The 57,671-nt window shown below is 43.9% G+C and carries 46 protein-coding genes (2 of these 46 running past the window's edge); 32 read left to right on the top strand and 14 right to left on the bottom strand.

Annotated elements, in window-relative coordinates; genetic code table 11:
- The 11 genes from AC07NA_RS00685 to AC07NA_RS00735 form a co-directional block, all read left to right on the top strand.
- A protein-coding gene (locus AC07NA_RS00685) for a TlpA family protein disulfide reductase (protein ID WP_494894786.1) crosses the window boundary here: on the top strand, window positions 1–34 show its 3' end. 515 nt of this gene lie to the left of the window's left edge; the window shows 34 of its 549 coding nt (coding positions 516–549); its start codon lies beyond the left edge, outside the window; its stop codon occupies window positions 32–34.
- Window positions 35–173: 139 nt separating this feature from the next.
- Window positions 174–1,880 carry a S1C family serine protease gene (locus AC07NA_RS00690; protein ID WP_494894788.1) on the top strand — a complete coding sequence of 569 codons (1,707 nt, stop codon included), beginning with the start codon at window positions 174–176 and terminating at the stop codon, window positions 1,878–1,880.
- Window positions 1,881–1,909: 29 nt separating this feature from the next.
- Window positions 1,910–3,052, top strand: a complete 1,143-nt coding sequence (locus tag AC07NA_RS00695) for a redoxin domain-containing protein (RefSeq protein WP_494894790.1) — start codon at window positions 1,910–1,912, stop codon at window positions 3,050–3,052.
- Between the two features lie 338 nt (window positions 3,053–3,390).
- Window positions 3,391–4,446 (top strand): AAA family ATPase, encoded by a 1,056-nt coding sequence (locus AC07NA_RS00700; RefSeq protein ID WP_425562919.1) that lies wholly within the window; start codon window positions 3,391–3,393, stop codon window positions 4,444–4,446.
- 12 nt (window positions 4,447–4,458) lie between these two features.
- Window positions 4,459–5,340, top strand: a complete 882-nt coding sequence (locus AC07NA_RS00705; RefSeq protein ID WP_345209601.1) for a DUF58 domain-containing protein — start codon at window positions 4,459–4,461, stop codon at window positions 5,338–5,340.
- Complete coding sequence (locus AC07NA_RS00710) at window positions 5,340–6,323, top strand: BatD family protein (RefSeq protein WP_494894793.1); 984 nt, start codon at window positions 5,340–5,342, stop codon at window positions 6,321–6,323. The genes AC07NA_RS00705 and AC07NA_RS00710 overlap by 1 nt, the downstream gene beginning before the upstream one ends.
- The gene (locus AC07NA_RS00715; protein ID WP_494894795.1) at window positions 6,307–7,314 is read left to right on the top strand and encodes a vWA domain-containing protein; all 1,008 of its coding nucleotides are present in this window, start codon (window positions 6,307–6,309) and stop codon (window positions 7,312–7,314) included. Before AC07NA_RS00710 ends, AC07NA_RS00715 begins: the two co-directional genes overlap by 17 nt.
- Window positions 7,315–7,318: 4 nt before the next feature.
- Window positions 7,319–8,356 (top strand): vWA domain-containing protein, encoded by a 1,038-nt coding sequence (locus tag AC07NA_RS00720; protein ID WP_345209598.1) that lies wholly within the window; start codon window positions 7,319–7,321, stop codon window positions 8,354–8,356.
- Window positions 8,356–9,120 (top strand): tetratricopeptide repeat protein, encoded by a 765-nt coding sequence (locus AC07NA_RS00725; protein ID WP_494894797.1) that lies wholly within the window; start codon window positions 8,356–8,358, stop codon window positions 9,118–9,120. Before AC07NA_RS00720 ends, AC07NA_RS00725 begins: the two co-directional genes overlap by 1 nt.
- Window positions 9,121–9,146: 26 nt before the next feature.
- A complete protein-coding gene (locus AC07NA_RS00730; protein ID WP_494894799.1) occupies window positions 9,147–10,961 on the top strand; it encodes a BatD family protein in 1,815 nt (604 codons plus the stop codon).
- A 4-nt stretch (window positions 10,962–10,965) separates the two neighbouring features.
- Window positions 10,966–11,724 carry a tetratricopeptide repeat protein gene (locus AC07NA_RS00735; protein WP_494894801.1) on the top strand — a complete coding sequence of 253 codons (759 nt, stop codon included), beginning with the start codon at window positions 10,966–10,968 and terminating at the stop codon, window positions 11,722–11,724.
- A gap of 573 nt (window positions 11,725–12,297) precedes the next feature.
- Here the strand turns inward: AC07NA_RS00735 and AC07NA_RS00740 are convergent.
- The 5 genes from AC07NA_RS00740 to AC07NA_RS00760 are packed head-to-tail and all read right to left on the bottom strand — an operon-like array spanning window position 12,298 to window position 16,598.
- A complete protein-coding gene (locus AC07NA_RS00740; protein WP_494894803.1) occupies window positions 12,298–13,320 on the bottom strand; it encodes a hemin-degrading factor in 1,023 nt (340 codons plus the stop codon).
- A 2-nt stretch (window positions 13,321–13,322) separates the two neighbouring features.
- On the bottom strand, window positions 13,323–14,132 hold the full coding sequence (locus AC07NA_RS00745; protein ID WP_494894805.1) for a heme ABC transporter ATP-binding protein: 810 nt from the start codon (window positions 14,130–14,132) through the stop codon (window positions 13,323–13,325).
- A gap of 10 nt (window positions 14,133–14,142) precedes the next feature.
- Complete coding sequence (locus AC07NA_RS00750) at window positions 14,143–15,183, bottom strand: FecCD family ABC transporter permease (RefSeq protein WP_494894807.1); 1,041 nt, start codon at window positions 15,181–15,183, stop codon at window positions 14,143–14,145.
- Window position 15,184: 1 nt separating this feature from the next.
- Window positions 15,185–16,015, bottom strand: coding sequence for a heme/hemin ABC transporter substrate-binding protein (locus tag AC07NA_RS00755; RefSeq protein WP_494894809.1), 831 nt, complete (start codon window positions 16,013–16,015; stop codon window positions 15,185–15,187).
- A gap of 25 nt (window positions 16,016–16,040) precedes the next feature.
- Entirely contained in the window at window positions 16,041–16,598 is a 558-nt protein-coding gene (locus tag AC07NA_RS00760; RefSeq protein ID WP_494894811.1) for an HmuY family protein, read from the bottom strand.
- Window positions 16,599–16,918: 320 nt separating this feature from the next.
- Here AC07NA_RS00760 and AC07NA_RS00765 point away from each other — a divergent pair, with 320 nt between their 5' ends.
- The 5 genes from AC07NA_RS00765 (at window position 16,919) to AC07NA_RS00785 (ending at window position 22,326) form a co-directional block, all read left to right on the top strand.
- Window positions 16,919–19,273, top strand: a complete 2,355-nt coding sequence (locus AC07NA_RS00765; RefSeq protein ID WP_494894813.1) for a TonB-dependent receptor — start codon at window positions 16,919–16,921, stop codon at window positions 19,271–19,273.
- A gap of 13 nt (window positions 19,274–19,286) precedes the next feature.
- Window positions 19,287–19,958 carry an HmuY family protein gene (locus AC07NA_RS00770; RefSeq protein WP_494894814.1) on the top strand — a complete coding sequence of 224 codons (672 nt, stop codon included), beginning with the start codon at window positions 19,287–19,289 and terminating at the stop codon, window positions 19,956–19,958.
- Window positions 19,959–19,993: 35 nt separating this feature from the next.
- A complete protein-coding gene (locus AC07NA_RS00775) occupies window positions 19,994–20,749 on the top strand; it encodes an HmuY family protein (RefSeq protein ID WP_494894815.1) in 756 nt (251 codons plus the stop codon).
- 130 nt (window positions 20,750–20,879) lie between these two features.
- Window positions 20,880–21,866, top strand: a complete 987-nt coding sequence (locus AC07NA_RS00780; protein ID WP_345214387.1) for an AraC family transcriptional regulator — start codon at window positions 20,880–20,882, stop codon at window positions 21,864–21,866.
- 70 nt (window positions 21,867–21,936) lie between these two features.
- A complete protein-coding gene (locus tag AC07NA_RS00785) occupies window positions 21,937–22,326 on the top strand; it encodes an RNA recognition motif domain-containing protein (RefSeq protein WP_494894818.1) in 390 nt (129 codons plus the stop codon).
- A gap of 82 nt (window positions 22,327–22,408) precedes the next feature.
- Here AC07NA_RS00785 and AC07NA_RS00790 read toward each other — a convergent pair whose 3' ends face one another.
- The 3 genes from AC07NA_RS00790 to AC07NA_RS00800 are packed head-to-tail and all read right to left on the bottom strand — an operon-like array spanning window position 22,409 to window position 24,864.
- Complete coding sequence (locus tag AC07NA_RS00790) at window positions 22,409–23,275, bottom strand: glycoside hydrolase family 16 protein (protein ID WP_494894820.1); 867 nt, start codon at window positions 23,273–23,275, stop codon at window positions 22,409–22,411.
- 23 nt (window positions 23,276–23,298) lie between these two features.
- Entirely contained in the window at window positions 23,299–23,490 is a 192-nt protein-coding gene (locus AC07NA_RS00795) for a hypothetical protein (RefSeq protein WP_494894822.1), read from the bottom strand.
- Window positions 23,491–23,511: 21 nt separating this feature from the next.
- Window positions 23,512–24,864: a MutS-related protein gene (locus AC07NA_RS00800; protein ID WP_494894823.1), complete on the bottom strand. Its 1,353-nt coding sequence runs from the start codon at window positions 24,862–24,864 to the stop codon at window positions 23,512–23,514.
- A gap of 124 nt (window positions 24,865–24,988) precedes the next feature.
- On the opposite strand from AC07NA_RS00800, the gene AC07NA_RS00805 reads away from it, so the two are divergent.
- Entirely contained in the window at window positions 24,989–25,684 is a 696-nt protein-coding gene (locus AC07NA_RS00805; protein ID WP_494894825.1) for a molybdopterin-dependent oxidoreductase, read from the top strand.
- Here AC07NA_RS00805 and AC07NA_RS00810 read toward each other — a convergent pair whose 3' ends face one another.
- Window positions 25,685–26,875: a threonine synthase gene (locus tag AC07NA_RS00810; RefSeq protein ID WP_494894827.1), complete on the bottom strand. Its 1,191-nt coding sequence runs from the start codon at window positions 26,873–26,875 to the stop codon at window positions 25,685–25,687.
- Between the two features lie 261 nt (window positions 26,876–27,136).
- On the opposite strand from AC07NA_RS00810, the gene AC07NA_RS00815 reads away from it, so the two are divergent.
- The gene (locus AC07NA_RS00815; protein ID WP_494894829.1) at window positions 27,137–28,918 is read left to right on the top strand and encodes an alpha-L-fucosidase; all 1,782 of its coding nucleotides are present in this window, start codon (window positions 27,137–27,139) and stop codon (window positions 28,916–28,918) included.
- A gap of 65 nt (window positions 28,919–28,983) precedes the next feature.
- Here AC07NA_RS00815 and AC07NA_RS00820 read toward each other — a convergent pair whose 3' ends face one another.
- Window positions 28,984–29,577: a 2OG-Fe(II) oxygenase gene (locus tag AC07NA_RS00820; RefSeq protein ID WP_494894831.1), complete on the bottom strand. Its 594-nt coding sequence runs from the start codon at window positions 29,575–29,577 to the stop codon at window positions 28,984–28,986.
- Window positions 29,578–29,733: 156 nt separating this feature from the next.
- Between AC07NA_RS00820 and AC07NA_RS00825 the strand changes: the two genes are divergently transcribed.
- Complete coding sequence (locus AC07NA_RS00825) at window positions 29,734–30,393, top strand: flavodoxin family protein (RefSeq protein WP_494894833.1); 660 nt, start codon at window positions 29,734–29,736, stop codon at window positions 30,391–30,393.
- 394 nt (window positions 30,394–30,787) lie between these two features.
- On the opposite strand, the gene AC07NA_RS00830 is transcribed toward AC07NA_RS00825, so the two are convergent.
- Together AC07NA_RS00830 and AC07NA_RS00835 are read right to left on the bottom strand one after the other, a co-directional pair.
- Complete coding sequence (locus AC07NA_RS00830) at window positions 30,788–31,261, bottom strand: helix-hairpin-helix domain-containing protein (RefSeq protein WP_494894835.1); 474 nt, start codon at window positions 31,259–31,261, stop codon at window positions 30,788–30,790.
- Window positions 31,262–31,273: 12 nt separating this feature from the next.
- Entirely contained in the window at window positions 31,274–31,882 is a 609-nt protein-coding gene (locus AC07NA_RS00835; protein WP_494894837.1) for an alpha-ketoglutarate-dependent dioxygenase AlkB family protein, read from the bottom strand.
- Window positions 31,883–31,983: 101 nt separating this feature from the next.
- Here AC07NA_RS00835 and AC07NA_RS00840 point away from each other — a divergent pair, with 101 nt between their 5' ends.
- A complete protein-coding gene (locus AC07NA_RS00840) occupies window positions 31,984–32,778 on the top strand; it encodes a M90 family metallopeptidase (RefSeq protein ID WP_494894839.1) in 795 nt (264 codons plus the stop codon).
- A 10-nt stretch (window positions 32,779–32,788) separates the two neighbouring features.
- Here the strand turns inward: AC07NA_RS00840 and AC07NA_RS00845 are convergent, their stop codons facing one another.
- Window positions 32,789–34,090: a DEAD/DEAH box helicase gene (locus AC07NA_RS00845; RefSeq protein ID WP_494894841.1), complete on the bottom strand. Its 1,302-nt coding sequence runs from the start codon at window positions 34,088–34,090 to the stop codon at window positions 32,789–32,791.
- Window positions 34,091–34,356: 266 nt separating this feature from the next.
- Between AC07NA_RS00845 and AC07NA_RS00850 the strand changes: the two genes are divergently transcribed.
- The 8 genes from AC07NA_RS00850 (at window position 34,357) to AC07NA_RS00885 (ending at window position 48,977) form a co-directional block, all read left to right on the top strand.
- Window positions 34,357–36,639, top strand: coding sequence for a DUF7133 domain-containing protein (locus AC07NA_RS00850; RefSeq protein WP_494894843.1), 2,283 nt, complete (start codon window positions 34,357–34,359; stop codon window positions 36,637–36,639).
- Window positions 36,640–37,026: 387 nt separating this feature from the next.
- The gene (locus tag AC07NA_RS00855) at window positions 37,027–41,175 is read left to right on the top strand and encodes a CshA/CshB family fibrillar adhesin-related protein (RefSeq protein ID WP_494894845.1); all 4,149 of its coding nucleotides are present in this window, start codon (window positions 37,027–37,029) and stop codon (window positions 41,173–41,175) included.
- Between the two features lie 38 nt (window positions 41,176–41,213).
- Window positions 41,214–42,179 carry a PorP/SprF family type IX secretion system membrane protein gene (locus AC07NA_RS00860; protein ID WP_494894847.1) on the top strand — a complete coding sequence of 322 codons (966 nt, stop codon included), beginning with the start codon at window positions 41,214–41,216 and terminating at the stop codon, window positions 42,177–42,179.
- 57 nt (window positions 42,180–42,236) lie between these two features.
- On the top strand, window positions 42,237–44,201 hold the full coding sequence (locus AC07NA_RS00865) for an OmpA family protein (RefSeq protein WP_494894849.1): 1,965 nt from the start codon (window positions 42,237–42,239) through the stop codon (window positions 44,199–44,201).
- Between the two features lie 105 nt (window positions 44,202–44,306).
- The gene (locus AC07NA_RS00870; RefSeq protein ID WP_494894851.1) at window positions 44,307–45,560 is read left to right on the top strand and encodes a cystathionine gamma-synthase family protein; all 1,254 of its coding nucleotides are present in this window, start codon (window positions 44,307–44,309) and stop codon (window positions 45,558–45,560) included.
- Between the two features lie 86 nt (window positions 45,561–45,646).
- The gene (locus tag AC07NA_RS00875; RefSeq protein ID WP_494894853.1) at window positions 45,647–47,902 is read left to right on the top strand and encodes a GH92 family glycosyl hydrolase; all 2,256 of its coding nucleotides are present in this window, start codon (window positions 45,647–45,649) and stop codon (window positions 47,900–47,902) included.
- A gap of 125 nt (window positions 47,903–48,027) precedes the next feature.
- The gene (locus AC07NA_RS00880; protein WP_345208919.1) at window positions 48,028–48,483 is read left to right on the top strand and encodes a DoxX family protein; all 456 of its coding nucleotides are present in this window, start codon (window positions 48,028–48,030) and stop codon (window positions 48,481–48,483) included.
- A 44-nt stretch (window positions 48,484–48,527) separates the two neighbouring features.
- Complete coding sequence (locus AC07NA_RS00885) at window positions 48,528–48,977, top strand: hypothetical protein (RefSeq protein ID WP_494894855.1); 450 nt, start codon at window positions 48,528–48,530, stop codon at window positions 48,975–48,977.
- Between the two features lie 2 nt (window positions 48,978–48,979).
- Here the strand turns inward: AC07NA_RS00885 and AC07NA_RS00890 are convergent, their stop codons facing one another.
- Window positions 48,980–50,035, bottom strand: a complete 1,056-nt coding sequence (locus tag AC07NA_RS00890; protein WP_494894857.1) for a response regulator — start codon at window positions 50,033–50,035, stop codon at window positions 48,980–48,982.
- 157 nt (window positions 50,036–50,192) lie between these two features.
- Here AC07NA_RS00890 and AC07NA_RS00895 point away from each other — a divergent pair, with 157 nt between their 5' ends.
- From AC07NA_RS00895 to AC07NA_RS00910, 4 genes are all read left to right on the top strand, one after another.
- On the top strand, window positions 50,193–51,083 hold the full coding sequence (locus AC07NA_RS00895; protein WP_494894859.1) for a hypothetical protein: 891 nt from the start codon (window positions 50,193–50,195) through the stop codon (window positions 51,081–51,083).
- A gap of 137 nt (window positions 51,084–51,220) precedes the next feature.
- On the top strand, window positions 51,221–53,674 hold the full coding sequence (locus tag AC07NA_RS00900; RefSeq protein ID WP_494894860.1) for a glutaminase family protein: 2,454 nt from the start codon (window positions 51,221–51,223) through the stop codon (window positions 53,672–53,674).
- A 948-nt stretch (window positions 53,675–54,622) separates the two neighbouring features.
- The gene (locus AC07NA_RS00905; protein ID WP_494894862.1) at window positions 54,623–57,625 is read left to right on the top strand and encodes a SusC/RagA family TonB-linked outer membrane protein; all 3,003 of its coding nucleotides are present in this window, start codon (window positions 54,623–54,625) and stop codon (window positions 57,623–57,625) included.
- Window positions 57,626–57,662: 37 nt separating this feature from the next.
- Window positions 57,663–57,671, top strand: the 5' portion of a protein-coding gene (locus tag AC07NA_RS00910; protein ID WP_494894863.1) for a RagB/SusD family nutrient uptake outer membrane protein. The gene runs 1,494 nt beyond the window's last position; the window shows 9 of its 1,503 coding nt (coding positions 1–9); its start codon is at window positions 57,663–57,665; the stop codon falls past the right edge of the window.

A 57,671-nucleotide genomic window follows, 5' to 3' on the forward strand; every position in this document is an offset into this window, starting at 1 on the left:
GGGTATCAATCAGCAGGTAAATGCCAATAAATAGCCTAAACCGATTCGTTCTTTATAGTTAATTAGTTTCCCGGCATCATGTGTGGTTTGATGCCGGGTTTTTTACACATCCATTAATAATTACACCGGGTTGATGGCCGTAATATACCCTGCTATCGTCTTATATTTATAACATGAAAAAACTTCAACTATTTGTAGTTGTATTATTCGTAATATTATTACCATCAATTATTTATGGTCAAAAATTTGATCGTAAAACATTGGAGGTTACATTGCGCAAAGCAATAGAAAAAGCTTATCCGGCCAGTGTGCGGATGTGGGGTTTCGATACCGTATCAAAAATGCAGATGAGCGCGCAGTTCAGCGGCGTGGTGGTGACTCAGGATGGTTATATACTTACCGCCGCGCATACAACCGTAGTAGGTAAAACTTACAAGGTGGTGTTTCCCAATGGTAAGGAAGCCATCGCGTTGGCATTAGGCCGTATCACTTACGAGGCTAACCCTATAGCGCCCGATGTAGCCATGATGAAGATAATTACGCAGGGCAGTTGGCCATACGCCGAAATGGCCAGGTCATCAGCCTTAAAAGTGAACGAACCTTGTATCAGCATAGCCTATCCTGAAACGCTTAATCAGCGCTTACCATCAGTAAGGTTCGGGCGGATTACTAATATGAAGAATGATTTAGGCTTTGTACAATCAACCTGCATTATGGAACCCGGTGATTCCGGCGGCCCGCTTTTTGATTATATGGGGCGGGTGATAGCCCTGCACAGCGCCATCAATGTTGATGAAGCTACCAACTATGAAATTCCTGTTGATTATTACCGTACCTACTGGTCGGCCTTAAATAAGGTTGAAGATTATAAAGCCCTGCCTGTTCAAAAAGATTCTGTAGATGCTGATCCTTTCGCAAATAAGATCCTCGCTATACCTGCGCTAACAAACGTTAGCGAACAGTTTAAAACAGACCTTTCAAAATTGGCCGGCAATACCATAAAAATCACCAGCACGATAGCCGCGCATCAACAAAGCATTAATGGTACAACGCTTTGGCTGGATGGTATGGGGCTTCCGTACAAAACAATTATCATCAGTAAAAGCTCTATGGTTGGTGATGAACCGATTATTTCTACTGGTGGGGGTAAGTCTTTTAAATTAAATATCTTAGCTCGTGACAAAACGAATGATATAGTGCTGCTGCAAGCACCTGCCGCTATTAAAAACGGTATAAAGTTAAACGCTGTAAAAAATGATACATTAGCCTTTAACGGGTTAGGTAAACTACTGTTATCGCCGCTGCCCGATACTGTTGGCGCGGTCAGTGTTTTGGGGAGTATGCAAATCAATCAGCCAAAAGTATTTAGCACAGGCTTTTTGGGCGCGGCAATAGCGTACAAGGAAGGGCCGCTGGTATTAACCCGTATTCAACCTAATTCACCGGCAAGTGAGGCCGGCCTCGAAATTGGCGACCAGGTGCTGAACATCAACGATAAACCCATGCAAAAGCCTGAAGACTATGGCGCTGAACTGCAAAAGTACTGGCCCGGCGATAAGGTAACATTCAAAGTATCGCATGCAGGTAATACACTCACCAAAGAGATCACGTTGATCAGCAGACCGTCAATGGCATCTAATCATCCTGCCGAAATGTTCGCGGGGGGTAAAAGCATAAGGAGGGACGGCTTTGAAAAGGTATTTACCCATGATGCCGTTATAAAAGCTACCCAATGCGGCGGCCCTGTATTTGATACCGACAGCAATTTTTACGGTATAAATATAGCAAGATTTAGCCGCACCAGTACGCTGGCAATCCCTGCCGCGGTTATCAGGCAACTTGTAATTAACGCGCTTAAAAATAGCAACACACAAAACTAAATCACAGAATAAACTGAACTCATAAAAGCATGAAAATTAAATTATTACTACTCGCATCTATAGTGCCGTTTATGGCGCAGGCGCAAAAGAAACCGCTCCCCAATTTTAGCCTTAACGCTAAAATTGGCCAGCTAAACAAACCGGCTAAGGCTTACATCGATTATATGGACAATGGCGCAAGTCACGAAGATTCGGCTGTTTTGGTGAATGGCGCGTTTCGTTTCGCAGGCCATGTATCGGGCAATGCTTACGCCCGTATGGCGCTCGACCATACAGGCGGCGGCAAAATGCGCGCGGTTTATACCGGCGATGTCATCTATTTTTACTTTGGCAAAGAGCATTTTACGGTAACTTCAAAAGATTCATTAGGCAATGCCATATTCAAAGGCTCAAAAATCTACGATGAATCTGAAGCGTACAACAAATACATTGGCGGTACTATTATGGCACTTAACAAGGCAGCCAATGCCGATTTTTCGAAAGGTACGCCCGAGCAGCAAAAGGATACAGCCTACATAAAAGCTGTAGATACCCGTTACCGTGCCAATATGGAAAAGCGTAACCAAAAACAACTACAGTTCGCTAAAGAACACCCAAACTCTTTCTTTGGCCTGGTAGCCTTATCAGAAGCAGCCGGTGGTAAGGTTGACGTGCCTAAAATTCAGCCGATATTCAATGCCTTCAACAAAAGCCTTAAGGCCACTGATGTAGGTAAAGAATTGGAGCAACGCATCAACGCCGCAGGTATCACCAAAATTGGCGATGTAGCGCCTATGTTCACCCAAAATACGGCCGATAACAAACCTGTTTCACTGGCCGACTATAAAGGCAAAGTTGTACTGGTCGAATTTTGGGCAAGCTGGTGTGGTCCTTGTCGTGCCGAAAACCCTAATTTAACTAAACAATACCAACTATATAAGGATAAGGGTTTTAACATCTTGTCGGTATCATTAGACAGTGAGAAAGGCCGCTGGTTAGAGGCCGTACAGAAAGACGCCCTGCCATGGACACAAGTATCCGACCTGAAAGGCTGGAACAATGCCGTTGGTCGCCTATACGGTGTAAGGGCGGTACCGGCCAGCTTCTTGGTAGGCACCGATGGCAAAATAATAGGCAAAGACCTCCGCGGCGAATCGCTTAATAAAAAACTGGAGGAGATATTTCCTAATTAGGGGTTAATAATTTTATGTCATTTCGAACGAGGAACGAGGAGAAATCTTCTTCACCACGCAAAGCGTTGACTTTGATAAAGCAGAAGATTTCTCTCTACGTTCGAAATGACAGCGTTTTCAATCAAATCAACATCATATCAAAAAGAGCGGTTGTGCCGCTCTTTTTGCATTTTACAGGCACGCAATCCAATATTATAGCGTTACTTAGCTGTAATACGTACAATAATGTTTGGGTGTGCAGGCCCATTTAACATATTTTAACAATTAAATCTTACATTTCTTTAGCAAAAAGATGCTGCACTGTTTAAGTTTGCCTACCAAATAATAAAAAGCATTTAATGGAAGAATTAAATAGTAATACCGGGCACTTAGCGCAGAGTGCTGTTGCTGGTAATTCATCGTACTCAACAGATATCAGGGCTATTAACGAGATGATAGAGCGTGAAAGCGCCTTTATCGACTTGTTGAAGATGGAGATGGATAAAGTGATCGTAGGACAACGATACATGGTAGAACGTTTGCTGATCGGTTTACTGGCTGATGGGCATATTTTGCTGGAAGGCGTACCAGGTTTGGCAAAAACTCTGGCCATCAATACCCTTTCAAAAGCCATACAGGCCGATTTCAGCCGTATCCAATTCACGCCCGATCTGTTACCTGCCGATTTGGTGGGTACCATGATCTATAATCAAAAGAAAGAAGAATTTATCATTCGTAAAGGTCCTGTATTTTCAAATTTCGTACTGGCCGATGAGATAAACCGTGCCCCTGCAAAAGTGCAGAGCGCGTTGCTGGAAGCCATGCAGGAGCGCCAGGTAACCATTGGTGATAATACCTTTCCGCTGCCTACACCATTTTTGGTACTGGCTACCCAAAACCCTATTGAGCAGGAGGGTACTTACCCGCTGCCCGAAGCACAGGTTGACCGTTTTATGCTGAAAGTAGTGATCGGTTACCCTAATAAGGAGGATGAAAAGAAGATCGTTCGCGCTAATATTTCGCCGGGCGGTATGCTTAAACCAAACCCAATTATTAAGCCCGATGAAATTATAAGGGCCCGCAAGGTGGTTAGGGAAGTATATATGGACGAGAAGATAGAGCAATACATTATCGATATTGTTTTCGCTACCCGTTACCCTGATCAGTATAAACTGGCTAACTATAAAAACCTTATCAGCTTCGGCGCGTCGCCAAGGGCGAGTATCAATTTGGCGCTGGCATCAAAAGCCTATGCCTTTATTAAACGCCGTGGTTATGTAATACCGGAGGATGTGCGAGCTGTTTGCCACGATGTGTTAAGGCACCGTATAGGTTTAAGTTACGAAGCCGAAGCTGAAAACATGACATCCGAAGATATTATTACCGGGATATTGAACGCGGTAGAAGTACCTTAATAGCTATTATCTATGGCGAAGGATACCAAAGAGTTATTAAAAAAGGTTCGTAAGATAGAGATCAAAACCCGGGGACTGAGCAATCACCTGTTTTCGGGCGAATACCACTCTGCCTTCAAGGGGCGTGGTATGGCCTTTAGCGAGGTGCGTGAGTACCAGGTAGGCGATGAGATCCGCACTATCGACTGGAATGTTACCGCCCGTTTCAACCATCCGTATGTTAAAGTATTTGATGAGGAACGTGAGCTTACTGTAATGTTACTCATGGATGTAAGCGGATCGGAAAACTTCGGTACGGTTAACCAGTTGAAGCAGGAACAGGCTATTGAATTATGCGCGGTACTTGCCTTTTCGGCCATCCAGAATAACGATAAGGTAGGTGTGATCTTTTTTAGCGATAAGATTGAAAAATTCATTCCGCCCAAGAAAGGGCGCAGCCATATCCTGATGATCATTCGCGAACTGATCGACTTTAAACCCGAAAATAAAGGCACTAATCTGGCCGAAGCCTTGCGGTACTTTACCGGGGCTATCAAAAAGAAGTGTACCGCTTTTGTTATTTCCGATTTTATGAGTCCGGCTTTTGAGGCCGAGCTGAAGATAGCCAATAAGAAGCACGACATTATAGCCCTGCGCTTGTATGATAAGCACGAAGAGGAGTTTCCTAACCTGGGTTTGATTCCCATGAAAGATGAGGAAACCGGCGAGCTGGTATGGGTAAATACGGCAGATGCCAAAGTGCGCAGCTTCTTTAAAACCGAAGCTATAAAACGTAAAGCATTGTTAAGCGAAACCTTTAAAAGATCGGGTGTTGACGCGGCCGACATCGGCACGCATGAATCTTACGTAAAACCCTTAATGACATTGTTTAAACAGCGGGAAAGAAGAAGGTGATGAAGAGACAGTATTTCTATAATTTTCTTGTTTTAACCCTAATATCAACCTGCTTTTGCTTTAAGGCAGCAGCCCAAAACGTACAGGTTGAAGCCCGGGTAGATCAGCCAACCATCCGCATTGGCGATCAAACACGCCTGCGCCTGGTGGTGCATCAAGCGGTTAAAGAACGCATCAATTTCCCTGCGCTTACCGATACCGTAACCGGCAAGGTACAAATAGTGGAAACCCCAAAGGTTGATACCGTTTTTGATAAGGACAACCGTAACCTGGCAACCGTTACACATAGCTACATTATTACCTCGTTTGATGCGGGTACGTATACCATACCATCGTTTTCGTTTGGTTCGGGCGCGGCAGTGTTGAAGAGTAATGAGGTTACTTTGCAGGTACAATCGGTACAGGTAGATACCACGAAAGCCATTTTTGATATTAAGCAGCCTTTAGAAGTTAAGTATACTTTTTTCGATTGGCTGCGCGATAACTGGGTTTGGGTACTGATCGGTTTGGCCGTAGTATTGGCTATCATCGGCACTATATGGTACCTTAAAAAACGACCAAAACCGGTTGTGGAAGTGAAGGAAGTAAAAGAGGTTATTCCACCGCATACATTGGCGTTAAGCAAGTTGCATGAACTGCGCGATAAAAAGCTGTGGCAGCAGGATGCCTATAAACAATATCATATTGAGTTGAGCGATGTAGTGCGTGAGTACCTCGAAAAGCGTTACGTGATCAAAACGCATGAAAAAACATCAGAGGAGATCTTCGCGACGCTTAAATACATGGATATTACCGAAGAGAACCGCAATAAGCTGAGACAAATATTGTTACTGGCCGATTTGGTGAAGTTTGCCAAAGAACGCCCGCTGCCTCACGAAAATGAGCAGAGTATAGATAACGCGATCAGCTTTGTAACACAAACACAGCAGGCCAACGCGCCTTTGCGCAACGAGGAAGGAGGGGCTGATGCTCAACCTGTTTAAAAGCCTTGAGTTTGCGCATCCGGGTTTCTTTTGGTTGTTCGTACTTATTCCCATAATGATAGCCTACTATATATGGCGCGAAAAACATTTACAGGGAACCCTTAGCGTATCAGCCGTAAAGAGTTTTGCGCTACCGAAAAAGAGCGCGATAGCGCGCATGCGGCATTTGGGTATTGTGTTACGTGTGCTGTGTATATCGGCATTGATCATAGCGCTGGCTCGCCCGCAATCGTCATTAAGCTGGCAAAATACTATTACCGAGGGTATCGATATTGTTATCGCTTCGGATATTTCGGGCAGTATGCTGGCCGAAGATTTTAAACCGAACCGTTTAGAGGCTGGAAAAGAGATCGCGATAGATTTTATCAAGAACCGCCCCGATGACCGCATAGGTTTGGTGGTGTTCAGCGGTGAAAGCTTTACGCAGTGCCCGCTTACTATCGATCATGATGTGTTGATCAACCTGTATCAGGATATCAAAAACGGTATGATAGAGGATGGTACTGCCGTGGGCATGGGTTTAGCCACCGCTGTAAACAGGCTTAAAGAAAGTACCGCCAAAAGCAAGGTGGTTATTTTACTTACCGATGGATCAAATAATATGGGCTCGATACCGCCGGTTACCGCTGCCGAAATTGCCAAAAAGTTTGGGGTACGTGTATATACGGTTGGTGTGGGCACTAACGGATACGCGCCTTTTCCGTTTCAAACGCCAATGGGTATAAAGTATCAAAACGTACCGGTACAAATTGATGAGGCTACGCTGAACAAGATTGCCAATATTACAGGAGGTAAATATTTCAGGGCTACTAATAACCAGTCGCTTAAAAATATTTATGAGCGGATTGATAAGATGGAGAAGGCCAAGATTGATGTAACGCAATATCATAAAAAAACAGAGTGTTTTTTACCCTTCGCCATAGCGGCGCTGGTTTTCCTGTTGTTAGAATTTTTATCAAAGAACACCTTTTTAAAAGGAGCTTTAACTTAAAACCATGCTACGATTTGCACATACCGAATTTTTGTGGGGATTGGCAGCAGTTCCTGTTTTAATTATATTATTCATCGCCGTAACTACCTGGAAAAAACGCGCGATAATTGCCTTGGGTGATAAAGATGTGGTGAAGAAAATGATACCACAGGTTTCTTTTTCGAGGCCGTGGCTTAAATTTATCCTGTTCCTGTTGGGTTTTACCTTTTTAGTGATCGGTGCTGCCGATCCGCAGATAGGCTCAAAAATGGAAGAAGTAAAACGCAAAGGTGCCGATTTGATGATCTTGCTGGATGTATCGAACAGTATGTTGTCCGAAGACCTGTCGCCCAACCGTTTGGAGAATGCCAAGCGCGCCATAGCACAATTGATAGATAACCTGCACGACGACCGCATAGGCATTATCGTATTTGCCGGTCAGGCTTATGTGCAGTTGCCTATTACGACCGATTATTCGGCGGCCAAGCTATTTCTAAGTACCATCAATACCAATATGGTGCCTACACAGGGCACGGCAATAGGCGCGGCAATTGACCTGGGCATGCGTTCTTTCGATTTTAAGAATGGAACAGGCAAAGCCATGATAGTAATTACCGATGGCGAAAACCACGAGGACGACGCGGTAATAGCAGCCAAAAAGGCTATCGATAAAGATGTATCCGTACATGTGATCGGAGTGGGTTCTGAAAAAGGCGCGCCTATTCCAATTGTTCAAAATGGCAGGCAGGTTGGTTTTCATACCGATAGTGCCGGTAAAACGGTAATGAGTAAGCTGGATGAGAATATGTGTAAGGAGATAGCGGCGGCGGGCAGTGGTTCGTACGTGCGGGCATCAAACGCCAACAGCGGCTTCAATATAGTGATGGATCAGATAGGTAAGATTCAGCGTAAAACTTACGACAGCAAAAGCTTTAAGGATTTTGAAGACCGTTTCCAGTTTTTCCTGGGGTTTGCCTTTATATTGTTAATGGTGGAGTTCTTTATATCAAACCGCAAAAGTGTGCGATTGAGCCGTGTGAATTTATTTGAGGTGAAAAAGTAATGAAACAGTTAGTTTTTATCATATTATTTTTAGTGAACGGCACAGTGCTTTTTGCGCAGCAGGAAAAAAGCTACGTTAAAAAAGGCAATGAGCTGTATCAGCAAAAAAAGTATACCGAGGCCGAAGAGAATTACCGTAAATCGGTAGCTAAAAAAGAGAAAAATGTTGAGGGTAACTTTAACCTGGGCGACGCGCTCTACAAACAAAAAAAATATGCCGAAGCAGGCGATCAGTTTACTAAATTAGGTGAATCGGGCAATAAGGCTATGGCCGCTAAGGCTTACCACAATTTGGGCAACTCCCTGCTGGAAAATAAAAAGCTGGAAGAAAGTATTGAAGCCTACAAAAAAGCCTTGATGAATAACCCGAAGGACGATGAAACCCGTTACAACCTCGCTTACGCGCAGGAGAAACTGAAACAGCAGCAACAGCAGGATAAAAAGAACCAGAAAAATAAGGACAACAAGGATAACAAAGACCAAAAGAACAAGGATAAGAATAAAGACAATAAAGATCAGCAGGATAAGGATAAGAAGGACAAGGATAAAGACAAGAAAGATCAGAATAAAGATAACAAGGATCAGGATAAGAAAGACCAGGACAAAAAAGACGAGCAGGGACAGAAACCACAGCCAGATAAGCTATCGAAAGAAGATGCCCAACGGATGCTGGATGCCCTGAACAACGACGAAAAACAAACACAGGATAAACTGAAGAATAAAAAGTTAAAAGGGGTGAAAATGAACATCTCTAAAGACTGGTAATATTCTTACGCGTTTGCAAATTATAAATGAAGATCAGGTTTTATATATTAACGATATTACTATTTACGGCAACGCTGCTGCACGCCCAGGATGCCCGGCTTACAGCTACTGTTGCCAGCACACAGGTAGCTACCGGCGAACAGTTTGAGGTAATGTTTTCCATCAATACCAACGGCGACCATTTTGCCCCGCCTGATTTTAATGGCTTCCGGATATTGGCCGGTCCTAATATCTCTACCAGTATGAGCTCTGTTAACGGTGTTACTACCATGAGCAACTCCTACAGCTACTATATTATGGCCGAAAAGGAGGGGAGTTATACCATTGCACCGGCTACCATATTTGTTAACGGCCGCAGGTTAACATCAAACGGCTTAACTATAAAAGTGGTGAAAGGCAGGCCGGTACAGCAGCAACGCCAGCAAAATATGCAGGCTGGCGGTAACGCGCAAGCGGCAGCGCCGGCAGAGGCTGATATGGCTAAGAACCTGTTTATGCGTGCTGTTGCCGATAAAACCGACGTATACCAGGGCAGCCAGATAACGGTAAGTTACCGTTTGTACACCCGGGTCGACTTGCTTGATAGTCAGGTTGATAAAATACCCGACCTGAATGGATTTTGGAGCCAGGATGTAAAAAACAGCAAAGAGCAGCAGGTACGATGGCATATAGAAACTTATAAAGGCCAGCGTTATAATGTTGCCGATATTAAACAAACTATACTATTCCCGGAGCATGCGGGTAACCTCACGATTGATCCTTTGGGGATGACCTTTTTAGCACGTGTACCCGTTGCGCCGCGTAACGAGATCGAGGCTTTTTTTGGCGGTGGTTCTACCGAGGTAAAGCAAAAGGTAAAGAGCGCCCCGGTAACTATCCATGTAAAGCCACTGCCCGAAGCCGGTAAGCCCGAAAGTTTTACAGGCGCGGTAGGTAAGTTTAGTATTGAAGCCTCTATTGACAAATCTGAATTGAAAGCTAATGAAGCCATCAACTACAGGGTGAAGGTTACAGGTTCTGGTAATATCAAACTGTTTAAAGACCTTAGCACTAACTTCCCGGCTGATTTTGAAAAGTATGATCCTAAAATAACCGATACCATTACCGAAAGTATCAATGGCGTATCAGGAAGCCGGGTGTATAACTACCTGCTTATTCCGCGCCACCAAGGGAATTTTACTATTGAGCCGCTTAAGTTCACGTATTTTAATCCGAACACGAGCAAATATGTAACACTTACAACAAAAGCATTCCCGGTAAAGGTAAACAAAGGCGATAACGAAGCCAATGTAACCGCCTTTACAGCAGATAAACAGGATATTAAAGTACTGGATAAAGATATCAGGTATATCAAAACAGGTGATACCGAACTTGCCGAAGAAGGCGATGGTCTTTTCGGTTCCGGCTTATATTACTTATTGCTGGCCGTGGGGCCAATAGCATGCGCCGCCGCTTTTGTATACCGTAACAAAAACCGCAAACTAAACAGCGATGTGGTGAAGGTTAAAAGCCGCAGGGCGGGTAAAATGGCTGCCAAACATTTAGCCAGCGCACAAAAGCAATTGCAGGCCAACAATACCAAAGCTTTTTATGAGGATGTATTTAAAGGTTTGTATGGTTACCTGAGCGATAAGCTGAACATCAGTTATGCCGATCTGAACAAGGATACCATTGCATCTAACCTGAAAACACGGAACCTGGATGATCAGCTTACACATCAGTTATTGGATACGCTCGATCTTTGCGAAATGGCCCGCTATGCGCCGGTAACACACATATCGCAACAAGAGGTGTTCGACAAAGCTAAGGGCATTATTAACGATATTGAAAGCAAAATTTAACAGCATGAAACGGATATTATATATCATATTATGGTTGGCGCTGCCGCTGTTATCTTTTGCTGATAACAATACCTCGGCTTCCTTTAAAAAAGGTGACACGCTTTACGCCAAATCGAACTATAAAGAAGCGCTTGAAGTATACAAAAAATTGATTGGCGAAGGCTATCAATCGGCCGCCTTATATTTTAATATGGGCAATGCCAGTTACAAAACAGGCGATATCCCATCGGCTATACTGTATTACGAAAAGGCGCACAAGCTATCGCCCGGCGACGAAGATATCAGCTTTAATATACAATATGCTAACCAACGCACCACCGACAAGGTAGTAGAAGTGCCCGAGTTTTTCCTTACTAAATGGTGGAAGGGTTTTATTTTAGCAATGTCGTTAAATGTATTGTCTGTATTAAGCATTGTATTAGTGCTGTTGGCATCGGCAAGCCTTATTGTTTACTTTTTTAGCGAGGCCTTAACCCTTAAAAAGGGCGCGTTTTACACCGCTGTAAGTTTATTTATTATTGGTTTGCTGTTTGTTTTTATTGCCAACAGGCAGGCCGCTTATTTTGAAGACCACAAACAAGCCATTGTATTCACCGCATCGGTAACGGTTAAAAGCGCGCCTGCCGAAAAAGCGGGCAACTTATTCATACTGCACGACGGTACCAAAGTTAACGTATTAGAGACCAACAACGGCTGGGCAAAAGTTCAACTGGCTAATGGTAATGAAGGTTGGTTGAAGAGGAGTGATATTAAGGAGATATAATTTATTATAAAGAACGTGTAATTGCGAATATAGTGAAGTAATCACGTCGTGTTTTGGTGCGTTTTCTATCATTATCGTCATTGCGAGGAACGAAGCAATCTCTACTTAGGCTTAGTTTGTGCTGTGATTAACATCAGTCTGCTCTTGGGCGCAGTGCCCCATTACTGTTGAGGGCAAAAAGTAACAGACTAAGCGAAGCGATTTCATGAGTACATTTAAAAACAAACCAACAACGAATAAACCCTTATCCAGCAAAAGGCTTCTATGCCGCACGAGGCCATACCCTGCAAAACAGTCATAACTTAGGGCTGGAACTTTTGCCCCGCCGCTCATTTCCTTCCCTCATGCAACAAGTTCGCTATGCCCGCCTTTACGCTCATGGCCACCACAGTTCTGCCCGTTTTCGCCCGAAGCTATTTGCTGACGGTAAAGGAGACTTACGAAGTTTTTAAAACTTTGTAAGTCTTATGCTAAAAAGTGTCATTGCGAGGTACGAAGCAATCGCGAACTATACGGGGCGAACATGAATAGCTACGAGATTGCTTCGTACCTCGCAATGACACAGTTTATTACTTAAACAGTTTCGTTAACCAATGCTCTCCATTCGGTGAGTTCCGGGATGCCGGGTTTGCGTTTGCCGAACATCTGGAGGATCATTTCTCCGTCTTTGTCGAAAAGTTCTATCGAATTTACATCGCCGTCGGTTGATGGTTTTACTACGTGCCATGCCGCTGCTATGGCGTCTTCGCGCAGGTGCAGGTTAAATTCAGGGTCGAGTACGTTGTACCATGGCCCCATAGCAACCAGTTTGGTGATGTTACCGCTATGGATCTGGATACAGCCGTGGTTACCCACAAATATCATCACCGGGATTTGTTGTGCCGAACATTGCTCGAATATGCTTTTGGCCTTTTCTACATCTATCTCTTTGGCATAGCCTTCAGGCGATAAGCGTAATGCCTGTGTCCGGGTAACTTTGTATTTGCGCAGCAATCCAAAAAACTCGTGGCTGTCCTGCATCGCTTTCCATGCTTCGCCGAATGCTTCTTTTTCAATTGCTTCATCGGGCAATTCGGCAGGGGCCGTTCTGTTTGAGGCAGTGGTGCTTATGCCATTGTTCTCTTCATCTTTGTAGGCGGCTACCAGCTCATCGTAAGCGGCTTTGTCGCTTTTATCGGTCAGGTATATCTTATGTATAGCCACGCCCGATTGATCGAAGAATTGCAGGCTGTAACGGTCGTTCTCATTTACAGCGAAACCAAAATGCCAGTACTGCATAAACATACGCAGGTCAATATCCTCGCCTAAAACCAAACCGGCATGCGGGGAAAATGATACCTTTTCGTAAACGCCTTTGCGCTCGCTTACACAATATTCGTTACGGGTTAATGCCATTACGTAACCTAACGAGTTGATCTGTTTCAGCAGATTCTCAAAATCTTTTTTCAGTAACGTAACGGTTTCGCCCAAACCGGTGGCCAATAATTCGGCTTCGCTCACCGCCAGGTCGGCAGCTATTTCACGGATGCGCTTTTTGGGGTTGGCCAGTTTATATTCCTGATAACGTTCTTTTAGGGCGTTGATAGTAGTTTCCATATTTATGTATTTAAAGGGGTTTTGTTGTTGTCGTAAATAATTTCACGCGGCATAATAATCTGCTTAAGCGTTGTCGGGTTAGTGAACGTGTCCGATTCTATCTCAAATATTTCATATACCGATTTTGGGTTTAACACCTCGGCTGCGGTGCCATCGTACCACTTGCGGCCATTTTTCAGCATAATTATCCTGTCGGCATACTGCGAGGCGAGGTTCATGTCGTGCAGCACGCTGATCACCATAAACTTTTTTTGTGTCATGGCCTTTAATATGGCCAATGTTTGCTGCTGATAAAGTATATCCATGCCCGATACCGGTTCGTCCATCAGTAACAAAGCATGCTCGTTCTCCCATATTTGTGCCAGTGCGCGCGATAATTGGGCTCGCTGCTGCTCTCCGCCCGATAGGGTGAGGTACGATCTACCGGCAAGCGATAATACCCCTGTCGCCTCCATTACAGTGTTTACAATGCTATGGTCGTGCGCAGACGGATGGTTGTTAAAATGCGGGTACCGGCCCATCATCACTATTTCCTGCACGGTAAATGGCAGGCTTACCACATTTTGCTGACTTAACACGGCACGCATCTTAGCCAACTCCAACGCGCTGTACTTTGATAGCGGTTGCCCGTTGAAATGGATAGTGCCTTCGTTGGGTTTGTAAGTGCCCGCGAGCAGTTTTAATAAGGATGATTTACCCGCCCCGTTTGAACCCAGTATGGCGATCAGTTCACCCGGTTTAATGCTGAACGAAATATCCTTCACTAATTTATGCGGACCAATCTGATAGCTTATGTTTTTAACTGTTAGCATCGTTATCGGGTTAAATAGATATTTTACGTTTATCGCGTACCAGGATATACAAAAATACCGGCGCGCCTATCAGCGCGGTGATCACACCGATGGGCAATTCAATAGGGGCAATGATGGTACGTGATATAATATCGGCTACCACCATCATCAAGGCCCCAGTTAATGCCGATGCCGGCAATACATGCTTGTTATCAACCCCGATTACCATGCGTACAATATGCGGCACCAGCAAGCCCACAAAGTTGATAATACCCGTTAACGATACCGCCGAACCAATAGCCATGGTTGATAGCAGGATAACATTGCGTTTAATGCGGTTAACATTTAGTCCCAGGTAGTCCGCCTGAATTTCACCCAGTGAAAAAGCGTTCAATGCCTTGCCCGATCGTGGAAGCAATAAAACAGGTATCATCACAAACGGCGTCAGTGTGGTAACCGTTTGCCATGTGGCGCCACCCAAACTGCCCAGCATCCAGAAAGTGATATTACGTAACTGTTGTTCGCTGGATAAATAAGTGATTAGCCCTGTTAAAGCCCCCGCAAGCGCGTTGATAGCTATACCGGCCAGCAGCATGGTTGCCACATTGGGTTTACCATCGTGCCGCGAAAGCTGGTAAATGATAAATGCGGTTATTCCCGCGCCTGCAAAGGCCGCGAACGCCAATAAATAATAACCTAAAACATTGCTCAACCCTGCGAGAAAGGTAGTTTCTAAACCGATAACTGCCACCGCCATCAATGAAGCACCGGCCGAAATGCCTACCAGTCCCGGTTCAGCCAGCGGGTTACGGAATATGCCTTGTATAGAAGCACCTGAGATACCCAGCGCCGCGCCAACCAAAATGGCCAGCAACAGGCGTGGCATGCGTACTATAAAAATAATAACCTGGTGCTGCTCGTTAATGTTGGCTATGTTGCAGATGCCTGCTTTGTGCAGCAGCAACGCGAATACCTCGGGCACCGGGATACTTACAGCACCCAACCCAACAGAAAAAGCCCCGGCCAAAATTAAAGCGATAACTAAAATAGTATAAATGATCCCTTTGGGCATACTATAGCTTGTTATGCAACTGTACAATAGCCTGATCGAGCCTTACACTAAAATTGGTAAGCAGCCCGCCGTCCATTTGTACAATACGTTTGTTTTTACCCGCTTTGGTTTGCTCCATACCGGGTATTTTAAGGATGCTATCCATGCCGCCAAGGCTGCTGAAACCAAAATCGAACATCAAAATAACATCCGGGTTAGCCTGTACCAATGCTTCGGTAGTGTAGGGCTTAAAATCGTTAAAGTCGGTCACAGCGTTGTTGCCTCCCGCAAGGGTAATAATACCATCAATGCTGGTGTTTTTACCGGCCACCATCATTACACCCGGGCCACGGGCATAAATGAACAATACCTTGGTATTCTTCTTCGCTTTTTTAGCGACGGTAACAGCATTATCTATTTTCGTTTTTGATTGTTTGATGAGTGCCGCACCTTTAGCCTGTGCCTGCAAGGCAGCGGCTACATCCCGGATAAAATCGTAAGAACCGGCAACGGTATAGGTTTGCTTGATGCTCACCAATTTAATACCTGCCGCGGTTAACTGCGATTCAATCTCTTTTGATACCGAGCCCTCGGGCGCCAGTACCAGGTCGGGACTGAAAGAGATAAGTCCTTCGGCGGATACCGAACGGCTTTTGCTCACTTTCGCTAACTGGTTAGCATAAGCGGGGTATGTACTGGTTACATCAACCGCGACAATGTTTTTCCCAAAGCCAAGCGCGTCAACAGTTTCGGTCAAGGCACCGCTAAGGGTTATGATACGCTTAGGCGATGCGGCCTTTGCACCAATGGCAAAAGCAAGGCAAACGGTAAGCAGACAGATTATTTTTTTCATGGATTAACAGGGGGATGTATTGTGCTTATTTAGCGGGTTCAATAAAGGCGTAGCGGAAAGTGTAATGACTTGGGTCGCCATCGCCGTTCTTGTAGTAGTTAAGTATTTCAAGCTTAACATATTTACCTGATGCAGTATGTAAAATAATTACGCGGCCGGGTACCGGGGTAATGGTATGGGTGTTCATATCATAAGCATACCAGCCGTTGCCGCTACCTTGCGGAATAGCCTTTTGCGTTGCCGAGTCGGACTGATAACCGGTTGCCGGTGCCTGCTTAACATCGTCGAATTTTACATTCTTCAATACAAGAGCGGTTGTGCTGCCAGTGCCGCTTACGCCGCTGTTTACCCATACGGCAGTTTTTAAAAAGGCTAAATCCCAGTTTTTGCCTGCGGTATCGGCGCCATCAACAATGGCGTGTTTATCAATGCTGTAATAAGCCTTTTTTGTAGCCGCCGGAATGTCATTCGCTATCTTGATGCTATCGTTGCCGCTTTGGGCAAATAAGTTGCTGTTGTTACTGAACAGAATCGCTATAGTTAAAATAATTATGTAACGGAGAGAGGGGTGTGTGGATTTCATGGTACAAATGAACTCCTTATTTATAAGCATTCCAAATAAGATATGTAACATTTATGAAATCGGGCTATGTCAAACACGATGTCAGTAATGGCGTGTGATGGTAAATGGTGGTGTTTTAATTAGCTTGTATTTAGTTATTTATGATTTTGTTAGATGCTGATTTAAGGCTTTATTCAGGCTGTTTCTCTTCAATTTTTCGCAAATAATGCTCCCAAAGTCATAAAAAATAATCCCGATTTCGGTAATAAACTATCGATTAAACTAAGCACTTTTGTTCTGTTCTTATTTAGACTGTTTAAAAATAAGAAGTCTGATTATTAATGAAACGCTTTTTACCGCTTATCATCATGCTATTGTGTTCATCTCTTACCTACGCCCAAATAACCGGCCGCTTAAGCGGAACGGTTACCGATGATAAGGGGAATGCTGTGGAAGGCGTAGCCATTATACTGATACAAACAGGGCAGGGCACATCAACCAACGCGAAAGGGCAGTACATCATCGAAAAGCTGAAAGCGGGCGTGTACAATATTCGTGTAAGCGCTATAGGTTATAAACCGGCAATGCTCAAAACTACCATTCGCGATAATCAACAGACTATACTACCTGTAAGTATCGAAACCGATGTAAACACCTTAACCGAGGTTGGCATTACGGGCAAACATTACAACCCCGATAACCTGATCGATTTGCAGCGTACCCCAATGCCATCAACTGTAATTACCCGTAAACAGATTGAGGAAATGGGGAGCCGCCGGTTAGATGAAGTATTAAAAGAGCAAACCGGGCTGGCCATAGTAAGCGACATTGGTGCGGGTGCCCGCGCTGTGGGTTTACAAATGCAGGGTTTTGATAGCGGTTATACCATGATACTGATAGACGGTCAGCCAATGACGGGTCGCAATTCGGGCAATTTTGATCTGTCGCGTATTACGGTAGCCAATATAGAAAGGATCGAAATTATAAAAGGCGCTTCATCATGCCTGTTCGGCAGCGAGGCCATGGCCGGTGTGGTGAATATAGTTACCCGTCAGCATATATCGCAGGCGCAGGGTTTGGCGGGCATCCGTTATGGCAGCTTCAATATGGTTGATGCCAATTTGGAAGGTGAAAGTCCGTTTGCAAATGGCAGGGGATCAGGCTACCTGGCCGGAAATTATTACCGTACTGATGGCTTCAATTCAAACCCATACCTAAGCGAAGGCAAAACTGTGCCTCCGTATAGCAGCTATACCATACAGGGGCGTGCCAAATATTTGTTAAGCGATGTTAACTCGCTGAATGTTACAGGCAGGTTTGCTTCGCGCCGGTCTGACAATAATAAATCATACAGCGGCGACCCAACCCGCGATGTATTGAAAGAGGATGACCTCAACGCCTCGGCAGTGCTGAACAGCAATTTTAAAAGCGGGGTGCGTATTAAATCGCAATACTATTTAACCCGTTATGCTACAGGGCAAAACATAACCAACCTTACCGAAGGCTTTACTATTCCCGGCAATAATTTTATGCAATACCTTCACCGTGCCGAAGTGCAGGCATCACAAACATGGTTTAATAACCTGTTGGTTACCGGTGGTGCGGGTACTCAGTACGAAACCATGGATAATGACCTGTACACAGGCGGCAAGCATCAACAGAATACATTTTTATATACCCAGGGCGATTGGAAAGTAACAAACAAACTCGGTTTTATAGGCGGTGCACGCCTCGAGCGACACAGCCGTTACGGCGGTAGCGTTACGCCAAGCTTGGGGGTGAACTATCAGCCTGTAAGATCGCTCACGCTTAGGGCGGCGGTATCTACAGGTTTTAAAACACCCGATTTCAGGCAGCTTTATCTCGTGTTCACCAATTTCGCCGGTGGCGGATATACCGTGTTAGGCACCGAGGAATTTACAACCGAACTTAAAAAGCTACAAGATGCAGGCGAAATATCACGTGTGTTCCCCAATGCTGCAAAGGTAGGCGGCTTAAAACCGGAACGTTCTACCTCGTACAGCGCGGGTTTTAGCTTTACACCCGGCACCCGCTTCAAGCTCGACGTAAACGGGTTTTACAACAACGTACGCAATTTTATCAATACCGAGCAGGTAGCATCTAAAACCAATGGTCAGCAGGTATTTTCTTATTTTAATATCGACAAGGCTTTTCTTACGGGCGCCGATGTGGGCTTAACAGTGAAAGCGACAAAGGGATTGACTGTATCGGCAGGTTACCAGTTACTTTACGCTAAAGATAGGGGTGTAATTGATTCTATAAAAGCCGGTACAGGCAACTATGCCAACGTTTACGATGTAAATATCAGCAGCGACAGGCGTTCCACAACGGCAGATTATTTCGGCCTTACCAATCGTTCGCGCCACATGGCCAATATCAGGTTAAGGTATGAGTACGAACCAAGAGGGATTACGGCATCTTTCAGGGTAAACTACCGCGGAAAGTATGGCTTTATGGAGGCCGGGCGTTCGAACGGTTTCCTCGATCCTTTTGATACCTATGTTTCGGGCTACTACCTGCTCAACGCGGCCATCCAAAAAACATTGATGAACAAGCACTTTGCCGTGCAGGTAACGGTAGATAATATTTTAAACTATCGCGATATGCTGATGCCCGCGCAATCGGGCAGGGTAGTATTGCTAAGCCTTAATTACAGGTTTTTCCATAACCAATAAATTGATAATGACTATGAAGCGTAATTTATATAAAACTTTAAAAATGATAGTGTTTGCCATCGCTACAATGGCAACGGTATCATCATGTACCAAAGACGAAGTAAAGCCGCAGCTGGAAGACGGCAAAAGCGTGATCATCAAGGATCTGCCCGGTGATGTAGGCAATACGGTAGGCAGCGGCCGCCCGTTTGCACCCTTTTACTTTAAATTGAGCACAGGCGCTAAAGTGGATACCACCAAAAAGAAAACCACCGAATGGGATATCGCCTTCGCGAAAGAGTATAACTCTTATGTATCTATCAATAACGGCACCGATGATGGCAGTTTTGGCAATGGCGGACCGGGGCAAGGCGCTATGGTAGCGGTAAACCAGGCTTACGATAAAGTTACCACCGCGCCGTCAGATGATGATTTTGCTAAGAATGCTATCACAGCGGCAGGTTGGGACAGCGGCAATGGCAACGGCTGGTATTTCTACGATTTAAATACGCACCTCGCCATTCCTGTTAAAAACCGCACTTATGTATTACGCACTGCCGAAGGCCGGTACGCTAAGCTGGAACTGGTGAGCATGTACAAAGGCGCGCCAGCTGTGGTGACTGATTTGAACTGGCCTGCCCCATATTTTACCTTCAGGTACTATGTACAATTAGATGGCAGCCGAAACCTAAGCACAAAAGACTAAACCTTATTTAAAATTTATATTAACTCATTAATGATATGACATCAACTATAAAAAACAACTTGAAATGGCTGTGTTCAATAGCTGTTGCTACACTGCTTTTTACAGCTTGCAGTAAAGAAAACAACACACCTGAACCCGATAAAGAAACCGGAATAGATACCCCTGTTGCAGCAGGCAAAGTGCCTTTTTATAAACTGCAAAGGGTAGAGAACTTTTTAGCGCCCGCCGATGACAGCGCGCCCACAACACCGCCACCTACTGTTTATTTCAGTTTAGAAAATAAGGAGCAAACGCCTGTGGAGTATGTAAAAACCATTCGTTGGGATATTACTTTTACCGGTTTATATAACAGCTTTTTAGGTTCAAACAACGGTAAGGATGATAAAAACAGCGGCTATGGTGCCAATGGCTTAGGTGGTATAGTAATTTTCAAAAAGCCATTTAATGAAGTAACCGATGTGCCTGCCGACGCTGAGTTTTCTACCTCGAAATTAATAGGTACTGATGACCTGGGTGCTTTTGGTGAAGGGACCGGCTGGTACCTGTATGATTTTAGCGGAACTATAAAAGGTGATGGCAGCTTCAATAAAATGCACGTAGCGTATGCTATGCCCGATGAGCGTACCGTTGTTGTACGTACCGCTAAAGGGAATTACGCTAAAATAAAAATGATCAGCTGTTATAAGGATGCCTTTACGCCCGATCTGTGGTTTAGAGATACCCCGCACATGTACTTTACTTTTGAGTACGTGATAGTGCCTAAAGGCAGTACCAAGTTTGAAATAAAGTAAGTGACCTTACCTAAACCGGGATCACGTTAATATAATAATACGACCAAAGCCCTGCCACCCTGTGAGTTGTTTTAGGCCATGGGGTGCAGCAGGCACCAATTTTACATATTTGCATAGTTGAATACAGGAAATGCACATCAAATCGAAAATTGAAAGTTTTGAGGACTGGCTTTTTATAGAAGAGCTGCCCGATGGTTATAACGCCCAAACGCCGCTGGCCGAAAAGCGTATGACCATTAAGCGCCCGCCTGTACACCAGTTCAGTAATTATACGATCAGTTCGGGAGGTTTGTTTTTGATGCACGCCAAAATGCAGTTTGATGAACCTGCCAAAATACTTTTTGAAATAGAGGGTGAAACCGTTACCTCGCAATTCATCTTTTATGAAAACGCACCCGCCAGCGATGATGCCGGTAAAGGCAAAAGATCGCGCGCGGGGGCGAGGCATAATATCAGGTACATTCCCTCGCTTTCGGGTAAGTATGAGCTTTCGCCGGTTGTAGAGTATAATTACTTTTTGGTGGTGCTGTCAAAAGAGTATTATTTCCACCTCATTAACCAGGATTCGGTACTGCATGCCGATTTTGTGGAGGAGATCAAGAATGGAAAGTATACCTCTATTTCGGCTAAAGACCTGCTGGTATCGCACGAGATGAAGCAGCTCATTAACGACATACTGGAATGTAAAAAAACAGGTGAACTCAAACGCCTGCATACCGAAGCCAAGGTACTTGAACTGCTGATGCTGCAAATGGAGCAGATGCAAAATGACCAGCACCAGGAGATCCGTACGTTTACCGATCTGGAGCAGGAAAAGATTGAGCAGGCCCGTGATATTCTCGATCAGGATTACGCCAATCCGCCCGTATTGCCGGTGCTGTCGCGAATGGTGGGTTTAAATGAGTTTAAATTAAAGCGCGGTTTCAAAGCCTATTATGGTATCACCATTTATGGTTATGTAACCCGCTTAAAAATGGAAAAGGCCCGCCATTTGATCATCGATCAGAAAAAAACTATCCGCGAGGTAACTTATGAGGTAGGTTTTAAGCATCAATCGCACCTTTCAGAAGCTTTTAAAAAATATTTTGGCATACTGCCCAGCGAAATAAGACATTAAGTTGTGAAAATGCGTTTTGATCAATTAATTACAACTTGCGAAGGGATTGCTATTTTGATACCTTTGTAGCATGGTCAAATTATTTGCTGTCGGTTTCCCCCGGGATATGGACGAGCTTGAGCTTTTGGAATTGTTCGCTGCTTATGGTACAATTGGTACCGTAACCATTATTCGCGATCAGGAAACTAATGTAAGTGCCGGGTATGGTTTCATCACCATGACCGATCAGGCAGGTGCCGATCGTGCTATCGCAGCCCTTGACGGCGCTACTATTGATGAACGTACACTAAGCGTACGTATTGCCGATAATAAAAATCCGCCTCCTGTTAAACCTGCTCCGCGCGTAAACAAAACATACAACAAGCCAAAATTCACCAAGGCTGGCTATACCAAACCGGGTAGCTATAGCAATAGCGATGCCTCCGGCGAAAAGAAGAAACGCCCGAGAAAACGTTTGTAAGATACATCGCACATAAGTGCAAAAAACAAGCCCGGCTTATTGGTTAAGCCGGGCTTGAATATGTATTGTATTTACTGTCGGTTTATTTCCGTTGGGTAACCTTCACCCAATCTACCCACATTTTTGCCTGTTTGTTCTTTACCATTTCAACGCTTGTATCGGGCAGGCCAAAGTATGGCGCTTTATTGCCATTCAGTTTTATAGGATAAGCGCCGCCGAGGGCATAATTCAGTATTAGGTATTTCTTATTGTCAAAGGCCCATTTGCCATAATGCTCGGCCATTTTGCGGTTCACACGAAACATCAGTACGCCATCGTATTTAAATAAGAGTTCGTCAGGTGTCCAGTCTACCGAGTAGGTATGCCATTGGGTAGCATCATTATTAGCCGGAAAGTATTGGCGGTTTACAAAGGGTGTTTCGCCGCTATAACCAGGGCCATGTACGGCCGCGCTTGCCCAGTCTTTTTCGCCTACATATTCCATTATATCAATTTCACCGCATTCGGGCCATGCGCCGTTGCCCAGCATCCACCAGGCAGGCCATAAGCCCGCGCCATCGGTTACCTTTATTCGTGCTTCGGCAGTGCCGTAGGTAAAATCAAATTTGTTTTTGGTATTGATACGGCCCGATATAAAGTTGAATGTTTGCCCGTCATTGGTTTTAAAATCAGGCGATGCTATCGGCCTCAACACCAAATTGCCGTTCTCAACGTATATGGTCGCCGATGAATCAGCATAAGCCTGTAACTCGTTGTTTACGTGCATGCCGGTAACTTCCGCGTTCCATTTGGTACGGTCAAGCTTTTTGCCGTTAAAATCGTCGAAAAATACCACTTTATCTTTCGGGTTTATCGCTGTTGCTGCTTTTTGGGCTGTGCTTGTTTGCGATAGTGCAAAAATGCTTAACACGGCAAGTGCGCGACTGTATTTATATTTTTTATGTTTCATTTTCAGTGTAATGTATGCTTGGTTTAAATAGGTTTTACAGTACTGGTTTCCTTACGTATGATAGACGCTACCTGCGTGCCGAATATTTCAATAGCCTTTAATATTTTAGCATGTAGTGTATGTCCGGTTACCGGCTGGACCAGAAAACGGGTATTGCCGAAAAATTCGTACTGCGGCACAATTTTATCAGCTGCAGCCTGCACTTTGACTATCATCGGCTTACGGTCGTTATATGTTTACTGACGACGTCCATTATCCAGCAAATCTAATACCTGTTCGTTCTGTAGGATCAACATACCCAACCGTTCATAAGCGACGCCCTCATATAATTTATAGCTGTAAAGAGGCCTGCTGTGAATTATTTGAGTTGCGAAGTGGCCGAACCTTATATAATGATTGGCCTTAAGTTTTTCCGCTATTTCAGTAATGTGTGATGATATAATGAATAGGTTTGTTGTTGATCTTGACAGCAAGTTTGCTATGGAAAAGGTGGCTTCTGAAGCATCTGTCGCATTGGTGCCTCTAAATAGTTCATCAAAAAGAACCAGCAGTTTATCTGTACCCTGCATTTTCAAAGCAATGTTTTTTATGCGAATAACCTCGCTATAAAAGTGGCTGTAACCATTTTGGACATCGTCATTCAAGTTAATTGTTGTAAATAGCCCGTTTAAAATTGTTAACCTCATTTTTTGTGCGGGCACAGGTAAGCCCAGATGGGCGAGATAGGTGCATATACCTAACGCCTTTAAAAAAGTAGACTTTCCGGACATATTGCCGCCAGTTAGAAACAGCAGGTTTTCCCTGCCATGCATAGAAAAGTCATTTGGTGTAGGGGTTTCTAATAAAGGGTGGAAAAGTCCTTTGATATCGATAAGTGGTTCAGTGTCCTCAATCAAACATGGAAATGTGAAGCCTGCGCTAAGACCGGCTTGAGCGATACTTAAATAGCAATCCATCTCGTATAATATCGCCAGTAGATCTTTGGTCTGTCGTTTAAAGTCACGACGAAAAACTTTGTCAAAATAGGCTATATCAGCTGCCTGCATCTTCTGTTTTCGACTTAACGCAAGTATCCTGATCCAAACTTTTGAACTGAAACAAGTTTGGACTTTTTTATCGAAATCTTGCCAATCCCTGGATTTAACATCAGCGTCGAGCGCTCCTTTTATCAGTTCATATACATTTGCGAAGCCTTTTAATATACAAGAAATTCCTTTTTCAATTATATATAAATCGGTGTTGGTGCCAATGGCGTTGTTAAAAGCTCTTCTGTAGACAGAAAAGCTGGAGTTTAGAACAGGTAAGGCTGTTTGATTCAGATAAGATTCGGCAAAGTCAGCTTCATTTTTCGTCAGCAACGGAAACCATTGAACAGTTTGCAGGCGTTTGATAATCGCATGTCTTTTTAAAATTAGCAATTTAGAGTTGGACGGTCTGTTGAATATCATTTTTAATTTTATTCCGCCGCCTGTGGTAGCCGTCTTATCAAAAATCTTATGAACTGATTTTTCGATTGTTAATGAACTGAACATGTTCAGATCTTCCAGCGTTTGGCTGTCTACAATAAAACCTTCAGCCTTCGTGACCATATTTTCTAATTATCATGATAATCAAATCAGTTTGTTGTGCCATCCATAATTCGTTGTTATGTAAAAGTAAACAGTTTAGGGTTGCTGATATGTTTTAATATAACAAAATAGGTAAATTTAACTTATGGAAGAACCTGAAAAACTGAACCGGATAATTGAGGCCCGCATGAAGCTGAAGGCCCGTTTTGAAGAGAAGATGAAACTGACGCCATCCGTGGCCGATGATACGCCGAAAGGATCGGGTAAACCTAACCGGCATGGCATGCCCAGCATCCCGATAGGGCAAACGGCTACCGTTAAATGGCCGGTGCTCGATCTGGGTTATCAGCCCGATGTTCCGCAGGAACGCTGGCGGCTCACCATCGACGGCGCGGTTGAAAACCCGGTACGCCTGAGCTGGAAAGATTTTATGACTTTGCCGCAAACGAAGGATACATCAGATTTTCATTGCGTTACCACGTGGTCAAAATTGAACATGCACTGGAAAGGTGTAAGCCTTATAGATTTGGCTGTCTTGGTTCATCCTAATGAGAACGCTACGCACATACTTTGTTATGGGTACGATACCTATACCACCAACCTGTCGTTAGAAGAAGCCCTGAAGCCCGATGTTTTACTGGTGCATACCTTTGAAGGGCAGCCCCTGCAAAAAGAGCATGGTGGCCCGGTGCGCATGATAACCCCGCAGCTTTACGCCTGGAAGGGCTCCAAATGGATAAAACGCATTGAGTTTTTAACTGCCGATAAACCCGGTTTTTGGGAAGACAGGGGATACTCCAACACGGCCTACCCCTGGCGAAACGACCGTTACAGCGATTAATTAAATGCTGATGTTTTCCAGGTATTTATAACCGCTGCCTGTGTTGATCATTAGCACCTGTTCGCCGGGTTTTATCCATTGGCTGGCTTTTAGTTTTTTGTAGGCTTGCCAAAGTGCCGCGCCTTCGGGTGCTATCAACATGCCTTCGTGTTTGGCTATTTGCTTAACGGCGGCGTTCATTTCAGCATCGCTTACACTTATAGCGCAACCATGGCTGGCATACAATAAACGCAATATCACCTTATCGGCATACGATTTAGGTACACGCAAACCATTGGCAATGGTAAAACCACCGTCGACAAAAGCGGCGGTGTGCTGGCCGGTTTCAAAGGCCTTAACAATACCGTTGCAACTTTCAGATTGCACCGCCACCATGCGAGGGCGTTTGCTGCTTATCCAGCCTAATTGTTCCAGTTCGTCAAAAGCTTTCCATATACCTATCAAGCCCGTGCCGCCACCGGTAGGGTATAAGATCACATCGGGTACCTGCCAATTAAATTGCTCGGCTATTTCGTAGCCCATGGTCTTTTTGCCTTCTAACCGGTAAGGTTCTTTCAGGGTAGAGATCTGAAACCAGTGGTTCAGCAAAGCATGTTCGTTGATGAGTTTCCCACAGTCGCTGATGTTGCCATCAACCTCCAGCAATTCGGCACCGTACAAACGACATTCATCCTTAAATACTTTTGGGGTTAACCTTGGCATATACACAATGGCTTTTATACCCGCACGGGCGGCATAAGCTGCCAGCGCTCCGCCTGCGTTACCCGCGGTAGGGGTAGCGATAGCTTTAATGCCTAACTCTTTGGCCTTTGAAACCGCCATGCCAATGCCCCGTGCCTTAAACGAGCCGGTAGGGTTGCCCGATTCATCTTTCCAAAATACGTCGTTCTCCCCGGTTTCGTGTTTCAGGTTTTCAATGGGGATAATGGGCGTGAAACCTTCGCCCATGCTTACTATGTTTTTGGCATCTATAACGGGCAATAATTCGCGGTAACGCCACATGCTGGCCTTGCGGCCCAGTAAAATATCTTTACTTAATCCTTCGCTTAAATGATACTGCGCAAACAGGGTCGACCGGCAATCATCGTTGATACAAACGGTATTTAATTTGCCGGCATCGTGCAGGGTACCGCATTCGGGGCATTTTAAGTTTACTAATAGCGATTTATGTTGGTTGAAGTTGCCGGTCATTTAATATAAGTATTTGTAGCTGTTTGCTGTAGCGCGTGTAACTATAGCCCCAAGTTATCAACTAAGGCCGTTATGCGCAAATGATTATTGATATTGTCGCGTTATTGTCTAATACTGTGCAAATAAAAATTTGCATCCCTTTTGCGATTGTCTTTTTTAGGCTATGATGCCAAAATCGTTTAATGATTTAACAAAATAGTAAATTGATAAATTAATGCCGAAGCTATCTTTGATTTGATATAAACCAATTACCATTATTCAATGATCAGTATTAATACCACTGCTAAAACAATTATGCTGGGTGTTTCTGCATTAGTTTGCACCAGCGCGTTACAGGCAAAAGATCATAAGATCAAACTGCACGTGAAACCGGCGGTACATGCCCATGTTGACACTTCAAGAACAGGCTGGTGGGAGAAAGCCCGTTTCGGCATGTTCATTCACTGGGGTGTTTATACTATCCCGGCAGGCCAGTATAATGGCAAGGATATCCCGGGCCTGGGCGAGTGGATCATGCACGATGCAAGCATCCCCGTAGCTATCTATAAAGATTACGCTAAAAAATTCAATCCTACCGAATATAACCCTGAACAATGGGTGCAAATGGCGAAAGCTGCCGGTATGAAATATATTGTGATCACTACCAAGCACCACGATGGTTTCGCGTTGTTTGATTCAAAGGCCAGCGACTGGAACGTAGTAAAGGCCACACCGTACGGTAAAGACCTGATAAAACCACTTGCCGAAGCTTGCCGCAAATATGGTATGAAACTGGGTTTCTACTACTCGCAGGCTAACGACTGGGGTAACAAAGGCGGCGCTGCTGCCCGCGGCCATTGGGATGATGCTCAAAAAGGCAGTATGGACGAGTATATTGATAAGGTTGCAGTACCACAGGTAAAAGAAATTTTAACCAATTATGGTGATGTTTGCGAGCTGTGGTGGGATGTACCAACCGATATGACCAAAGAACGTGCGGCTAAATTTTTACCGCTGCTGGCTATGCAACCGCAAATTATTACTAACGACAGGTTAGGCGGCGATGTAAAAGGCGATTTATTCACCCCGGAGCAATATATTCCGGCTACAGGGATAAAAGGTTTGTGGGAAACCTGTATGACCATGAACGATACCTGGGGCTTTAAGGTAAACGACCATAATTGGAAATCAAGCAAAACATTGATTCGTAACCTGATAGAAACCGCGTCAAAAGGTGGTAACTACCTGCTGAATGTCGGCCCTGAACCAAGCGGTAAGTTCCCGCAGCCAATAGTTGAACGTTTGGAAGCTATTGGTAAATGGATGAAGGTTAACAATGAGTCTATATACGCTACCACGCCAAGTCCGTTTAAGGTATTGCCGTGGGGTAGGGCTACTACTAAAGCGGCTGCTAATGGTAATACCACTATTTACCTTCATGTATATAACTGGCCAGCAAATGGTCAGCTGTTAATACCCGGTTTAACTAACGAGGTGCTTTCTGCCAAATTACTGGCTAACGGCAAAACTTTAAAGGCCGGTAAGCAAGATAACAGCGTAGTGCTAACTGTGCCCGCTACGGCTTTGGATGAAGTGGCTACCGTTGTGAAACTACAGGTAAAAGGTAAACCGCAAATTGATGCCTTTGTACAAACAGCCGAAGCCGATGGTTCTATTGTATTGCAACCGGGACTGGCCGATCTGCACACAGAGCAAGGTGGTTCATCCATGAACTCGGAAGGTGGCGATGAGCAGAACCTTGGTTACTGGACAGACCCGAAAGCATCAGCATCATGGCAAATATTGGTTAAAAAACCGGGGACTTATTCAATAGAAACATGGGTAGCTACCCCGGGGGCAACCGCTAAGATCAACATAGTTGCCGGTACGCAAACCGTACAAAAAGCGGTTGAAAAAACAGGCAGCTATAATAACTACAAAAAATTAGTGATCGGCGAGATCAAGATAGATAAGAGCGGTGTGAACACCATTCGCCTTACCGCCGACCAGGCTAACTGGAACCCGGTAAATGTGCGCAAGATAGTTCTTTCGCCAAAGGGATAATTTCAGTATAAGAGTAAACAAAGAAAGGCGCTATGATGCGCCTTTCTTTGTTTATATAGGTTTGGCTAATTGCCTTTTAACCAGCCGGTAATGCTGATGCGCTGTTTGGTGCAAAGCATTACTTCATGCTCCAGTTCGTTGCTTTTAAACAGTACGCTTTTGCCCAGCATAGGCGCAATAAACTGTTTGCTGTCTTTATGGTGCAGGCATAATTCGCCGCCATCGGCCGTTACCCAATCTGCATTAAGGTAAAATATCATCGAGTATTTTCTGCTGCCGTTTTGCTTAAACTGGTCTATGTGTTTTTTATAAAAGCTACCCTTTTCGTATACCGTATAATGAAATTCATAGTCGGTGATGCCGGTGTAGCAAGTGCTGTTAAGGTAGCTTACAAACTCATCCATTAAATCGAAAAAGGCGTTCTCGTACACATTATTATGCTTGCGGTCGAGCCAGTAAATTTTATCGCTGCGTACCAGCAGGTCATGTACCACTAATTTGTCGTTGCCCGTGCCCGCAGCTAATAATTTTTGATGCTGATAAAGAGCGGTAATGTTATCCGTGAGGTGAGCAGCCAACGCGGCGCTCAAAAAGTTATCGGCTATGCCAACCTCATCATCAATAAAACTATCAATGAGGGTGTTAAAAGTTTTTTCCAAAGAGCGCAAAGCACAATCGTAAATGGCTGTATCTGCTTGCGGTCAAGGTAGTCTTTATTATCATGATACCATGAGTTTATTATCTGGTGCTTTTAACCCTAACAAAAGCACTGCCGCAGTGTTTACATCATACAAACCAGTTTGAAAACAAACACTATGAAAGCATTACTCATCAATTGCACGTTGAAACCTTCACCGGCGTTTTCCAATACGGGCGCGCTTATCAATAAAGCTATCCGGTTGCTAAACAACTATGGCGTACAAACCGAAGAGCTCCGCCTGGTTGATTATGATGTAAAAACAGGTACTTCAAGTGATGAGGGTAATGGTGATGAATGGCCTGCTATATTGAACAAGGTAAAGCAATGCGATATATTTATTGTAGGTTCCCCGATATGGATGGGGCATTTGGCCTCCACCGCGCAACATGTAATTGAGCGTTTGGATGCCGTATTCCATGAAGACGAACTGGCTGATGAATCAACCGGGCAATACTTTACTTATAACAAGGTTGCCGGGTGTTTGATAACGGGTAATGAAGACGGCGCACATTCCAGCGCGGCGCAATTTCTGTGGGCTATGCAGGAGGCTGGTTTTACCATACCACCGAATGTAAACGCTTATTGGGTAGGCCTTGCAGGCGGCGATAAAGATTATGTGGAAGCCGGGGGCGAGAAGTACTTTTATACCAACTACACGTTACAGTACATGATAGCCAACCTGGTATATTTCGCTAAGCTTTTAAAGGCCAACCCAATAGATACTAATTTAAAGATGCTGAAGGAATTGGCTAAACAGGAGAGTGATGAGCAGTAGGAAATGCATATGTCCCTGTATGACAACTCTTGTGCTTTTCAGACTTACGAAGTTTTTAAAACTTCGTAAGTCTTTAGTAAATTGTTAGACAACAAAAACGGGTCATCCTGAGCCTGTCGAAGAATCGCGTGTAAAGGCCCCTTGCCCATATGGTTCGACAAGCTCACCATGAAATGTCATTAAGTTAGGAAACCTATACAAAAATTACGCTTTAATCAACTCACCCCGACTACGCTGGTCGACCCTCTCACGCAAGCGTAAAGAGGGTAAGAAACAAGAAATCCTTCTTTGCGTAGCAGAGAAGGTGGTCGAGCGAAGCTAAGACCGGATGAGTTAAATTATAACACATCTTAATTTTACAGCATTGCTCACCATGACATCCCACTAAAAAAAACTACTTACTATACTCCGGCAACTCATACCAGGGCTTCGTGGGCCTGTCGGCGGGAAAGCCGTATTTCGCACGGTAAGCTTTGCGTTCGGCGGTGAAATGCCACCAGCGTTTGGTGTCGTCGTGGTGCTTTATGTAATGCTCCAGTAAGCGGTACGAATCTTCCACGCATGGGTCGGCCCAGGCACCGCAGTGTTTTTCGTAGGCGTTGTATAATTCTACGGCATCTTTATCTCTCAACTGTTCTAACGAATAATATCCCTGTGCCATCAGTTCTTTGGCAAAGCCGATACCTAACGATGGTATACTTTGAAATTCTACTAACGCATTGATCTCTTTTGCCCTTGTTTCTGAAGCCTCAATCATCGAAGCTATTTCATCAGGGGCATAGTTGATCAGTTCGCTTAATTTGATTTTCTGCTTGCGCAGTAATTGCTTTTCCTCTGTACTCAATTCAAGATCTATCGACTTTTTCATACGCTATCATTCTTAAATAATTATCCTGAATGTAAGGTTAACACGCTCTTTCATCGGTTTGGTTGATTTGGCTATGCGGTGTTCCCAGTTATGCTGCAAATCGCCTTTCATTATAAGCAACGATCCATTTTCAAGCTTCACGGCATACTTGCGCTGATGATCGGCTTTGTGCCTGATATCAAACTGCCGTACTTGCCCAAAACTAACGGAGGCGATGAGCGGTTGTTTGCCCAGTTCTGTTTCATCATCGGCATGCCAGGCTACAGAATCGTTGCCATCGCGGTAGTAATTCAGCAGTACACTGTTGAAGCGAGCATGCACTAAAGGTTCAATCCGCTCTTTTATTTTAAGCAGCTCATCCGTCCACGACAGCGGATTAAATTTATGCCCCGAAAACGCGTAATCTTTGTTGGTATCGCCGTACCAGGCAGTAAGCCGTGGTGTAATAACGGGTTTGCCATACATGCTTATTACGCGTTGTTCCCACGGAATGGTCGCTATAAACGTTTTCAAAAAGAAAGCGCTTTCCTCCGCCGTAAAAATATCCGGATAATAATCCAGTACTTCCGAAGGTAGGTTCGCGCTTTGCCCGGCCTCGCCAAAAAAGCTTAATTGTTCCATTATTAAAATCAAATTTACTAAAATAATTAGTAAATTATAATTCTTTTTAGCGTTATCTGTCAGTATAAATTTGTAGCATTGGCCATTAATTTTTCCGTGAAATGAACATCGTCCTCATCATAGCAATAGTTGCCTTAATCGCTTACTTGTTTTTACGTAAAAAAGCCAAGCCGGAAGCGGCTGCTGCTGAAGCGCAGCCGGCTCACAATTACAAAGAACTACTGGAAACACATATTGATTATTATCGTAAGCTTGACGACGCGGCAAAATCCCGCTTTGAGCAATATGTAAATAACTTTTTAGCAGAAACCCATATAGAAGGGGTAGGCACAGAGATAAATGATGTTGACAGGGTGATGGTTGCCTCAAGCGCGGTAATACCGGTTTTTGGTTTCGGTGAGTGGCGGTATAAGAACCTTACCAACGTAATTGTTTACCCTGACACCTTTGATAATGAGTTTCAGTTTGAAGGCGGAAGCCGCAATATTATGGGTATGGTTGGCTCAGGTTATATGAACGGACAAATGCTGCTAAGCCGTGCCGCGCTTACCAAAGGTTTCTCTAAAAATAATGGGAAAGAAAATACTGGAATCCATGAGTTTGTGCACCTGCTCGATAAGTCTGACGGGGCCACAGACGGCGTCCCCGAAAACCTGATAGCACACGAATACGCCATGCCTTGGCTGCAAATGATGCACAGCGAAATGCGCCGTATTGAAGCCGGGAAATCAGACATCAATCCTTACGCGCTTACCAACGAGGCCGAGTTTTTAGCGGTGGCTTCCGAATACTTTTTCGAGAAACCGGAACAACTGGAAAGCAAGCACCCGGAACTATACAAACAGCTAAGCCGCATGTTCGGGCAAGACCCGGCATCTCCCGAAAATATAACTTAGCATAAACGGGTTATCGGGCTATATCTATTTTTACCTTTTTGTTCTTGATCTTTTCACCCCTGATCTCTTTTACAACATCCTCAATGCGGTCGCGTTTTACAGCCGCGTAGGATGAAAAGTCGAGCACTTCGATCAGACCCAATTCATCTTTGGCCAGTCCGCCTTTTTTAAGCAGTAGGCCAACAATATCTACCTTGTTTACCTTGTCTTTTTTACCGGCGGCAATGTACAGGGTAGCCCACGGAGCAGGCGGCGGTAGTTTGGGTTTAGCAGGCAACTCTTCGGCAGGGGGTAGGTCTTTTAAATAGACAGGTTTTTCATCCGGGTTGAGCAGCAGGTACGATGTGCCCGTGGCATGCATACGCGCGGTGCGGCCATTACGGTGCAGAAAAGCTTCCTCGTTATGCGGCAGCTGATAATGTACTACGTGTTTTATTTCGGGGATATCCAGCCCACGGGAAGCCAGATCGGTGGTGATAAGCAGGTAGTGGCTTCCGTTCCGGAATTTGAGGAGGGCACGTTCGCGGTCTTCCTGTTCCATACCGCCATGAAAAATATCATGCTGCAAGCCCCAATCCCATAACATATCGCTGATGCGGTCAACCGCTTCACGGTGGTTACAAAAAACAAGGGTTGCTTCGCCGCCTATTTTACATAACAGCGCGAACAGTGCCTCCAATTTATCGGTCGATTCCGCGATTACTACCTTATGTTTGATATCCGGGCTTGATGAGCGGTTGTTGAGATAATTGAGTTTGGTAGCGTTGCGTATCCCGGTAAATGAAGGGATCTCGTCCATTTGGGTTGCCGATGTAAGTATGCGCTTTTTAATGACCGGCAATTGCTTTATAATAAAAGCCATATCTTCCTGAAAGCCAAATTCCAGTGCTTTGTCAAACTCATCGAGCACTAATGTTTGTATGGTATTGGTACTAAAACTTTCGTGGCGTAAATGATAGGCGATACGGCCGGGCGTGCCAATCAGCACGGCGGGTGGTTGCGACAGGTTATTCATCTCCACCTTTACCGGGTGGCCGCCATAGCAGCAATTTACCTTAAAGCCTGTACCCATTGTTTTAAAAACCTGCTCAATTTGCAGCGCCAGTTCGCGCGAGGGCACCAGTATTAAAGCCTGCACGGTCGACACGGTGGCATCAAGATTAGCCAATAAAGGCAGCAAAAAGCCCAGCGTTTTACCCGAACCCGTTGGCGAAAGCAGTATGATATCGTTCTTTTTAGCTGCCTCAATGGCAGCTTGCTGCATTTCGTTCAGGGTATCTATCTTCAGGTTTAAAAGGGCTTGCTTTATCATGGCTACACAAATTTCAAAAAGCAAAGATAGCTTAAATATACCGCCGCAGCTTTGTTTATAGTAATAGCGCTTAACTGCTGTCAGCACAGGTTAATACATAAATTATCAATCATGTTACATTCATTTACTTCGTGTTATCGCATATTTTTGGAACTTTACGGTGTTTACTATAACCTAATTACAAGCACAGGGGAATGACCACATCCAACAAAAAAGATAGAACCAAAATATTTCGCAATCCTTTTTCAAAAAAAGCCTATATCTGTATGGCGCTGGTCCTGATAGTTTTTACTTTGTACCGATGCCAAACTTACAAACCCGTAACCACCGTGGTGCAGCCGCCTGTACCTAAAAAAGATACTGTAGATTTTAATACGTCAAAAGTTTTGTCTGCCGGTGAGTCGCTTGGCAAAATGAAACTGGAGCCCGGTTTTAAGGCCGAACTTGTAGCAGCCGAACCAATGGTAAGCACCCCCGTAGCCATGACCTTTGATAACCGCTGGCGAATGTGGGTAGTGGAAATGAACGGTTACATGCCCGATACCTTAGGCACCGGCGAAGATGCACCCAGCGGAAAAATAGTGATACTGGAAGATAAGAACAACGATGGCGTAGCCGATGAACGCAAAGTATTTATTGACTCGTTGCGTTTACCACGCGCGTTATGCCTTATTGAGGATGGCCTGTTAGTGGCCGAACCGCCATACCTGTGGTATTATAAAATAAATGGCGATAAGCCGGGTAAGCGTACCTTAGTTGATGCTCATTATACCGAAGATGGCAACGTAGAACATCACCCCAATGGTTTGTTACGCGCGCTGGATAACTGGATCTACAATGCCAAATCGAGCAAGCGTTACCGCAAATACGACGATAAATGGGTGATTGAAAAAACGCATTTCAGGGGTCAGTGGGGTATAAGCCAGGATAATTACGGCAGATTGTATTATAACGATAACTCCACCAATTTACTGGGCGATTATTTTTCGCCGGGCTTGGGTTTAACCAATGCCGATCAAAACAACGTGGCCGGGTTTATTGAGCGAATAGTACCCGATAATCGTGTTTACCCTATACGGCCTACACCGGGTGTTAACCGTGGCTATGTAACCGGTACGCTGGATGATAGCTTAAGGCTGATCAACTTTACTGCTGCCTGCGGACCGCTTATTTACCGTGGCGATCTGTTCGGACCTGCATATTTACAAAACGCTTTTGTGGCAGAACCCTCGGCCAACCTCATTAAACGCGATGTATTGAACGGGCAGGGCAATGTGATGAAAGGTATAGAAGCCTACAAAGGACGCGAGTTTTTGGCCAGTACCGATGAACGTTTCAGGCCGGTGAATTTATATGACGGGCCGGATGGTGCCTTGTATGTGCTGGATATGTATCGTGGTATCATTCAGCATAAAACCTATTTGACAGATTACCTTAAAAAACAGATCAATAAGCGCGAGCTTACCCAGCCGCTATCCTGCGGTCGTATTTATAAAATTGTGCCGACAGGTAAAGGGACCTTCAACCGTATCCTGGCTACAAATGGGGTACAACTGGCAGAGCAGTTAGGTGATCCTACCGGCTGGATCCGCGACAAGGCGCAGCAAACCATTATTGATAACAAGTTAACCGATGCAATACCTTACTTACAGTCGGCCTTAAAAACAACCGATAATAACCTGAAAGTAATACACGCCTTGTGGACGCTGGAAGGTTTGCACGTGCTTAAAACGGATGAAGTTATTGCAGCTATTAACAACCCGGATTGGGCCATACGCACGCAGGGTTTAAGCGTAATACCATCGGTTATTACCAAAACAAATTATAAGCGATATGTAGCAGCGTTACAGCAACTTCTGCTTAAAAATGATGATCAGGCTGCGCCGTACATCGCTTTTGTGTGTAATGCCATTTATAAATTTGATAAGGTAGCCGCCAATAAGCTGTTAAAAGATGTAGCGAAAACTTACCCCTCAAATGTTTTTGTTGCCGATGCAGTGATCAGTAATTTGCAGGATAGGGAAGTGGCCTTTCAAAAGGAGCTTGCCGTCGTTGTTCCTGACAGCACGCTTGCCATCAATAAACGCCTTAAAAAAGTAATTGCCAACAGGGCCGAAAAACTCCGCAACCACGATCCCTTACAATTGAAAAAGGAGTTTCCGAAAGGAGCCGCTATTTTTGCGAGTACCTGTCAAACCTGTCACGGAGCAGATGGTAACGGCATCAGGTCGCTGGCGCCGCCTTTTAATAAATCCGAATGGATAAATGGCGATAAGAAAAAGCTGATCTCCATAGTGCTTTATGGTTTGACCGGTCCGGTACAGGTAGATGGTCACCTGTATAAAGCGCCCGAAATTACAGCCGATATGCCGGGCATTGGTAACAATACCGAGTTTGCCGATGAAGATATCGCGCAAATACTAAGCTACCTTCGCCGTTCATGGCAAAATAATGGCGATAAAGTGTTAGCCAAAGAAGTTGCCGAAGTACGTACAAAAAACAAGGGCCGCGAGAAAGCATTTACTGTGGACGAGCTGAATAAGCTATAGATCATACTGCTTAATAATAGTTTAGGAAATGCCATGCCGAATGATCGGTGTGGCATTTTGCATTAAATGTGTCTCTAAATATATCAAGGGCTATTTCTTGAAAAATAGGCGCAACATTTTTTTTAGTAAAATAGTATAAGGAACTATCAAAAATTGAAAAAATATTAAACTTAAACTATATTTCGCCTGAATTATAACCTGATCATCTCAACACAGTGTACTCATTGCAACAACACTGAAACCCTGAATAAAATGGATAACCTTAAACAGCCCGGGTTTCCTTTATTTGGGTATTTTGCTGATGTGTTTTTCGGCTGCAAAGCTATGGCTATAACTGATGCGGTATGCAGGGTGCCTGCGTATATTAAAACGATGTAATAATACACTATGACCAAACGATACTTATTCAAAGTAATTTTACTGTGTGTTTTGCTTTGCCAGTTCTTTACAAAGGCATCGGCCCAGTATGCTATTGGCGGTAGCGCGGGTACAAACCTCGCGCGCTCGGTATACTGGCTCACCTGGGATAAGCTGGCCAACGGTTCAACGCTGATTACCCAGCCCGTAGGCGCCGATGCTTCCAATATCATCAATGGTACTTACGTGTGGCAGTTTTCGCCAACGGTAAGGATAACCGCTGTTATCAGCAATGAGGTGTCGTCAAACAGTCAGCACATGTCGGTTTACACACCGGGCAGTTACAGCGGCGATGGTTTAGATCTTATTTATTCGGGCAATAACCAGCCAAAGCCCGATTCAAGAGGCGTACCATCATCAGGCTTAGCCACACCTTACGGTCAAACAGTAAAGTTCGATATTGATATTAAAGTAGCCATACTCATCAACAATGTATGGACTAACGTTGTCTATCCGGGTATGATCATTGCCGATGCAGAATCTATCGACGCGGGCGGCGAATTTATCTCCGGGGATACACCTAATTCCATTGCCTGGCAGCTGCTTAATAAGCGCACCCAAAACAGCGCGGCCGATGATCATTACAAGTTAGATCTTTCTAACGGCGGTAAATCCTTTAAACTCTATGCCGATCTGCTTCCGGGCAACTTTGGCGTGCAGGCGGTAATGTTCGCGCATAATGCCAGCAAGCTAAACAATGTATCGATGAAAGGTTCGGGACTCACGGCTATGGCTATAGGTTTCGTTTTACCATTTGATTTGGGCGATGCCCCGGTTGGTTATGGTACTACCGGGCATTATATCGACAGCTTCCAGATCACCGATTATTATGCAGGCGACGGTACTTATGCAGTGGTTGATTATAATACTACACCGCTTGTACCGCAAGCAACCGTTTACATAGGCGCTAATAATGTTGATGCCGATGGTTTACCTAATGGTACCCCGACCGCCGACAGCGATAATTTGATCGGCAACAATGATGAAAATACATTCACCCCTGCCAGCTTGCCCGATGTACGGGTAAATCAGGCGGGCGATATCGTATTTAATATTCCGGTAACAAATACCAAAGGCGTACCGGCCACGCTGCACACATGGCTTGATTTTAACGGCGACGGCGTTTTCGGTGCCGATGAAGTGATCAGCGTTACGGTGCCTGCCAATACTGTCAACAAAACCTTTACGGTTACTTTCCCTAACGCGTTCTTTGTTAACAAAATAAAGGTGGGTAACCTGTATGCCCGTATCCGTGTTACTACCACCAATCTTATTGATGATATTGCTACCACGCAGGATGAAAGAAGCATCTCTTTCGCGGCTGATGGCGAGGCTGAAGATTACAAGCTGAAAGATATATTGGGCATTACCATTTCGGGTACTGTGTTTAATGACGGTAACGGCGGTTTAAATAATGTTATATCGGGTACCGGTATCAATAACGTAAGCGGTAGTCCGTTGTATGCTTATTTGGTAGATGATAAAGGCGTTATCGTCAATAAATCAGCTGTAGGCGCGGGCGGAACGTATTCATTCCCGAACTCAAATAATGGTACCTATACCGTGGCTATTTCTACCAATGATGTAGTAATAGGCGGAGCCCTTGCAGAAGTATCGGCCAATTTGCCCGCCAACTGGAAACCATCGGGCGCGGCCTACGGTGTAAACAATGCCGAAAATACAGGCATACAAACCGGAACGCCAAACTTACAGATCAAGGTTAAAACACCGGGTACCAGCCTGAATGTAACAGGTGTAAGTTTCGGGTTGAACCAGATACCATTGGCGGTTGACGATAACGGCACCACCACAGCGGGACAGGCCATTACGCTTACCATTCCGGCAAATGATACCGATGCCGATGGTACAATTGATAAAACTACCGTACTGCTGGTCGATCCGGTAGATAATCTGAAGAAAACATCGGTTACTATAGCTGGGCAGGGCACTTACACGGTAAATACCGCTAACGGCAATGTTACCTTTACGCCGCTGCCCACTTTTGCAGGTAAGGCTATACCGGTACAATATTCTATAAAAGACAATTTCGGTTCGGAGAGTGTTAACGCGCTTATCTCGGTAACCGTAAAGCCAACGGGTGTAAACGACACCGATTTTACGGCTATAGGCGTACCTGTAACCACCGCTGTTAAAGCTAACGACGGACAGGACGCGGTTGCTACCACTGTTACCCCTTCGCCGGGTGCGCATGGTACTACAGTGGTTGATGCTACAGGCAGGGTGATTTATACACCTGCTGCCGGTTACGTGGGTACTGATACTTACACGTACATTTTAACCACTGCCGATGGCGTGGTATCTGACCCGGTTACGGTCACTATCAGCATAAAACCAATGGGTGTTAATGATGATGTAACAACGCCTATCAATACCCCGGTTACTACTACTGTTACCGCGAATGATGGCCCGAGCGGCATAGGCGCAACCATTGTACCAACTAACGGGTTACATGGTACCACTGCCGTTGATGCTACAGGTAAAGTAACTTATACGCCAAATACTGGCTATATAGGTAAAGATACCTATACTTATACCATCACCAAGGGCGGTGCAACGTCCGATCCGGTTACTGTAAATGTGAACATTAAGCCTGTGGGTGTTAACGATCAGGATGCTACGCCGATAAATACCTCTGTAATCACTACCGTAAAAAGTAACGATGGCGCAAGCGGTGTGGGTACTGTAGTAAAAGCTACGCCGGGCGCTAATGGTGTTACCACAGTTGATGCCGATGGTAAGATCACTTATACCCCGGTTGCCGGTTTTGTGGGCAACGATAAATATACATACACGCTTACTACGCCCGATGGTGTAGAATCTGACCCTATTACGGTTGATATTACGGTATACTCGTCATCAATGACCTTAACTAAGCGTGCCACCAATACAGGTAGCAAAGCAGGCGATGTGATCAATTACACCCTGGTTGTAACCAATACAGGTACATCTATCCTAAACAATGTTAAGGTGGCCGATGCGGGCGTGGATGCAGGCAGTATTAGTCCGGCAAATATCGCTTCGATAGCGCCAGGCGCGACGGCGACCGTAACGGCAAGATACACGCTTACGCAGGATGATGTAAACGTTGGCCGGTACAGCAACCAGGCATCAGTATCAGGTACCGATCAAAATGGCAAAGCCATCAGCGATCCTTTATCTGATGATCCTACAACCTCCACGACTGATGATCCTACAGTAGTGCTTATTACACAGGGTGGCAAAATTGAAGTAGTTAAAACAGGCGTACAAACCGCCAATTATATCAGCTATACCTTCGTGGTGAAAAACACCGGTAACGTTACCCTTACTGATGTTACCCTTACCGATGGCAACCTCGGCCTTACCAATACACCGTTAACTATACCGGCAGGTGGTTTATTACCGGGTGCGAGTATCACTACACCGGCATTCAGGTATACGTTGAGCCAGGCAGATAGGGACGCGGGCGTTGTAAACAATACGGCTACTGTTAGCGGTTTAGATCCCGTAGGGGCTACGGTTTCAAACAGCGCTGGTATTGCCACTACAGTACCTGCATCACCGGTAGCTATTAATGATGCCGCGCAAACCAGCCTGAATAAAGCGGTTAATATAGATGTATCTAAAAACGACGATCCTAAAACTACCGAGTTTAATTTAGGTTCGGTTGAAATAACCAAACTGCCCGAGCATGGTACGGTAGAGGTAAGCGCCAATGGTATTGTAACCTACAAACCAAACGCAGGTTATACCGGGCCCGATACATTTAACTATCGTGTAAAAGACCTTTATGGTATTTACACTAACGAGGCTGTGGTAAACATTACCGTTACTCCAACTGCCGAACTTAAAATACCTACGCTGTTTACCCCTAACGGTGACAGCATAAACGATGTGTTTGAGATCCGCGGGTTGGATGGCAGTCTGCAAAATAAGCTGACCATAGTAAACCGCTGGGGCAATGAGGTGTATAAGCAAACCAATTACCAAAATAACTGGACAGGCGATGGCCTGAATGAAGGTACTTACTACTACCTGCTGCAGGTTAGGGGAAGCGACAGTGATAACTGGATAGTTTACAAGGGATATATAACATTAATGCGTTCGTTGAAAAAATAAGCCGGCAAATAACCGGGCTATTATAACATATATAAAGTATGAGAAGATATTTAACATTATTAGCGCTGATGCTAAGCACCAACTGGTTATACGCCCAGCAAGATGCCCAGCAAAGCCAGTATATGTTTAACGGGATATACATTAACCCTGCGTACGCGGGCTATAAAGAGAACCTTAACCTGCACGCCTTTTACCGTTCGCAGTGGACGGGGATTGATGGCGGGCCGGTAAGTATGTCATTAGCGTTAGATGCTATTGCCAATGACGGCAATGTGGGTTTGGCCTTGCAGATCTCTAACGATAAACTGGGCGCGCAAAGCAACCTGGCGGCGTATGCCAATTATGCTTATCGCCTGCGTATGAACGCCGATGGCAGTTCGAGGCTGGCTTTGGGTTTTGGTATAGGTGTGGTTCAGTTAGGTATAAACGGAAACCTGTTAAATCCTAATGATCCCGAGCCGGATATGTTCGCGGGAACGCAAAGTACCATAGTGCCTGATGGCCGGGTGGGGGTATATTATTCTGATGATAAGTTTTACGCGGGTTTATCTGCCGATAACCTGATATCGCAATACATTAAAGTACGGCAGGATGGTTACATCCCGCAACCTAAACCTCATTATTATTTAACCGCCGGTGTATTGCTGCCGCTATCAGAGGATATTAAGTTTAAGCCAAGCATCCTGGTAAAAGATGATCGTGGCGGGCCGACCAGTTTGGATATTAACGCGTTTGTTTTACTCGGCGAAAAGCTATGGCTGGGTGGTTCATATCGCCAGCGTGTAAAACTATACAGCAAAGATTATTTGCAGCGCGATTTGAGCAGTCTCAACTCTGCCGTGGCAGCATTGGAGGTATTTGCCATGAAGAATTTACGTGTAGGCTACTCGTACGATTTTTCGGTAGGGCCATTGAAAGGCTATAGCGGCGGTACGCACGAAATATCAATAGGCTTTTACTTTAAAACAAGCAAAAGCCGCATGCTAACGCCAAGATATTTCTAAAAAAAACAGTTGTAATTATTGAAGTTTCAGATTCTTGAATAAAAGAATTAGTATAACATGAAAAGAATTTTAACCGTTGCCAGTTTAATTGCATGTGTAATGCTGCTTAGCCTTAATACAAGGGCGCAGTCGGCATTAAAACAGGCCGATGAGCAATATAACCTGTATAATTATAGCAAGGCCGTAGGCTATTACCTTAAAGCTTATAAAAAGGATTCTACCCTGTACATTGCCGAGCATTTGGCAAACAGCTACCGCCTGATGCACGATTATAACAATGCCGAAACATGGTATGCAAAAGCGGCCGCAACAAAAGGCAGCGGTGCCGATGTGTTTTTGAAATATGGCGATATACTAAAAAGCAACGGAAAATACATCGAAGCCAAAGTACAATACACACGTTATTATGTACTGCGTACCGATGTTGACAAGAACCAGTTACGTGTATTAACCGCGGGCTGCGATTCTGCCGTTAAATGGATGAAATCACCAACCGGTGTCGATTTGAAAAATGAGCAGACCCTCAACAGTGCCGAATCTGACTGGGGCGCGAGTAATTATGGCAATAATATTGTATTTACTTCCGATAGGTTTGGCAAAAAAGGCGGGGAGCAGCGTACACGTAAAAGGGGGCTGCTGTATTTTGATCAGCATAAAGGGCCCGATACCGAAATTTATGGCTGGACTGGCGATAATTACCTGAAACTTTACCAGGCCGGTAAAACCGGAAACTCTACCGATACGGTTAACTTTTTCCCATTTTCGGCGGGTACAGAATACCATGTAAGCGCGCCCTCTTTTACTGCCGATGGTAATGAAATGTACTTTACGCTTACCAAAATACCGGCTCAGTGGAATGATACAGCGCGGATAAAAACCATTAAGCTGGAGATCTATTCGAGCAAAAAGAACTCGGGTGCTAACAGTTGGAGCGCGCCTGTTCCGTTTAAATACAATAATCAAAACCAATATTCGGTTGGCGATCCGTTTATTACCCCTGATGGCAAAACGTTGTACTTTGTATCAGATATGCCGGGTGGTTTGGGTGGCACTGATATTTATTACAGCCAAAAAGATTCTGAAGGTAACTGGGGCGGCCCGGTAAATCTAAAGTCGGTAAACTCGATTGGCAACGAGCGTACTCCGTTTATAGATGAAAACAAGGATATCTATTTTTCGAGCGATAACGGTATCACATTAGGCGGACTGGATATATTTAAAGCCACCCATACTACTGATGATAAATTCGGCCCGAAACAAAACCTGCGTTACCCGGTAAACTCACCGAGAGATGATTTTGCTTATGTGGTTTATGGCGGCACTACAGGCTACCTTTCATCAAACAGGTTAGGCGGTGTAGGCAGCGATGATATTTACAGCTTTACGCAAAAACCTGTAGCTGCTATCCGTTTAGAAGGTGTTTTGTATGATAAGAAGAGCCGCCAGCCTGTTGCAAACAGTTTGGTTACCTTAAGTAAAGTTGGCCGGATTACTACCAATGCAACCGGCAAGTTCAGCTTTAATCTGCAGGAGAATACAGATTATACTTTAAGAGGAGAGAAGGCCACTTATTTGAGCGATAACCAATTGGTTAGCACAAAAGGTATTACAGAAAGCAAAACCATCCGCAAAGATCTTTATATAGATAAGATAGAGCTGAACAAGGCGATCAAGATTGAAAATATCTATTATGATTTTGATAAATCGAACATCCGCCCGGATGCCGCTGTAGAATTGGATAAGCTGATAAAAGTGCTGAAAGACAACCCAAATATCGATATAGAGATAGGCTCACATACAGATAGTAAAGGTAACGATGCTTACAATATGGCCTTATCACAACGTCGTGCAAATTCGGTAGTGCAATACCTTATTACTGTTGGCGGTATAGATGAAAGCCGTTTAACTTCACGTGGTTACGGCGAAAGCCGGTTGCTGAACCGTTGTTCAAACGGAGTCGATTGTAGTCCTGCCGAGCACCAATTGAACCGCCGCACGGAGTTTACAATTGTAAAAATGTGATTTTAGTAATATTAATAGCGATTTAAGTATTAATTATTCTGTATTGTTTCGTTATTTTGAGGATTGAAGATGAAAGGCATGCTTATGCCTGCAAAATAACGCTACATGAACGATAACGAGAAAAAAGGATTCACTACAACTATACTACATTCCGACCGCCTGCTTAAACCGGAGCACGGCGCATTACACCAACCAATACATACAGCGGTTACCTGGGGATTTGAAGATGTGCAGGGGCTGGTAAACGTATTCCAAAATAAAGCAAAAGGTTATGCCTACTCACGCCAGGGTAACCCTACCGTTACCGCTTTAGAGCATAAGGTAACACAAATGGAGCAGGGCATAGCTACTATAGCATTCTCTACAGGCATGGCGGCTATTACGGCAACCATTATGGCATTGATAAAAAGTGGCGATCATATTATTGCCAGTTCATACCTTTTTGGTAATACCCGCAGCATACTGCAAACCTTTACGGATATTGGCCTTGATATTTCTTACGTAGATGCTACATCGGTAGAAAACATTAAAGAAGTATATACCGATAAAACCAAAATGGTATTGGTAGAAACCATTGCCAACCCGGCCACACAAGTAGCCGATTTAATTGCTATCGGTGATTTTTGTGAAGACAAGAAACTCTTATTTGTAGTAGATAACACCATGACCTCGCCGTACCTGTTTCGTCCGGCTACGGTTAAGGCAAGCTTTGTTATCAACTCATTAACAAAATATATTGGCGGCCATGCCAACGCGCTTGGCGGCAGTGTTACCGATACAGGTTTGTTCGATTGGGCAAACTATCCTAATATCGCCCAAATACTTCGCGATTCTATAAAACCGCAAATGCTTGGTATTACCCAGATACGTAAACGCGGCTTGCGGGATGGCGGTGGTACATTGGCTCCCGAGGCTGCGCACAATATCTCTGTAGGTTCTGAAACTTTGGCTTTACGCCTGGAACGTGCTTGCAGCAATGCCGCCGCGTTGGCCGCTTTCCTGGAGCAGCACCCGTTGGTAAGCAAGGTTTATTATCCGGGCTTAAAAGATCACCCGCAACATGAGCTGGCTTCTCAATTATTTCATCGTTATGGTGGCTTAATGAGCTTCGCGCTGGTTGATGGCGTTGATCTGTTCGCTTTCCTGAACAGGCTTCAACTGGTGATTAAGTCGAGTAACCTGGGCGATACACGTACGCTGGCTATCCCGGTGGCACACACCATTTTCTTTGAGCTTGGTGCCGAGCGTCGTGCCGAAATGGGGATCCCTGATTCGATGATCCGCCTGTCGGTAGGTATTGAAGATCAGGAGGACTTGATCGGTGATTTCCGCCGCGCGCTTGAAGCATCAGCCATATAATCAGCTGGATTTAATACAGCACTTGCAATAAAGAAATATAGCGCTAACTTAGCAGTACATCTGTTAAATTATAACCGCTTGCCTGTATGAAATTTCTTAAACTTAGCTTCCTGTTATTAATGGGCCTGAATTGCTCTGCCCAAACTGTAAATAACCAGTCACCGGTTGTTGATCATGTAAATACCATTATAGGCACGGCGTTTAAAGGGTTTAAGGAAGGGCTCGAAGGCGGCGGTACCATGCCCTTTGTAAACAGGCCTTACGCCATGACCAACTTTCTGGCTCAAACAGCCGAAAACAAAATGGGCATCATGTCGTACCTGTACGAGAATAAATCCGTTATCGGTTTCCTGGCATCGCATCAGCCAACCGTTTGGATGGGCGATTATGGCTACGTGTCGGTAATGCCGCAAATAGGCAAGTTGAGCGTACTGCCAAAAGATAGGGCACTCAATTTCAGTCACGATAATGAGGTTACCCGTCCGTATTACTACAAGGTAACTATGGATGCTAAAAATGGCCAAACCATTGATGCCGAAATAACCGCGGCCAGCAAATCGGGAATCTTTCGTTTTACATTTCCTAAAACAGATACGGCACGCATCATTCTACAAGGCATCAATCTAAACCCCGAACTGAACGACTGGGCAAACGATGTTGGCGCTCGCCTGAAAAGCCTCAAAGGGTACGTTAGCATAGATGCTATCAATAACGAAATAACAGGTTACAACCCCGACAGGCAATCAGCCCAATTGGGGCCCGAACTGCCTAACTTTAAAGGCTACTTTGTAGTTAAGTTCGATAAAAAGTTTAGTTCGTATGGCACATGGTCGGGTTCGGAAATATACCCGGGGCAAGTTGAGCAAACAGGCACTCGTATGGGCGCTTACTTTAACTTTGCCGGCGAAACTCAAATACAGGTTCGTATAGCTACTTCGTTCATCAGTATTGAGCAGGCCCGCAAAAACTTACAGCAGGAAATTCCCGACTGGAACTTTGAGCGTGTACAAAATGCTACCAAAGCCGTTTGGGAGAAGGAGTTAAGCCGCTTTACAGCCAAGGGAATGGATAAAGATCATAAAGCGATATTCTACACGGCTTTATACCATTGCATGCTTTTCCCGCGTGAGTTTTCGGAGGATGGACACTATTATAGTCCGTTTGACGATAAGATCCATGAGGGAACATCTTATACCGATTATTCTTTGTGGGATACCTTCAGGGCATTGCATCCATTGCTAACCATTATTCAACCTAAAAGGGTGAACGGCATGGTGAACAGCCTGGTACAAAATTACCAGGAAAACGGCTGGCTGCCCATGTGGCCAAATCCAACCGAAACCAATATTATGATAGGTACCCATGCCGATGCCGTAATTGCCGATGCTTATGTAAAAGGCTTCAGGGGTTATAATGTAAAGGCCGCTTATGATGCCGTTCGTAAAGATGCCTTTGTAGCACCGGAAGGAGATACCCTAAAAAAATGGGGCGACCGCGACTTGTGGACGAGCTACGAAGCACGCGGTGGTATAACTTACTATCATAAATTGGGCTATATTCCTGCCGACAAGGTGAAGGAATCGGTATCGCGCACTATTGAGTACAGCTTTGATGATTACTGCGTGGCGCAAATGGCTAAAGGGTTGAATAAGATGGCAGATTATAAGCAACTGATTGCCTGGAGTAAATATTATAAGAATCAATACAATCCTGCTACCGGTTTTATGGCACCTAAAAACTCGGCAGGTGAGTGGCTGGCCAATACCAACGAGGGCTTTACAGAGGGTACCAATTGGACCTATACCTTTGGCGCGTTGCACGATGTGCCGGGCATGATCGCTATGATGGGCGGGAAGGATAAGTTCAACAAAAAACTCTACGAAAACTTTAATGAAGGTCACTATCGCTCTGATAATGAGCCGGGGCATCATTACATCTACATGTATAACTATAGCGGCCAGCCGTGGAAAACACAGGCATTGGTACGTGAGCACACCTCGCAACAAAATTACCGCAACGCCGCCATCGGTATTAACGGTAATGACGATTGCGGACAAACATCTGCCTGGTACTTATTCAGTATAATGGGTTTTTACCCGGCAGTGCCAGCTTCGGGTGTTTATGCTTTGGGCGCGCCGCAATTTCCGGAGATCAGTATTAAGTTAGAGGACGGTAAAACATTTACGGTTAAAGCTGTTAATTTATCTGATGCCAATAAGTATGTAAAATACGTTACGCTGAATGGCAAACGCCTTACCTCGTTTGAGCTTAAACACGCCGATGTAATAAAGGGCGGAACGCTTGTTTTTTATATGGCCGCTACGCCTCAAAAAACCTTTTAAAGCAGGTTGCCGGTCAATGTAGTGGTAAGGTAAGTTTTAATGATATAACCTGGTGTTGCTATGGTTTTTAAGTGGAGAGATGCTTATATTTGATCAGGCAATTCTCCACTGCCTGTAAACCAATTATGAAACTCATCAGCAACATTGAAACATGGGGCGATAGTCATCACCCTAAGTTACTCGATTTTATTCGGATACTTTTAGGTATATTTTTAATGCTTAAAGGCGCGGCCTTTTTTCACAATATGCCCTTTCTGCGGGATATTATTGTTGAAACGCGCAGCATCAACGCCTCTGCCGATACGGTGGAGTATATGTTATACTACATCACCTTCGCGCACCTGGCGGGCGGTGCACTGATATTTTTAGGCCTTGTAACGCGCCTTGCCGCCCTGATACAACTACCGATAGTATTTGGCGCGGTGTTCTTTGTAAACGTGCTTAAATCAACCGTAAATTCCGAACTGTGGCTTTCTATAATCGTACTGGCGTTGCTGGTATTATTTATCCTCATTGGTTCGGGGCCGCTATCGCTCGACAGGGTTTTATCGATAGATAGAAATAAAGATGAGGCGGTTTAATGATGTTAGCGTTAAGATGATATATTTGTGTAAACCATATCTCTATGCGCTTACGTAACCTGCTCATTATCCCTGTAGTATTATCGGCGTGCAGCCGTCCTTCAAGCCAAAACGATCAACCCATATTAGGCACCTGGCGCTTAGTGACGGCCAAAAATATAACAAAGGGCGATACCTTAACCACTTTCCCGGTGGCAGGGCAGGAAATGATCAAGATGTTCAATAATGAGCGCTTCTCATTTTTTAAGCATGACCTGAAACAAGGTAAAGACACAGCCAACGCTAATTTTGAGGCGGGTAACGGCACTTACAAACTAACAGGACAGGAGTACAGCGAGCACCTGGAATATTGCAATTACCGTGAATGGGAAAACCACGATTTTAAGTTCACCGTTAGCATAAAAAACGATACTTTAATACAAAAAGGTATTGAACGAATTGACAGTCTGAATGTTAACCGAGAAATAGTGGAGACTTATGTTCGCTTAAAATAGCATCAGCTTTTTATCTTCTTTAACTCCTCGCTGTTAATAATTTTAATGGTGCTGCCTTTTTTGGTAATGAGGCCTTCGTTCTTAAAATCGGTAATAATTCGGCTTACGGTTTCTGAAGCCATACCGGCAATAGCGGCAAGGTCTTCACGCGATATCTTTATGGTGCCGTTATCTTCATTGCCCAGTTGCTTTAAAATGCGCAGCAATACATCGGCCATACGTTTACGTACCGAGTTGTAGGCCAACTGTAACAGTTGTTCTTCCTTTTCGCGAACATTGTTCGAGAGTATCCTGATGAACATATTGGCCAGCCCGGTATTCTTACTCAATAGGTAATCAATAATATCCTTCGGGATAATGCATATCGTACTATCTTCAATAGCTTCGGCCGTTTCGCTGTAAGGCTCGTTAAGTAACAGGGCCTGCATTCCTAAAAAATCATCCGGGTTATAAATACCCGTTACCAGTTCGCGCCCGTATTTGGTGATCTTTATAGTTTTAAGCCTGCCGCTAATTACAAGGTATAAGGCAGGGGCATTATCGCCCTCGTAATACAGCAGTTGTTTCTTTTTTACTGCCCTTATTTTACGTTCCGAAAACAGGTTGCGAATTTCAGTCAGCTCTTCTGTTTTGGAGATAAGTGTATTTAAGTTATCTAAACACTTGCTGTAAAACTCCTGCTGTTTTTCCTTTTTTATAAGTCGGCTTTCAATGGCGTTCAATAACTCATCCTCGTCAAAAGGTTTAGTAAGGTAATCGTCGGCACCCATTTCCATGGCGCGACGCATATCAATACGTTCGTTTTTGGCTGTAATAAAAATGAAAGGTGTGGTTGCAATATCAGGGTTCTGATTGAGGGTGTATAAAACGCCATAACCGTCGAGTTCTGGCATCATGATGTCGCACAATATTAAATCCGGCTTTTGAAATTGTGCCTGCTCAACCCCCTTGCGGCCGTTTTCGGCAAAAATTACATCGTAGCCTTCAAGCTCCAAAATTTTGCCCGTAGCTTCCCTTATATCAATACTATCTTCTATAATTAGTATGCAACCTTTCATTTAAATCAGGGAAATTGGCAGAAAATTATCAAGTTCGTAAATATTCTTCAATTATACTAATAAATTAATAAATGCACACAATTTCAATTTGTGACCATCGTCATATTTTAATCAAAGCTTTTTTGTAACATTTACGTTATCACGACCCCTGATAGCTATGAAAACTATTGTATACCTAACCGATGCAGATGAGATTGCATGTACCGTAGCCAAATACGCCCTCGCCACTGCGTACAAACTAAAAGCTAATTTATTATTATACAGTTCCATTTCAATAGACGAAAGATACCCCATTCCGGATGAACAAACGGATGAATACGTGGCTTGTAAAAAGTTAAAAAAAGCAAATATAGAGGTCGGGTTTACCATACTCCGCAGCCAGTTAGAGGTAGATCTTCAGCAGAATTATCCTGCTGATGGTTTTATCCCGGCAATTGATTATGCCTGCTGGGAGGGGAGCTTTACCGAGAGTGTTAGTGTGCTTAGTTATAATAAAGACATCCTGATGATGGTATTAGCAAATAATGAGCACGAAACGCTCTATGGATATGTTAGTGATGCTGATTTTCAGCAAACACTTGATGCTGCGAAATTGCCATTATTAATAGTACCCGAAAATAATCCCGCCAGCGGTTTTGATAAGATACTGTTCGCAACAGATGGCCGCTATAACGAGATTGATTATATACAATCGCTAACAGGCTTTGCCAAATATTTTGATGCCTCCATCATAGTGAGTGCTATTGGTGGCAAAAATAAGCTCACAAGCAATCAAAAAGCACTCAAACTGTTTATGAGCGATCTTGCTTTTAAGCTCAACTTTGGCCGGGCAAGTTATTACGAATTACCTGATAATGTAGATGCGCCTTTGGAGTGGCTTATTGATAACGAACAGGTAGATCTTATTGCGGTAGCCCACCGCAAAGGCATTTTTGCCGACAGGTTGCTGTCGTTAGGCATTAGTAAAGAAAAAGTATCCCAACTCAATATTCCTATGCTTGTTTATTCGGGCGATAAAGCATCAGTATTCAGCACGGTTAACCTGTAATACTTATTATATATACTGTAGTGTAAGGGGCTGTACAATTGCCGAAATTTATGTTGAATATTTAATCTGCATAAATTGTATAGTTTACAAATAAAGTGTTTAATTTGCTGAACCAACTAAACGTTTTAGCACATTGCATGAAAAAAACCTTACTCTTTATCTTATTTAGTTATTCTACCGTATTTGCCCAGGAACGTAAGGCACCTGCCTATCCCTTAGTCACTCACGATCCTTACTTCAGCATTTGGTCAACCACCGATAAGTTAAATGAAAGCACTACCCAGCACTGGACAGGAGCCAATCAATCGTTAAACGGTTTAGTAAGTGTAGATGGTAAAGTGTACAGCTTTTTAGGCAAGCCCGAAAAAGTTTTCAATACCATATTACCGGCCGCCGATGAAAAACCTTTGTCATTAAATTATACCGAAACCAAACCGGCCGATAATTGGACATCTGTTGATTTTGACGATGCCCAATGGAAAACAGAAGTAGGCCCGGCCGGCAGCGAATCGTCACAGGCAAAAACCCCTTGGAAAAAAGATGAGATATGGGTAAGGCGCGTATTTACCCTTAACCAGATCAACACCAATAAACTTTACCTTAAAATAAGACACGATGATAATGCCACTGTTTATTTAAACGGTAAAGAGATATATAACGTTAAAAAACTTGCAGGCAGCTTTGTATATATTCCTATTGATGCCGCTGTAAAGAAAGCGTTGCATAAAGGCAAAAACGTGTTAGCGATATACGCGGTAAATACAGGCGGCCCATCTTACCTTGGTGCCGGCCTGGTTGAAGAACCTAATGATAAGGACGCCGTGAAGTTTGTTGATGCCGTGCAGAAAGACTTTCAGGTTAACGCCACGCAAACCAGCTATCAGTTTACCTGCGGTAAAATTAACCTCGATGTTACTTTTACATCGCCATTGCTGATGAATGATCTTAATCTGCTTTCGAGGCCTGTTACCTATATATCTGCTAAGGTTAAATCTAACGATGGTGCAGCGCACCAGGTGAAACTTTACTTTGGTGCATCGGGCAATATCGCTACCCACCGCGATTTTCAGGAACTGGTGGCCGATAAGTATACAGCTAAAGGCTTATCCATATTAAAGGCCGGTACTGTAGAGCAGCCATTGCTTAAACGCACAGGCGATGATGTGCGCATTGACTGGGGGTATATGTATGTAGCCGTGCCCGCGCAATACAATAGCATACAAAGTATCACCACCTCGGCAGATGCTTTAAAAACCTTAGTAGCTAAGCCAAGAAAAAATACAGCGCACGTTACAGGCGAAAAATTGATATTGAATACTGTTATACCGATGGGCGCAATTGGCAGCGTGGCTAAAGAGCAGTTTATATTGTTAGGGTATGACGATTTGTACGCAGTACAATACTTTAAACAAAACCTGCGCCCATGGTGGAACAACAGCGGAAAAGAAACGATAGAAAACCAATTGGCACTTGCTGCCAAAGAATATAAACAAGTAACGCAAAAGTGCGTAACGTTTGATAAACAACTTTACGCCGACGCGGTGAAGAGTGGGGGAGATGTATACGCTAAACTTTGTGTACTGGCTTATCGCCAGGCCATATCAGCGCATAAATTGGTGAAGAGCCCGGAAGGGGAAATCCTCTTCCTGTCGAAAGAAAATTTTAGTAATGGCTCAATAGGCACGGTTGATGTAACTTATCCGTCGGCTCCGTTGTTTTTGGTGTATAACCCGGATCTGTTAAAAGGTATGATGAACGGCATTTTCTATTTCAGCGAAAGCGGTAAATGGAATAAGCCCTATTCATCACATGATTTAGGTACATACCCGGTAGCGAACGGACAAACCTATGGCGAAGACATGCCTATTGAAGAATCGGGTAATATGCTGATACTCGCGGCAGCCATTGCCAAGGCCGAGGGTAACGCCGATTATGCCAAAAAGCATTGGAAAACTATAAGTATCTGGGCCGAGTATTTGAGCAAGAACGGGCTCGATCCGGCTAATCAATTATCAACCGACGATTTCGCGGGCCATTTGGCACGCAATGCCAACCTTTCGGTAAAAGCCATAGTGGCATTAGGTGGATACGGCATGATGGCTGGTATGCTTGGTGAAAAGGCCACAGCAGATAAATATACCGCCATGGCTAAGGATATGGCCAAACAATGGATGGTATTGGCTGATGCCGGCGACCATTATGCCTTAACGTTTGATAACAAAGACACCTGGAGCCAAAAATATAACATGGTTTGGGATAAAGTGCTTGGCCTTGGCTTATTCCCGCAGGAAGTGTATGATAAAGAGGTGAAATACTACCTTACTAAACAAACACAGTATGGCATACCACTGGATAGCCGTAAAACATATACCAAGTCTGATTGGATACTGTGGTCGGCAACGCTGGCCACCAACATTGATGCCTTTAAAGCTTTGATAAAACCTGTGTATACATACGCGCTGGAAACCCATGACAGGGTGCCTATGAGCGACTGGCACGAAACCAAAGATGCCCACAGAATGAACTTCACTGCACGTAGTGTTGTAGGTGGTTTTTACATCAAAATGCTTGAGCAAAAACTGAAGAAATAATACCCGTTTTACATAAAAATAATACCTATTATAATAGGTGTATAATAAAGGCCCTGATACAATTGAACTTTCAAATTGTTTCAGGGCCTTTTTGCGCCGATAAAGATGGTCTTTGTTACCATATTTTCATCTCAGTATTTCCGCAGTTTAGCAAGCATAAACCATGATTTATTATGCTTCTTAAACAAGCAATAATTCAATGTCAAACATTCAAGTTGTATTGACAACTTTTTAAGATGCTGCTTATTTGAAAATACGTTTTATCTGCTGTGCACAACTGATTTAGCCCAGCTATGCACTTTTAATAAGATTGTTATATTAATGACGAAGGCCTTTGGATTTTAGAGGTGAAATATAGTGGTTAAACAATCAAAATATACATAATAATGATACCTGTTTACCGTGTAAAAAACGGCGCTTCGCTGCTAAATTGTTTAAGTGGTTTTGATGGATAATTTGGGCAGAACTGTAAAACCTACATTTTAGTATATCAAAATTGATACATAAGGGTAAAAAACATGCTACAATTAGCCAAAATTAGCTTGCTAAAACCTTTAATTTTGGTATTTGTAATTGAAATATTACTATTTAATGACATGATTTTTTGCAAAGTTTAATGGTTGAAATAGGGTATTATAATGAATATTTTAAATTTTTTAAGCCCAATAAATAAATTTTGATAAATCAATTTTGTTAATATATATTTGTTAAAACCGATTATAGAATATCATAATCAATTGAATTGTTTGACGGATTAGTGAGCAGTTTTTTATTGATGACAATTTCCTTTTTTAATATAAACTTAAATGATAGAGTATGACTAAACTTTTTACATTACACCACTTCTTCTGGACATCCCACAATCGCATAAATAGCTTGCTGTTTTCGTGATGTTATAATCTTCTCAACAATTTTTTTTTATCTAATCAATTTAAAGATCGATTAATTATGCGATACTTATGGCTGTGCTTTATAGTTTTCACTGTAATTATAAATGCATCTACTGGCTTAGCTAAGGGTAATGAGGTAGGGGGAAGCAGAACAGAATTTTCAACCTTTGTTCACAAACCTAAATCCAAATCGTCTCTCCGTAAAGACACCACGGTAAAAGACACCTTACTAAAAGAAAATGCTAATGCTGTAAAAAAGAAAACTGTTTATAACAGTTTAACCGACAGCGTTTCAAAAAAACCTACTGACCTTTATTTATTCCCTGCTGTATCATTGCAGCAACTTATTAAAGGCTCATATGCAGGTTTGTATGTTCAGGAGCCGTCAGGCGAACCTGGTAGTGTACAAAATATGTTTATTCGCGGCGCTCCTATGCCGTTACTGTCAAAAAAGGATGTTTATCAATCACAGCCTCTTGTGATTTTGGATGGTGTGCCGCTTATTGGTGAACACCCATTCGCGTTTGATATACAGCAATACGATTATAACCGCATTGGTACTGCAACAAACCCTTTAGCAAATATTGATATGGACAACATTGGTTCAATTCAAGTATTAAAGGATGTTGCAGCAACTGCTATTTATGGTCCGCGTGCCGTAAACGGTGTTATTATATTAACCAGCAGAACACCTGATGTTGCACGTAGCATTACTTTCAACTCATACATCGGTATGGTTCAAAGGCCAAGCGTTACAACTATCAACGGTAAATACGAAAATGCTTTCAGACAAAGATTTTATGATTTGTATACCACTAACGGCAGGTATTCAGATGATGAGAATTATCCGATTTATCTGAGCGATTCGCTTAACACGGTTTACAGCGGTAAATCTGACTGGACCGATCTTTATTACCGTAATGCCATGATCTATGGTATCAACTTCGGTATCACCGGTGGTTCTGACCGTGCTAACTTCCGTTTCTCTTTAGGTAACATGAAAAACCAGGGTGTGGCTGATGATACCGGTTTAGACAGGTATAGCGCAATGTTCGGTATCAACATGAAACCTTTGAAATGGTTATTGTTCTCGGCAATGGTTAACGCCAACAGAATTGAGCGCAACAGGAATAGAAACCTGCGTGATCGTTTTGCGCAAATTAACTATTTTCCGGATTTGAGCGCTCCGCTTGCTCCTAATAAAGATTATTATATCAATTACCTTGATCAGTTCAAGAAAGGTTTTGACGATAACAAATCGAACATTATTGAAGGCTACGCCAGAATAGGTATCGAGTTGGGTAACTTTAATTACAGCAGCACATTCTCTGTTGATTATAATGAAGGCTACCGCGATATTTTTTACGCACGTACTTTGTTGCAAGGCAATAGTTATGCTTCAAACTACTATGGTTTTAACCAGCGTTTGAATTTCGAAAACAAGGCTACTTATGATCTTACACTAAATAACATACACGAGTTTCACTTTACCGTAGGGCAAGCACTGCAATGGGATACTTATAAATATAGCAATGCTTACGCTTATAAAGGTGCAAATGACTATATTAAGATCAACTTGTTAGATTCTGACCCTAACAGCGGTGGTTATTTAACACCTGTTGCATTCCCTCGTGAGTTAACCTACCGTTTCCTTGATAAAACAGGCGATAACCTTGTTTCATTTTATGGTAAGGCTGATTATACTTTCAATAGCAAGTACTCTTTCACCGGTACTTTACGTGCCGATGGTTCATCAAACGCGCAACCTACCGACAGATGGTTCTATTCACCAACAGTTGGCTTTGGCTGGAGTGTTAAAAATGAGTTCTTGAAAAAGAGCGAAACAGTAACTGACCTGGTATTCCGTATCAGCGCAGGTCGTATCGGCCGCCTCAACGTGTATGACAATTATGCACAAGGCCCGCAATACACCGCGTCAGTTGGCTATACAGGTAACTTAACGGTACCCGGTTATAACGCGTTCGGTGTTTTAACCAGGCCATACTCTGCCGGCTGGGTAGGTTATGGTATTCCGTGGGCTTACTCAAACCAGCTTAACATTGGTTTTGATGGTGGTTTATTTAACAACCGTCTGCAATTCTCTGTTGACCTGTACTCTAAAACCGATAAAGATCAATTGTTAGCTATCCCATCATTTGCTGAATATGGTTACAAGCAATCAATTGAAAGCGGTATGGCTGTAAACAACAGGGGTATTGATGTTACCATCAAAGCAGATGTATTAAAGAGGAAAGATTTCTCATGGTCATCTGCGATAAACCTTAACCACAACAGCAACAAACTAAAGGCTTTGCCAAGAGGACTTGACGAGATTATTATCGGTAACAGGTTCCTGAAAGTAGGCCAGCCGGTTGACCAGTACTGGCTTTTAACTAATGATGGCATTTATAACGCTAACAGCGAAATTCCTGTAGTTAACGGACAGCCACTGAAATATAACGGTACCCCTTTACAGGCCGGTGATCCTCGCTGGAGAGATTTGAATGGCGATAATGTTATCGATAATAATGATAAAACATTACAAGGTCATTCTTTGCCAACATTGTCTGGCGGTTTGGATAATAACTTCAAATACAAACAATGGAGTCTGAATACGAACCTGTATTTCAATTTAGGCAGAAAGCTGATTAACCAGGAAATGGCCAGTAGGTTTGACTTTATTAACCGTGAAGGTAACGCGGATGCCAGCTCAGTAAAAGAGATCACCTTTTGGGAAAAACGCGGCGATTATACCAAATATCCGCTATACAATCCATGGAGCACCGTTATACCTTACCGTGTAGATCAGGATCTTTTCCTGGAAAATGCTTCATTCCTGAAATTACGTTCAGTTTCATTAGGCTATGACCTTAGCGATTTCTTAAAGAAAAAGAAAATTGGCATTAAAAGGTTATTTATTTACGGTAGCGCAAATAATGTATTTACTATCAGCCCTTATACCGGTCAGGATCCTGAACTGGTGAGTTATGATGGTTATGATACAGGCTATGGCCAGCCTTTGCCAAGAACATACACATTCGGTGTTAAAATGGAATTATGATATGAAAAGTAATTACAAAAATATCCTGAATATAACGATGAAAAAG

This window comes from Mucilaginibacter sp. GW821-FHT07G05 (assembly GCF_059418565.1).

Coding starts and splice junctions, on each gene's coding strand:
- AC07NA_RS00700 (WP_425562919.1), top strand. CDS start 3,391: ATGGAAGAATTAAATAGTAATACCGGGCACTTAGCGCAGAGTGCTGTT.
- AC07NA_RS00720 (WP_345209598.1), top strand. CDS start 7,319: ATGCTACGATTTGCACATACCGAATTTTTGTGGGGATTGGCAGCAGTT.
- AC07NA_RS00750 (WP_494894807.1), bottom strand. CDS start 15,183: ATGCCCAAAGGGATCATTTATACTATTTTAGTTATCGCTTTAATTTTG.
- AC07NA_RS00765 (WP_494894813.1), top strand. CDS start 16,919: ATGAAACGCTTTTTACCGCTTATCATCATGCTATTGTGTTCATCTCTT.
- AC07NA_RS00905 (WP_494894862.1), top strand. CDS start 54,623: ATGCGATACTTATGGCTGTGCTTTATAGTTTTCACTGTAATTATAAAT.
- AC07NA_RS00815 (WP_494894829.1), top strand. CDS start 27,137: ATGATCAGTATTAATACCACTGCTAAAACAATTATGCTGGGTGTTTCT.
- AC07NA_RS00695 (WP_494894790.1), top strand. CDS start 1,910: ATGAAAATTAAATTATTACTACTCGCATCTATAGTGCCGTTTATGGCG.
- AC07NA_RS00740 (WP_494894803.1), bottom strand. CDS start 13,320: ATGGAAACTACTATCAACGCCCTAAAAGAACGTTATCAGGAATATAAA.
- AC07NA_RS00775 (WP_494894815.1), top strand. CDS start 19,994: ATGACATCAACTATAAAAAACAACTTGAAATGGCTGTGTTCAATAGCT.
- AC07NA_RS00790 (WP_494894820.1), bottom strand. CDS start 23,275: ATGAAACATAAAAAATATAAATACAGTCGCGCACTTGCCGTGTTAAGC.
- AC07NA_RS00735 (WP_494894801.1), top strand. CDS start 10,966: ATGAAACGGATATTATATATCATATTATGGTTGGCGCTGCCGCTGTTA.
- AC07NA_RS00705 (WP_345209601.1), top strand. CDS start 4,459: ATGGCGAAGGATACCAAAGAGTTATTAAAAAAGGTTCGTAAGATAGAG.
- AC07NA_RS00895 (WP_494894859.1), top strand. CDS start 50,193: ATGAAAACTATTGTATACCTAACCGATGCAGATGAGATTGCATGTACC.
- AC07NA_RS00845 (WP_494894841.1), bottom strand. CDS start 34,090: ATGATAAAGCAAGCCCTTTTAAACCTGAAGATAGATACCCTGAACGAA.
- AC07NA_RS00875 (WP_494894853.1), top strand. CDS start 45,647: ATGAAATTTCTTAAACTTAGCTTCCTGTTATTAATGGGCCTGAATTGC.
- AC07NA_RS00830 (WP_494894835.1), bottom strand. CDS start 31,261: ATGAAAAAGTCGATAGATCTTGAATTGAGTACAGAGGAAAAGCAATTA.
- AC07NA_RS00725 (WP_494894797.1), top strand. CDS start 8,356: ATGAAACAGTTAGTTTTTATCATATTATTTTTAGTGAACGGCACAGTG.
- AC07NA_RS00885 (WP_494894855.1), top strand. CDS start 48,528: ATGCGCTTACGTAACCTGCTCATTATCCCTGTAGTATTATCGGCGTGC.
- AC07NA_RS00760 (WP_494894811.1), bottom strand. CDS start 16,598: ATGAAATCCACACACCCCTCTCTCCGTTACATAATTATTTTAACTATA.
- AC07NA_RS00825 (WP_494894833.1), top strand. CDS start 29,734: ATGAAAGCATTACTCATCAATTGCACGTTGAAACCTTCACCGGCGTTT.
- AC07NA_RS00770 (WP_494894814.1), top strand. CDS start 19,287: ATGAAGCGTAATTTATATAAAACTTTAAAAATGATAGTGTTTGCCATC.
- AC07NA_RS00690 (WP_494894788.1), top strand. CDS start 174: ATGAAAAAACTTCAACTATTTGTAGTTGTATTATTCGTAATATTATTA.
- AC07NA_RS00890 (WP_494894857.1), bottom strand. CDS start 50,035: ATGAAAGGTTGCATACTAATTATAGAAGATAGTATTGATATAAGGGAA.
- AC07NA_RS00795 (WP_494894822.1), bottom strand. CDS start 23,490: ATGATAGTCAAAGTGCAGGCTGCAGCTGATAAAATTGTGCCGCAGTAC.
- AC07NA_RS00730 (WP_494894799.1), top strand. CDS start 9,147: ATGAAGATCAGGTTTTATATATTAACGATATTACTATTTACGGCAACG.
- AC07NA_RS00755 (WP_494894809.1), bottom strand. CDS start 16,015: ATGAAAAAAATAATCTGTCTGCTTACCGTTTGCCTTGCTTTTGCCATT.
- AC07NA_RS00710 (WP_494894793.1), top strand. CDS start 5,340: ATGAAGAGACAGTATTTCTATAATTTTCTTGTTTTAACCCTAATATCA.
- AC07NA_RS00900 (WP_494894860.1), top strand. CDS start 51,221: ATGAAAAAAACCTTACTCTTTATCTTATTTAGTTATTCTACCGTATTT.
- AC07NA_RS00810 (WP_494894827.1), bottom strand. CDS start 26,875: ATGACCGGCAACTTCAACCAACATAAATCGCTATTAGTAAACTTAAAA.
- AC07NA_RS00805 (WP_494894825.1), top strand. CDS start 24,989: ATGGAAGAACCTGAAAAACTGAACCGGATAATTGAGGCCCGCATGAAG.
- AC07NA_RS00780 (WP_345214387.1), top strand. CDS start 20,880: ATGCACATCAAATCGAAAATTGAAAGTTTTGAGGACTGGCTTTTTATA.
- AC07NA_RS00865 (WP_494894849.1), top strand. CDS start 42,237: ATGAAAAGAATTTTAACCGTTGCCAGTTTAATTGCATGTGTAATGCTG.
- AC07NA_RS00745 (WP_494894805.1), bottom strand. CDS start 14,132: ATGCTAACAGTTAAAAACATAAGCTATCAGATTGGTCCGCATAAATTA.
- AC07NA_RS00800 (WP_494894823.1), bottom strand. CDS start 24,864: ATGGTCACGAAGGCTGAAGGTTTTATTGTAGACAGCCAAACGCTGGAA.
- AC07NA_RS00860 (WP_494894847.1), top strand. CDS start 41,214: ATGAGAAGATATTTAACATTATTAGCGCTGATGCTAAGCACCAACTGG.
- AC07NA_RS00855 (WP_494894845.1), top strand. CDS start 37,027: ATGACCAAACGATACTTATTCAAAGTAATTTTACTGTGTGTTTTGCTT.
- AC07NA_RS00840 (WP_494894839.1), top strand. CDS start 31,984: ATGAACATCGTCCTCATCATAGCAATAGTTGCCTTAATCGCTTACTTG.
- AC07NA_RS00785 (WP_494894818.1), top strand. CDS start 21,937: ATGGTCAAATTATTTGCTGTCGGTTTCCCCCGGGATATGGACGAGCTT.
- AC07NA_RS00850 (WP_494894843.1), top strand. CDS start 34,357: ATGGCGCTGGTCCTGATAGTTTTTACTTTGTACCGATGCCAAACTTAC.
- AC07NA_RS00715 (WP_494894795.1), top strand. CDS start 6,307: ATGCTCAACCTGTTTAAAAGCCTTGAGTTTGCGCATCCGGGTTTCTTT.
- AC07NA_RS00870 (WP_494894851.1), top strand. CDS start 44,307: ATGAACGATAACGAGAAAAAAGGATTCACTACAACTATACTACATTCC.
- AC07NA_RS00835 (WP_494894837.1), bottom strand. CDS start 31,882: ATGGAACAATTAAGCTTTTTTGGCGAGGCCGGGCAAAGCGCGAACCTA.
- AC07NA_RS00880 (WP_345208919.1), top strand. CDS start 48,028: ATGAAACTCATCAGCAACATTGAAACATGGGGCGATAGTCATCACCCT.